We start from the raw sequence: 54,888 nt of genomic DNA, 5'->3' as shown, positions 1-54,888 counted from the left end.
CCACCCCAACTTCGAGGTGTGGGACCGCCGGCTGTTCCAGCTCCACTGCCCGGGCAAGGAGCGTTACGTCGGCCGCGACGAGTGGCACCGCAGAATCCTGGACTCCGCCGAGGTGTTCGGGCCCCGCCATGTGATCCCCAACTTCGTGGCGGGCATCGAGATGGCCGAGCCCTTCGGCTTCACCAAGGTGAGCGAGGCGATCGATTCGACCGCCGAGGGCCTGCGGTTCTTCATGTCGAACGGCGTCGTACCGCGCTTCACCACCTGGTGCCCGGAGCCCACGACCCCGCTGGGCAAGGCCAACCCCCTGGGGGCTCCGCTCGAGTACCACATTCGGCTGCTGGAGACGTACCGGGCGACGCTCGAGGAGTACGGCCTGAGTTCCCCGCCCGGGTACGGCCCGGCCGGTCCCGGCCGGGCGGTGTTCTCCGTCAGCTCGTTCATGGACAGCCTGGAAGGACTCGAGGACACCTCTTCCTGAGGAGGAGCGCCCGGTCGCTTCAGGCGCCGGGCGGGCGGAGGCCGGCCACCGCCCACTTCGCCCGCGTGGACAGCCTGCTGAGCGCCTTCGCCGACTGCTTGGCGATCGTGTTCAGCAGGAGCCGGCCGTGCGCCATCGTGGTATGCGCGAGTTCCGAGTCACCCGCCTCGATCGCGGCGAGCGTCAGCTCCAGATGCTGCTCCGTGATCAGCCGGCCGAGCCCCCGTCGGTGCCATTCGGTGACCGTTCCGTCCGTCCTGCCGCCGTCGAGGCCGACCGCCGCCCGCGCGCGCTCCAGCGCCCGTCCCGCTGCCGCGAGGTCGCCCTTGCGGCGCTCCAGGCGGGCGAGGACGTGCGCCTCCACGGCCCGGTCCCACGCCGTGTCCTGGAGCGAGAGGAGGTCGAACTGCGCGCGGGCCGCCTGTGCGTGGTCGCCGATGCGCTCCAGCGCACGGCTCAGCTCCCGGAGCCGGTGTGCGTCCGGGCCCGTGTCGTCCAGCAGGCGGATGAGCGCGACCCGGGCGTGCTCGACGCGTCCCTGCCGGTGGGCCAGTTCGATCCAGGTGAACGAGCTCTCCTCGGCCGCGTCCTGCTGGCGGGCCCACTGCAGGGCCTCGGCGCTGTCGGTGACCTGCCCCTGGGTGGCCGACCGCAGCAGGGGAACGTCCTCGTCCTGCGCGTGGAGCGCCACGAGCATCGCGGCCAGCCACCGCTCCTGATACCACTCGGTCCGCTCGTCGTTCTCGCGTCGGAGCAGGAAACGCAGCAGCGGCAGGTCGCCGTCCCGGCGGTCGTCCCGCGCCGCCCGAAGCACCCCCGCGCGCAGCACCGGATCCTCGGCCGCCTTCCGGCGCGCGTCGAGGTCGCCGGAGCGCATCCGCTCCAGCGCCTGCCGTCCCGGGGCGAGGACGACGTCGCGCAGCGGCGTCCGGTAGGACTCCGCCAGCCGGTACGCGCAGAGCTCGTCGGAGTTGAGCAGGACGTGGTCCGGGTCGGTGCGCCGGGCGGCCGACTCGGACAGGGCGAGGAGTTCGGTCAGGGGCCGGTCCGGCAGGCCGAGCCCGTCCAGCAACGCCGCTCGCTGCACGTCCAGCTCGGGGGCGAACTCCTCCCGCGCCTCCTCGTCCGCGGCCCGTACCTCGGCGAGCAGGCTCTTCTCGTCCAGCTCCGCGGAGAGGTTCTCGCACCACCAGGGCAGCCGGACGAGCATCTCCAGCGCCTCGGTCACGCTGTCGGCGAGCAGCACGGCGTCCCCCTCGGAGGACGCGTGGAGCACGGCGGTACCCCCGCACAGGAAGTACGTGCCTCCGGTGTCGTCGCCGGCGATCGGTTCCAGTGACGCCCCGGACGCCAGGTGCACCTCCTCGACGTGGTACGCCCGGCCCACATCGAAGTTGAACGGAAACGCGGCCAGTTCGGCCAGATCGGGGCGGTTGCGCAGGAGTTCCAGTACGCGGTCGGTCATACGACCGAACCCTAACGAGGCTCGGGCACAGCCCCCACGCGGCCGTATTGCCCATCTCACATCCGACATCACCGAAATAGATAGGATTTTCGCAACCTTTCACGGCCTTCCTCCCTCTCTCTCCAGAGAGAGATCAACACCGGAGGTCGTCCCCTTGAACCGCATACGCCCGCGTCGCACCCTGCTCACCACCGCTGCGGCGGCCCTCGCCCTCGCCACGCTCACCTCCTGTTCCGGGGGCGCCTCGGCGGCGGACGGCGAGAAGGGCGGGGAGGCGGCGCCGCGGACGCGGATATCCGTGAACCTCTCCGGAGAACGCGCCGCGGCCGGTGGGCCGGTGACCGTGACGCTCGCCGAGGGGGCGCTGCGGGAGGTCACCGTGACCGACTCCAAGGGCGGGCGGCTGGAGGGGAAGGTGTCCGCGGACGGAAAGAGCTGGACGTCCTCCCGCAAGGTCACGCCCGGAACCGCGTACGCCGTCGAGGCGCGTGACACGGCCGGCGGGAGCGCGAAGGCCGCGTTCACCACCGCGGCCCCCGAGAGGGTCAACAAGCTGACGCTGGCTCCGGGGAAGAACACCACGGTCGGCATCGGCCAGCCGCTGTCGATCGTGTTCGACCACCCGGTGAAGAACAAGGCAGAGGTCGAGAAGCACCTCAAGGTCACCACCTCGAACAACACCGAGGGCTCCTGGGGCTGGATGCAGGACTGGTCGGGCAAGGACCGCGTCGACTGGCGGCCGAAGGAGTACTGGAAGTCCGGCACGAAGGTGACCCTGGACGCCGAACTGAGCGGTGTCGACTCCGGCACGGGCGGCTGGTTCGTCCGGGACTACACCACGTCCTTCTCGATCGGCCGGAACCAGCTGGTCAAGGTCGACCTGGACAACCACCGGCTGACGCTGCTCCGGGACGGGCAGGTGGTCCAGAACGTGCCGATGTCGGCGGGGACGCCCGGCGGCGAGAAGGGGTCCTGGCGCGGGAAGACCGTCCTGATGTCCAAGGAGGGCACCATCAACATGCGCTCCGAGACCGTCGGGCTCGGCGACGCCTACGACAAGATGGTCGACTACTCGATGCGGCTGACCTGGTCGGGCATGTACGCCCACGCCGCGCCCTGGAACGCGGCCTATTTCGGCAGCGCCAACAGGAGTTCCGGCTGCATCGGCATGAGCGACGCCGACGCGCGGTCCGTGTACGACCGGGTGCAGGTCGGCGACCCCTTCGAGATCACCGGCTCCGACGCCAAGGGGACGCAGGCGCTGAACAACGGCTACGGCGAGTGGAATCTGTCCTGGGCCGAGTGGCGGGCGAAGAGCGCACTCGCGGACCACTAATCGTTACCCTCGCGTAACTTACCGACCAGTTACCTCCGGTAAGCCTGTCCGGTTACCGTCGGGTCACTTTCACTGTCCCCACCAGTGACACGAGTAGGAGTGACCCGTGCGCACACCTCTGGTCTTCGCCGTCTCGGCCGCCCTGGCGGCCGGGACGACCCTCGGGCTCGCCCCCGCCGCCCACGCCGCCGAGCCCGGCATCCGCTTCGTCGACATCGCCGGAGACGGCGGCACGATCCTCAAGGCCAACGTCGTCACCCCCGCCGGCGCCGACGGCTCCACCCGCCACCCCGTGATCGTGCTCCCCACCAGCTGGGCGATGCCACAGATCGAGTACCTCGCACAGGCCCAGAAGCTCGCCGACTCCGGCTACATCTTGGTCAGTTACAACTCGCGCGGCTTCTGGCAGTCCGGCGGCGAGATCGAGACCGCCGGACCGAAGGACGTCGCCGACGCCTCCAAGGTCATCGACTGGGCGCTCGCCAACACCCCGGCCGACCCGGCCAAGGTCGGTATGGCGGGGGTGAGTTACGGGGCGGGGATCAGCCTGCTCACCGCGGCGCACGACCCGCGGGTCAAGGCCGTCGCGGCCCTGAGCGGCTGGGCCGACCTGATCGAGTCCATCTACAGCGGCCGCACCCAGCACCTCCAGGCCGCGGCCCTGCTGGGCGGCGCCGGCTTCCTCACCGGCCGTCCCGGACCCGAACTCCGGCAGACCCTCAAGGACTTCCTCGGTTCGAACCTGGACAAGGAAGAGGAGATGATCGCCTGGGGCAAGAAGCGCTCCGCGGCCACCTATCTGGACCGGATCAACGCCAACGGCGCGGCGATCATGCTCGGCAACGCCTGGGGCGACACCATCTTCCCGCCCAACCAGTACGCCTCCTTCTACGAGAAGCTCCAGGGCCCCAAGCGCCTGGAGTTCCGCCCCGGGGACCACGCCACCGCCGAGGCCACCGGTCTGTTCGGGCTCCCCAACGACACCTGGACCAACGCCCACCGCTGGTTCGACCGCCACCTCAAGGGCGTCGACAACGGGATCGACCGCGAGCAGCCCGTCCAGCTCAAGTCCCGTTCCACCGGCGGCTACGAGGGCTACCCGGACTGGAAGTCGGTGGGGGCGAACCAGCGGAAGATCGCCCTCGGCTCCACCCAGAAGATCTGGGCGAACGTCGACTCCGGCGCCAACGGCGGCATCGTGCTGCTGTCCAACGCCCTCGACCAGTTCCTGAAGACCCCGCCCGTCGCCTCGATCCCGCTCCTCCCCCGCTCCTTCGCCTGCGTCTGGCAGTCCGAGCGGTACGACACGGCCCAGCGGGTGCGCGGCACGGCGAAGCTGCACACCACCGTCACCTCCACCAAGGAGAGCGGCACCCTCGTCGCGTACCTCTACGACGTGGGCCCGCTCGGCCTCGGCAAGCTGGTCAGCAATGCCCCGTACACCTTCCACGGCAAGACACCCGGCGCGCCGTTCACCGTCGACCTGGAGCTGTTCTCCACGGCCTACGACGTGCCGGCGGGCCACCGTCTCGCCCTGGTCGTCGACACCGTCGACCCGCTCTACATCGAGCACAACCCGACCGGCGCACAGCTGACCTTCTCCTCTCCGTCGGCCGACCCCTCGTACCTGTCGGTCCCGCTGCGGGAGAAGTGATCACCGGCTGCTGCCGGGCGGGCATGGCTCTCCCGCGAGCTACTGCCCCTCGGTGCCCAGGGGCCCTGGGGGACTCCCGTCCGGCAGCAGCGGCTCGCGGGAGAACGGCTTTCCGGTGACCTCGAGTTCGTCGGGCCGCGGGCCTTGCCCGGGCGGACCACCCTCCTTGCCGCAGGCAACCAGCGCGGTATCGGCGGCCATACGCTGCCCTGCCCCCTTCTCGGCTGTGTCGCGGTCAGCGCAAACTATCCACCATAAAAAGGGACTTCACGCCCGACACGCATGAAAACGGCATTAGCCGTATTTACTGCAAAGGGGTGGCCGGTGGCCCGCCGGGGCGGTCAGAACTCGGCGGCCTCCCCGTACACCTGGGACAGCTCGGGCGATCCGCTCACGGCCCAGTCGAGCCCGGCGGCGACCACGTCGATCTCCCGGCCCGAGGCCAGCCGGACCACGGGCCGACCTCCCGGCCACACCTGCCAGACCGCGCCCGGCACCGTGCGCACGATGACCGTACCCAGATACAGCCCGGCGTCGTTGCCCAGCCAGGGCAGCTCCTCCGGATCGTCCCGCCAGCGCGGCGGAAGCTGGTCGATCGCCACCAGCGAGCGCGCCGTGTCGTCCAGCTGCACCCCCGCGTCCTGGGCCCTGGCGCGCAGCAACTCGCACTCGGCGAGCAGCTCGCCGACTCCCTCGGGGTCACGGTCGAAAGCCGCGGCCAAGGGGGATTGATCGGCCTCGGGCCGCTTGCGCCAGTTGTCCAGGAAAGGGATGTTCATCCGACCAGCGTCGCACCGCACCCTCCCATGGCACCACCCGGCGCGCGGAGATCGTCCGGGCCCGGGCAGCCGCGGCATTCGGCTCGCGGGCACCAGGGGTGCCTCGCCGATCATGCCGGGCTCGCGACGCCTGGCACCGCGCCCTGATCCGGCCTGATCGACGAGACCCCCTAGGGTGTGGCGCATGCCAGAGCCCAAGACTCCGCCCGCCGGCCGGCGACGCGGCCGGCGCAACGCCGCCGTCGCGCTCGTGCTGGCCCTCTCGTGCGCCTCGACCGCCGCGTTCCTGATCGTGCGGGAGACTCCGTCCGCTTCCGCCACGGGCAAGGCCGCGGCGAGCGTGGAGAAGCGAGCCACGAACGCCTTCCTGCGGGCGCCCGGCGCGCCGATGACGGTGATCGCCCACCGGGGCGCCTCCTCGGCCGCGCCCGAGAACACGCTGCTCTCCGACGAGGTGGCCCGCAGGGGCGGCGCCCGGTGGATCGAGAACGACGTCCAGCCGAGCGAGGACGGCGTGCCGTACGTCCTCCACGACACCACGGTCGACCGCACCACCGACGGCACCGGACCGATCCGCGAACTCACCGCCGCGGAGCTGGACACGCTCGACGCCGGCTCCTGGTTCGCCCCCGCGTTCACCGGTGCACGGGTCCCCACCCTCGCCGCCCAACTGGACGACCTGCGCCTTCGGGGCGGGAACCTGGTCCTGGAGATCAAGGGCCGGCACAGCCGCGACGAGGTGGCGCGGATCGTCCAGGCGATCCGCGACCACGCCATGACCGGCCGGGTCCTCGTGCAGAGCTTCGACCCCGAAGCGCTGAGGCACACCCGCGCGCTCGCGCCCGAACTCCCCCTCGGCCTGCTGCGCGACAAGCTGGATCCCGACCCGGTCGCGGTCGCCCAGGAGCTCGGCCTGAGCACCTACAACCCGTCCGCCGCGCAGTTGTCCGCCCATCCGGACGCGGTGCGCAGGCTCCACGCGGCCGGAGTGGCCGTGATGGTCTGGACGGTCGACACCCCGGCCCGCTGGAAGACCCTGGACGCGCTCGGCGCCGACGGGATCATCACCAACCGCCCGGCCGAGCTCACCGGCTGGAACGCCGCCCAGGCACCGAGCGCGAAGGAGAAGTCCTAGGGCCTGATCCGGAGGACGCGGGACAGGCTCTAGACGTCCAGGTCGACGACGACCGGCGCGTGGTCGGACGCGCCCTTGCCCTTGCGCTCCTCCCGGTCGACATAGCTGTCCTTGACCGCGTCGGCGAACGGCTTGTTGCCGTACACCAGGTCGATGCGCATGCCCTTGTTCTTCGGGAAGCAGAGCTGGCGGTAGTCCCAGTACGTGAAGGGGTGGTCGTACTTCAGCGGGCGCGGGACCACGTCCGTGAGGCCCGTCTCGCGGAGTCCGGCGAGCGCGGCCCGCTCCGGGGCGGTGACGTGCGTGGCGCCCTCGAAGACGGCGATGTCCCAGACGTCCTCGTCGGTCGGCGCGATGTTGTAGTCACCGAGGACGGCGAACGGACGCTCCCCCGCCGCGTCCTCGGCGACGGCCGCCTGGAGCGCCTCCAGCCAGCGGAGCTTGTACGCGTAGTGCTCGTGGGCGACCTCACGGCCGTTGGGCACGTAGACCGACCACACGCGGACCGGGCCGCAGGTCGCGGAGATGGCCCGGGGCTCCTGCAGGGTCTCGTAGTCGGGCCCGCCGGGCAGTCCGGTGACGACGTCCTCCAGGCCGACCTTGGAGAGCAGCGCCACACCGTTCCACCGCCCGGTGGCGTTCACCACCGACTCGTACCCCAGCTCGCGCAGCTCGTCGGCGGGGAACTGCTCGACGGTGCACTTGGTCTCCTGGATGCACAGCACGTCCGTGCCGGAGCTCTCCAGCCAGGCCAGGAGCCGGGGCAGGCGGGCGGTGATCGAATTGACGTTCCAGGTCGCGATGCGCATGAGCGCAAGCCTAACGTCGGGGTGTGACAGCCACCGGCCTCGCGGCCCGGTGGATCACAGCTCGGTGGAGTCGCCCGGGGTCAGCCGGCCGTGGTCCGTGCCGCCGAGGGCGCCGATCTGCCGGTCGTAGATGGGCCGGGCGAGGTCGGTGAGCAGGGCGTCGTGGACGTCGATGGCGCGGCGCGGCCTGACCTCCCGTACGTAGTCGATGACCTCGGAGATCTTGTTCCAGGGGGCCATCACCGGCAGCATCAGCGTGTCCACCGGGTGGTCGGGAACGGTCAGCGCGTCGCCCGGGTGGAAGACGGAGCCGTCGACGAGGAAGCCGACGTTGGTGATCCGGGGGATGTCCGGGTGGATCACCGCGTGGAGCTCCCCGTGCACCTGGACGTCGAAGCCGCCCGCGGTGAAGGTGTCGCCGTGGCCGACGATGTGGACGCGGCCCGGGAAGGCGGCCGAGAGTTTCTCCGCGACGCTTCGCAGCGTCCAGATCTCGGCCGCCGGGTTGGACTCCAGACCGGCCCGCAGCCTGCCCTCGTCGAAGTGGTCCGGGTGTTCGTGGGTGACCAGCACGACGTCGGCGCCGACGGCGGAGTCCTCCTCGCTGAACCCGCCGGGGTCGATGACGAGCGTCCGCCCGTCCTTCTCCAGACGGACGCAGGCGTGCGACTTCTTCGTCAGCTTCACAGGACTCCACCTCACGACGGGCCGTACATGCCCGGTCAGCCTACGCCTGGGGCGTGGTCTCCTCCTTGATCACCCGGCCCACGGTGCGCAGGGCGCGCTCGGCGGCGGGCAGCCCGCAGTAGACCGCGGTGTGCAGCACGACCTCGTGGATCTCGTCCGGGGTCAGTCCGTTGCGCAGGGCGGCCCGGGTGTGGTCGGCGAGCGCGTCCTGGTGGCCGCCGGCGATCAGGGCCGTCAGGGTCACGCAGCTGCGGGTCCGGCGGTCCAGGCCCTCGCGGCTCCAGACCTCGCCCCAGGCGTAGCGGGTGACGAGGGCCTGAAGGTCGGCGCCGAAGTCGTCGGCCAGGGCCTGGTCCACATGGGCGTCGCCGAGGATCTCGCGGCGCAGCTTCACGCCCTGCTCGTACGGGTCGGGCCGCACGGCCCCGGCCGTCCCCGCCGCACCGTCCACGGGCCCGGCGGGGGCGATCTCGGCGACGGGCACGACGGGGGCGGAGACGGGCGGCATCGGCGGAGCGGGCAGGGCGCTCTGCGTCTCGTTCACGATCCCGGCGAAGTGGTTCGTGAGCAGCTCGGTGACGGCCGCGGGCTGCTCGACGGGGGCGAGGTGCGAGGCGCCGGGGACGACGGCGAGCGGGGCGTCGGCGATACCGGCGACCAGGGTGCGGGCCTCCGCGGGGCCGGTGACCTGGTCCTCGGAGCCGACGAGCACCAGGGCGGGGACACCGATGCGGCCGAGGGCTTCCCGCACGTCGAAGACCGCGAGCGCCTCGCAGGCGCCGATGTAGCAGCCGGGGTCGGTGGTGCGGACCATCTGAACGGCCCATTCGACGATCGCGGGCTGTGCGGCGCGGAAGGCGGGGGTGAACCACTGCTCGGGGGCGGTGCGGGCCATCGGTTCGAGGCCGTTGGTACGGACGATCACGCCGCGCTGGCGGAACTCGTCGGCGCTGCCGAACCGGGGTGAGGCGGCCACCAGGGCGAGCGAGGCGACCCGGTGGGGCGCCCGCAGGGCGAGGTCGATGCCGACCGCGCCGCCGATGGAGCAGCCCGCGTAGCCGAAGCGCTGGACACCCAGCTCGTCGAGGGTGGCGAGCAGCCGGTCGCCGAGTTCGGCGACGGAGGTGAAGGGTTGGGCGGGGGCCCCGCCGTGGCCCGGCAGATCGAAACGGACGACGCGCCACTGACGGGTGAGTTCGGGTATCTGGCGGTCCCACATGTGCAGGGTGGTACCCAGGGAGGGCCCCAGGACCAGGACCGGAGCGTCTTCTCCTCCGTCAACGCGGTATTGCAGGGTGTTCGGTAGTGTCTCGCTCACCCGCCAGACCCTCTCATCTCCCACGACATCGCACTTCGCCGGGTCGGGTCCAGCAGCTCCTGCCTCGCGCTTCGGAGGCTATCTCGTCCCGGTCAGGGTGGCGTACACGACCGTGTTGGCCCGGTAGCCGGTGCTCCTGGACCAGTCGCCACCGCAGGTGATCAACCGCAACTCCGGGCGTCCGGAGCTGCCGTAGACCTGGTCGTCGGGGAACCGGTCCTTCGCGTGGACCTCGACCGCGTCGACCGTGAACAGGGCCGTGCGGCCGTCCTCGCGTTCGACCGCGATCTCGGCGCCCCGGAACAGGGCGCCGAGCCGGTGGAAGACGGCCGGGCCGAGCGGGGTGTCCACGTGACCCGCCACGACGGCCGTACCCGACGCGCCGGGTGTGGTGCCGTCGGCGTACCAGCCGGCTACGGTCGGGGCCGTCGCGGGCGGGGGTTGCAGCGCTCCGGCCCCGTCCAGCTCCAGGGGCGTCAGGGAAGCGTCGACCTTGATGGCCGGAATCCTGATCCGCGCCGGTTGCGACGCGGGCAGTGGCCGGGGGCCGGGGCGGTTCGGATCGGCTCGGACGGCGGTCTGTGCGAGGGGAGGCCGGGCCTGTGCCGCCGTCGGCTGCGGCGGGCCGTCGTCGCGCAGCGCATCGGCCAGCAGCAAGGTACCGGCGAGCGCCATCCAGGCGAGCACCTTGGCCGAAGGGACGCGCCGCGGCGGCGTTCCGGTCGTCTCCGGCCTGAAGCCGTTCCTCATGCTGATCGTGCCTCTGCTCGGTGGCGGGCCCCGGCTCTCCTCACGGAGCCGGGGCCGGGGGTCGTAGGGTCGTTCGGAGGTCCGGGCCTATGGTCACGCGGGGGTCCGGGCTTCCGGGGAACGCCGGCGCAGCCTGATCACCCCCGCTGCGGCGCCGCCGAGCAGCAGCACGCCGAGGGCGAGCTGGATGCTTCTGTCGTCGCCCCCGGAAGCCCCGCCGAAGCCGGCGTCGACGGCACCGTTCGGACGGCCGGAGATCTGGTACGTGACGGTCTTCTTGATCCGGGGCGGGCACTTGAGGGTCACGGTGTCCGTGCCGGAGACGGCGTCGTCGGGCACCTGGAACTCGCCCACCAGGACGCCCTTCCGGTCGCCCGGCAGAAGGTGGAACTTCCCGCCCGCCTCCGACTCGCCCTTGCCGTACGTCTCCTTGCCGCAGGCGGAGGTGGTGACGGTGACGGTGGTACCAGGGGTCGCCTTCCCCGGGTTGACCCGGACGTCACCGGCGGGCTCCCCCACGGCGGCCACGGCGGTGGGAGCGGACAGAACGAGGGCTCCCAGGATCAGGGCGAGCTGGGAACCGGTACGTACAACGCGCATGCTTCTCTCCTTCGGGGGAGCTTTCCTGGCCGGCTCAACCGCGCGGCGCCTGTGCTGTGCTCCGTGCACGAGGGAAACCCCGACCCGTGATCACCGCAACGGGAGGAGCACGCACGGGTGTCCCCCGGTCGGGCTCTCGACCGTCCTCCCCGTCGTCACCGCCGCAGGTCACGGCAGCATGTCCGGCGCGCCGGAACGGATGGTGCCTGGCGGGCGAACGGCCTAGTGCCGGTCCCGACGTCCCTCTGAGCCGTCGGGAGTCTTCATGGGGGCGAGCAGCCCACCCGGGCCATCAGCGGTGGCCGGGCCGAACTCGCGCTCATAACTTCGCCATATGACCAAACGACAGATCGCCCTCCTGGCATGCACCGCGGCTCTCGCGGCGTCGGGCGTGGGCGCCGCCGCACCGACGGCGAACAAGATGACCGTGCACTGGGTCGAGCCCGGCGAATCGATCCAGCAGGCCGTGGACGCCGCCGGCCCGGGGGACACCGTCCTCCTCTCCCCCGGCACCTACCGGGAGAGCGTCCGCATCACCACACCGAACCTGACGCTGCGTGGCACCGGCGGCCTCCCCACCGTGATCGAGCCCGGCGCGACCGATGCCGGCAACGCCTGTGCGAAGGCCGGCAACGGCATCTGCGTCGCCGGCACGGAGAGCCGTCCCGTCGAGGGCGTCACCGTGCGCTCGCTGACGCTCCGGGGCTTCGCCAAGTCCGGCCTGTGGGCGTCGTGGACCGACCGGCTGAAGGTCCAGCGGGTGATCGCCGAGAAGAACGGCACCTGGGGCATCGCCCAGGAGAGGTTCGTGCGCAGCGAGCTCAGCCACAACATCGCCCGGAGCAACGGCGACGCCGGGCTGTTCCTGGCCAACACCCTCGACAAGGAGGAGGGGGCCGCCGACGCCAAGGGCACGCTGATCACCCACAACCGGGTGTACGACAACCGGATCGGCGTCACGGTCCGACGTCTGCGGAACCTGACCGTCGACCGCAACAACGCGACCGGCAACTGCGCCGGGGTGTTCGTGGTGGGCGACGAGTCCTCGCCGCGCGCCGGGGCCATGACCCTGCGCCGGAACCACATCCACGCCAACAACAAGCTCTGTCCGAAGACCCCCCGCCTGCCCTTCCTGCAGGGCTCGGGAATCGTCCTCACCGGCGCCGAGGAGACGCTCGTCGCGGAGAACCGGGTCGTGGACAACAAGGGCGACTCCCCGCTGTCCGGCGGCGTCGTGCTGTTCAAGAGCTTCGTGGGCGCCCTCAACGAGCGGAACGAGATCCGCGACAACGTCGTGCTGCGCAACGGCACGGCCGACCTGGCGAACCGGGACACCGGCAAGGGCAACACCTTCCACGGCAACACCTGCAAGGTCTCGGAACCCGCGGGCATGTGCTGACCGGTCCCTCCCCCTCCCTCACGGCACGACAGCAAAGGCAAGGCGAACAGATGACGACTGTTGATCCCGCTCCCCCGCCGCCCATGCGGCTGAGAGAGCTCGTTTTCGGGGCGGCGGGCGCCGCCGCCGTACGCGCGGCCGCCCGGCTGGGTGTGGCGGACGCGCTGGACGACACGCCCATGACCGCGGAGGCGCTCGCGGCCGAGGTGAAGACAGATCCGCGGACGCTGCGCCGACTGCTGCGCGCCCTGTCGTGCCAGGGCGTCTTCACGGAGCGCCCCGACGGCACCTTCGCCCACACCGAGATGTCCCGTCTCCTGCGCGAGGACGACCCGCAGAGCCTGCGGTACATCGCGCTGTGGTGCACCGAGCCGTGGACGTGGGACGTCTGGCCGAAGCTCGACGAGGCGGTGCGCTCCGGCCGCAACGTCTTCCAGGACGTGTACGAGCGGGAGTTCTTCTCGTACCTGAACGAAGAGGCACCCGAGTCCGCGCACGTGTTCAACCGGGCCATGACGACATCGAGCCGGCAGTCCGCGCAGGACGTCGCCGAACTGCTCGATCTGCACGGGGTGTCCTCGGTCGCCGACATCGGGGGCGGTCAGGGGCACGTCCTGACGAGTCTGCTGGACAAGTACCCCGACCTGCACGGCACGCTGCTCGACCTGCCGGGGGTGGCGGGGAACGCCGACCCGCGCCTGCGCGAGGGCGGCTCGCTGGCCTCCCGGGCACGTGTGGTGGCCGGCGACTGCCGCGAGGACATCCCGGTCCAGGCGGATGTGTACATCATCAAGAACATCCTGGAGTGGGACGACGACAGCACCCGCAGGACGCTGGCCAACATCCGGCGGGCAGCGCGCCCCGGCGCCCGTGTCGTGGTGATCGAGAACCTCGTGGACGACAGCCCCTCGATGCGGTTCACGACGGCTATGGACCTGCTGCTGCTCCTCAACGTGGGCGGTGCCAAGCACACCCGGCAGAGCATGGTCGAGCGGCTGACGGACGCCGGCCTGGTCATCGGCGAGATCCGCCCGGTGAACGCGTATCTACACGCCTTCGAGTGCACCGTGCCCGCCTGATCAGGGGGCACGGAGGAAACCCGAGGCCGCCCGCTCCGCGTCTGACGCGGGGCGGGCGGCCTCGGGTTTCTCCGCCGTGCGTTCGCTCAGGACCCGGCGTCCCGCTCCCAGCGGTAGAAGCAGTGCGCCATGGCGTCCTTGGGGCTGCGCCATGTCGTCGGGTCGTACGCGCTGACGTACGCCGACAGCCTCTCGCTGGTGTTGCGGAACTCGGGGTGCCCGGCCAGCTTGGCGATGGCGGGCGCCGGGTCCTGCTCGGCCTCGATGAGGTGCAGATAGACCTCGCCGAACTGGAAGAGGCTGCGCCGGGTGACGCCGACCAGGTGCGGGAGCTCGCCGCGGTCGGAGTCGGCGAACACGTCGGCGATCGCCGGCGCCGAACCGGGCGCCATGCGGGCGACGATCAGTGCGTGGTGCATCGGGTGTCCTTCCTGCGGGTGCGGTCAGGCCGGCATGACCGGTGCGCGCCGGCGCTCCTGGGCGGCCCGCACGATGCGGTCCCGGATCAGGGCCATCTGGGTGCGGGAGTTGCGGTTGATGTTGTCCGTCATCCACTCGTCGTCGACCGGGGCGTCGGGCTTCATCGCGAAGTCCTGCACCCAGCGCATGTGGACACCGGCCGGCGTCTCCTCGTACTCCCACCGGATGTCCATGTGCGCGAAGGGCCCGGTCTCGACACGATGTGCACGCACCGTCCGCTTGGGGCGGTCGACGGTGCGCTCCGACACCCAGCTCCAGACCTTCCCGTTGTCGTCCGGGTGCATGGTCAGGCGGAAGGTGGTGGTGTCGCCCTCGCGGGAGAGCACCTCGACGGAGGCGTACTCGCTGAAGAGCTGGGGCCAGTTCTCGATGTCGTTGGTCATGTCCCAGACGAGATCGAGGGGGGCGTCGATGATGATGCTGTTGTCGGTGTGTCCTGACACGTCAGACTCCGGTCTTCAGGGTGGTGTTGACGAGGCCGAGGAACTCGGCGGGCGTCTTGCAGCGCTCGGCGTCGGTGGGCAGCGACAGGCTGTAGCGGTTCTCCAGTTCGCCGACGATGCCCAGCAGGCCGAGTGAGTCGACGCCGAGGGTGCTGAACGGCGCGTCGGGCGTCTGCTCGATCTGCCGGGGATCGACGGTGACGCCGGCCGACTGCTTCATCAGCGTGGCCAGTTCGTCGAAGGTCAGTTCCTTGGTGATCATGTGTCTCTCCTTCCCCGCCCGGTCCTACCGGGCGGATTCGCCAGCGCGGCGCAGCACCAGCGCCGCGTTGGATCCCATGAGTCCCCTGCTGAGGACGAGGGCCGTGCGCAGCTCGGCGGGGCGAGCGCGGGACATCACCAGGTCGAGATCGCAGGCGATGTCGAACACGTTGGGGGTGGGGGGCACCAGGCCGTGCTCCATGGCGAGCACGGCGGCGGCGGTGTCGAGCACGGGTGCCCCGCAGTAGGCGCGGCCGATGCCGGTCTTGGGGGCCGTCACGGGCACGCGGGTGGCGTGTGCTCCCAGGACGTCGGCGAGCGCCAGCGCCTCGGCGCGGTCCGCCTCCGGTACGCCCAGGGCGTCGGCGAACACGACGTCGACCTCCTCCGGGGCGCAGTCGGCCTCGTCGAGGGCGACCCGGATCGCGCGGGCGAGTCCCTCCCGGGACTCCTCCCAGCGCGAGGCGCCGGTGAACGTGGCGCCGTGGCCGGCGATGTGGGCCCGAACCGCCGCACCCCGCTCGCGGGCGCGGGACGCGTCCTCGACGACGAGCATGGCGCCGCCCTCCGCGGGCACGAAGCCGCAGGCTCCCGCCGTGAAGGGGCGGTAGGCACGGTCGGGGTCCTCGACGGTGCTGAGCTCCCGATAGCCGAGCTGGCACACCATCGAGTACGGGGCGAGGGGTGCCTCGGCGGCTCCGACGACCACGGCGCCGGTCCCGCGCCGTACGGCCCGGGCCGCGTGGGCGAGGGAGTCCAGGCCCCCGGCCTCGTCGCTCGCGACGACCCCGCACGGCCCCTTGAAGCCGTGCCGGATGGAGATCTGGCCGGTGCTCGCCGCGTAGAACCAGGCGATGGACTGGTAGGGGCCCACGAACTTGGAGCCCTGTCCCCACAGCTTCTGCAGCTCCCGCTGGCCGAACTCGCCGCCTCCCGACCCGGCTGCGGTGACGACGCCGATGGCGAAGGGGTCCTCGGAACCGTCGAGCCGGCCGAGGCCCGCGTCGTCGAGGGCGAGTCGGGCCGCCGCCATGGCGTAGTGGGTGAACCGGTCGGTCTGGACGAGGAAGCGTTCCTCGATGAGGGCCGAGGCGTCGAACCCCTCGACCTGGCCGGCGACCTTCAGGGGCAGGTGCTCGCATCCCTCGCGGGTGATCCGGCCGAGGAACCCGAGGCCTTCCCGTACGGACTTCCAGTACGTGTCGGCGTGCAGTCCGTTGGGGGCGATCACACCGATCCCGGTGACGGCCGCCGGCCGTGACTGAGTGCTCATCGTGTCCTCCCGCCCGGCCCTGTCATGAGCACCGCGGACTGGAAGCCGCCGAATCCGCTGCCCACGGAGAGCACATTCCTCAGCTTTCGCGGGCGGGCGTCGCGCGGCACGTAATCCAGGTCGCACTCGGGGTCGGGGATCTCGTAGTTGGCCGTCGGAGGCACCACCTGGTGCTTCAGTGCGAGCACACAGGCGGCGACCTCAATCGCGCCGATCGCGCCGAGCGAGTGCCCCACCATGGATTTGATGGAGCTCATGGGCGTGTCGTAGGCGTGGGCGCCGAGGGAGCGCTTCACGGCGGCGGTCTCGTGCCGGTCGTTCTGCCGGGTGCCCGAGCCGTGCGCGTTGACGTAGTCGATCTTCGTGGGGTCGAGTCGGGCCTGGCCGAGCGCGGTGTCGATCGCCCGGGACATCTCGTGTCCCTCCGCGGTCAGACCGGTCATGTGGTACGCGTTGCCGTAGGTGGCGTAGCCACTGATCTCGCAGTAGATGTGTGCGCCGCGAGCCCGCGCGTGCTCGTACTCCTCCAGGACGAGGACCGCCGCACCCTCCCCCATGACGAAGCCGTTGCGGCGGTTGTCGAAGGGCTTGGAGGCGTGCTCGGGGTCGTCGTTGTCGGGGGAGGTCGCCTTGATGGCGTCGAAGCAGGCCATCGTGATCGGGGATATCGGGGAGTCAGACGCGCCCGCGATGCAGACGTCCGCCCGGCCCTCCTCGATGGTGTGGAAGGCGTAGCCGACCGCGTCGAGACCGGAGGTGCAGCCGGTGGAGACGGTCTGCACGGGGCCGCGGGCCCCGAGCTGTTCGGCCACCACGGCGGCGAGCGTGCTCGGCTGGAACGCGGTGTGCAGCTGCGGACCGGCCAGGTCGTGGGTCACGTCCCAGCGCCGTCCCGCCTCGCTGACCAGGACGTAGTCGTGTTCCAGGCGGGTGGTCCCGCCGACGGCACTGCCCAGGGAGACCGCGACGCGCCAGGGGTCCTCCGTGGCGGTGTCGAGTCCGGAGTCGCGTACGGCTTCTCCGGCGGCGACGACGGCGAACTGGACGTACCGGTCGGCGTGTTCGCACAGTTCCGGGTCCAGGCCGTGCGCGGCCGGGTCGAAGTCGCACTCGGCGGCTATGCGGGAACGCAGGCCGACCGGATCGAACAGGGTGATGCCACGGGTCGCGGTACGGCCGCTGGAGAGAAGGTCCCAGAACGCCTTCACTCCCGTGCCGCCGGGCGCGACCACCCCGATTCCGGTCACCGCCACACGCCGGGTCACTCGATGGCCCCGTTCCGCTCGGACACCGCTCCGGGGTCTCCCACGGACAGGTGTGGCCCGGTGGCGGCGAGCTCGCCCTCCTCGGTGACCTCCGTGTCGACGTGGCCGAGGCTCGGACGCGGGGCGAGCGGGCCCAGGTGGAAGACCATCCGGGCCTCCACCGCTCCGACGTTACGGAAGCGGTGGCGCACGTCGATGGGGATCAGGAGTCCTTGGTCGGGCTGGAGCGCGTACGTGTCGCCGTCCAGGTCCACTTCGAGCGCGCCCTGGACGACGTACACGAACTCCTCGGAGTACGGGTGGTAGTGCTCACCGATGCGCTCGCCGGGCTGAATGATGGCCAGGCCCATGAAGCCGCTGGTGGAACCCACGGTGGCCGGCGTGAGCATGGCCCGCAGGTCGCCTCCACGCCTGCGGTTGGGCTCCGTGTCGCACAGGTTCACGATGCGGGGACGCTGCTTGAGCATGGTTGATACCTCCGAGTGGGGCAGGGGCGTGCGGGTGACGGCCGCGGCCCGGCACGACGGTCCGGGGCCGCGGCCGTGCGTCAGGATTCCGCCGAGCTGCGGTCGGTGATGGGCAGCATGTCGGCGTGCGACAGGAGCCGGTTGATGTTGCGGTCCGTCTCCAGGGAGCCCTCGACGCCGATCGCGGCACCGTCGAGCAGACGCTCCAGGTCCGCGGCCTTCCGCTGGCCCTTGAGGCCGAGCGAGGCGAGGGGGTCGGTGTCGAGGTCGCCCGTGATGTCGACGAGGCGAACCACGATGTCGTCCCGCTGGAAGACGGTGCTTCCGTACACGGGGCTATTCGGATCTTCCGCCGCGGCCTGGTCCTGGTGGGCGAGCAGCCGGGCCAGCTCCGTCCCGCGGCCTTCCTTGGCGGGGTAGTACAGCGCGTGCCGCCGCAGCCGGGCCGGAGCCGGGCCGTCGGAGACGACGTGGTGCACGGCGGGGAGCGCGGCCCGGGTGAAGAAGACCCGCGCCGATTCGGGGTCGGTCAGATCCCGGTCCTGCTCCAGGTACGGGTTGATGGCCTCCTCGACCGCCCGTACCTCGGGCTGGCGGGCGACGTGGCGCAGTGCCGCGAGGAGGTCGCCCTCCACTTCCACACACCGCACGACACGGTTGCCGTGCATGAACAGCGACGTGCGGCGCAGCCTGGTGTTCTCGTCGACCTTGGCCGAGGGCGACTCGTACCCGGCGAGCAGCTCCGCGACCTTGGACTCGGAACCCGGCTTGACGGTGAAGGTCAGGGCGTGGCGTGCCACGCCGTCGCCCACACGGGCCGCCACCTGCGCGCCCGCCGAGGACGGGTCCGACGTGAGCGGCCGACGCGCCCCGGTCTCCCGGAGGATGCTGTAGCGCATGGACCGGGTGTCCCGGACGCAGCTGTGCATCGGCTTGACGGTTTCGACGTGCTCCTCGCTGTTCACCCAGGCGAGGAACGGCGGAGCGCTCTCCCATTCGCTGGTGATGAGCCACTGCGAGGGGTTCTCGATCGACTGGCAGAGCTGGTCACTGATGTGACCGGGGACGGAGGCGACCTGCTTGCGCATGAGTTCGTACGCCTCGAGGAACTGCTCCTGGGCGCCTTCGTACAGGTCGAGCAGCAGGATCACCCGCAGCCTTGAGCCGTCGAAGGCCGACTGCGACACGCGTCCCGAGGGGGTCATCCGACGCACCTCTTCTCTTCTTCCGGGAGGGTCGGGAAGGACCGCCGTGCCCGAAGAAAGGCCGGGGGTCGTCATGTGCCGATAGTTGGCGGGCGGGACGATCCACGCGACTCCCACGGCGCGGATGAGTGAACCGCGCGTCATTCGGGTGCCCCGAACGCACGAATCGGTCCTCGCAGGGCATGAATCTGCATCCCATACCTGACTCGCGTCGCAGGTGACGCTGGAGGCGAACCCATGAACCGATTCGAAGGGGCCGGCGAGGTCGGTCACCGCACGCCCGTCCTCATCGTCGGCGGCTCTCTGGTGGGCCTGTCCACCTCGCTGTTCCTGGGGCGGCTCGGCGTGCCGCACACCCTGGTCGAGCGCCATTCGGGCACGTCGATCCACCCACGCGGGCGCGGCAACAACGTGCGCACGATGGAGCTGTTCCGGAGCGCCGGAGTCGAGCGTCGCGTCGAGGAGGCCGCGTCGGTCCTGGGCGGCAACAACGGCATCCTGCAGACCCCGAGCCTGGTGGGCGATGCCGGCGAGTGGCTGTTCAAGGAGATCGACCCGGGCGGCGGGGTCGCCCGGTTCAGCCCGGCCGGATGGTGCCTGTGCAGCCAGAACGATCTCGAGCCGGTACTCCTGGAGCGTGCTCGCGAGCTGGGCGCGGATCTGCGCTACTCGACGGAGCTGATGTCGTTCGAACAGGACTCCGAAGGGGTGACCGCTTACGTCAAGAGCCGCGACACGGGCGAGCACACCACCATCCGCGCGGACTACCTCGTCGCGGCGGACGGTCCGCGCAGCCCCGTGCGCGAGCAGCTCGCCATCGGGCAGACCGGCCCGGGCGATCTCTTCCACAACGTGAGCATCACCTTCGTCTCCCGCGACCTCGCGGACGTCGTCGGCGACCGGCGCTTCATCATCTGCTACCTGACGAACCCGGAGGCCGACGGGGCGCTCCTGCCGGTGGACAACCGGGAGCAGTGGGTGTTCCACGCCCCGTGGCACCCCGAACGGGGCGAAACGCTGGAGGAGTTCACCGACGAGCGGTGTCGGGAACACATCCGGAAGGCCGTCGGGGTTCCCGATCTCCATGTGGAGATCACGGGCCGGGCTCCCTGGCACGCCGCCGAGCGGATCGCCGAACGGTACGCGGACGGGCGGGTGTTCCTCGCCGGCGACTCGGCCCACGAGATGCCGCCCACCGGGGCGTTCGGCTCCAACACCGGTATCCAGGACGCGCACAACCTCGCCTGGAAGCTGGCCGCCGTCCTGGACGGCTGGGCCGGCCCCGGGCTGCTCGAGTCCTACGACGCGGAGCGCCGGCCGGTCGCGGAGGCGACGAGCGCCCGCGCCTCGTCGCGTTCGGTCGAGCACAGCCACCCCGGCTACGCACCCGGCCCCGGAGCCGGCGGCCCCGGAGGTCCCGGGGGCAGGCGGAACGGCATCCTCAACGTGGCGCTGGGCTACCGCTACCCGCAGGGCGCGGTCCAGGGCGCCGACCCGGCCCAGCCGGTGGTGCCGGACAAGCTCAGCCTCGTGGGCGAGCCCGGCAGCCGGGCGCCCCACATGTGGCTGAACCGCGCCGGCACCCGGGTCTCCACCCTCGACCTGTACGAGCGGCACTTCGTGCTGCTGAGCTCCGCGGGCACGACCGGCAGCTGGCACACCGCCGCCTCGCACGTCGCGGAACGCCTCGCGGTGCCCATCGACTCGTACCGCATCGGTGAGGGGGCCCACGCGGAGCTGACCCCGAACGGCGACGCGGACTGGGCCGAGCTCCACGGCGTCACCCCGGACGGCGCGGTGCTGGTCCGCCCCGACGGCTTCGTCGCGTGGCGCTCCGAAGGGTCCTCGGACGACCCCGAAACGGCGCTGCGGAAGGTCCTCACGGCCATCCTGGGCCGCGCCTGACCACGCGCTTCCCCCGGCCGCGCCGCCGTTCGCGCCGCACACAGAAGCCCCGCCGGGTCATCTCCCGGCGGGGCTTCGTCGTGTCACGCGCTCTGTCGAGGGTCTCCATCACGGTGCCGAGGCGGCGGCGGTGCCCGTCACGGGGTGGTGGTGGACACCACGTACACCTTCGGGGCGGCGGGGTCGGTGAGGTCGACGGTGATGTCCTGGCTGGGCCGTGGCTTGTCGCGCTTGACGGTGGTGCCCGACCAGTTCCGGCCCGTCGCGAAGTGCCAGCGCGCGATGTCGGCGTCGCGTTCGCCGACGGTGACCTCGCCGGGAACCAGCTGGGAGCGGCTGGAGCCGACGTTGTTCAGGAAGATGTCGAGCCAGCCGGCGTTCGTCGTGAACTCGACGTACAGCCGGCTCGTCTTCCAGTTGCTCGTCTCGTAGTAGGCGACGTCGGTGCTGCCCGGGGGGATCGGGACCTCGAAGATGCGGCGCTTCATCAGCGAGGGCATGGTGTCGCGCAGCCCGGTGGCCGAGGACTCGCGTTCCTTGTCGCGGCCGCTGTCGCGGCTCTGCCCGGCGGAGATCACCAGATAGCCGGCCGGGATGCCGACGAGCAGGACGATGATGATCGCCGTCAGCCAGCGGCGGCGGATCATGTGCCGCCGGTCCTCCGGCAGCTTGGTCTCCTGCTCGGGAGCGGTGGACTGGGTGGGAACGGTCATGAATCCGGGTCCTGGGTGGTGCGGGGGGTGCGTCCTTCGGTGCCGCCGCGCAGGGCCTGGGCGTAGCGCTCGTACCTCTCGTGGCGCTCGACGCGGCGGCGGTTGGCACGGCGGAAGCGGCGGGCCACGAGCCGGGCGAGGTCGGCGGCGCCGACCATGCCGGCCTCGGGACCGAGCTGGGCCTTGGCGATCCGGGCCTCGGGGCGGTAGCCGCGGCCGGTGAGGTGGCGTCGGAAGGCGTCCCTGGCGGGCGCGATCAGCAGGTCGTCGGCGGCGCTGACGCCACCGCCGATGACGAAGCAGGAGGGGTCGAGGGCGGCGGCGAGGTTCGCGATGCCGACGCCGAGCCACTGCCCGATGTCCTGGAGGAGCTCGACGCACATGGCGTCGCCCTCGCGGGCCAGCTCGGTGATGAGCGGGCCGGTGATCTCCGGGATGTTGCCCTTGACCCGCTCGATGATGTTGTACGCGACCGGGGAGTCGGCGGCGGCCAGCTCCCGGGCCTCACGGACCAGGGCGTTGCCGGAGCTGTACTGCTCCCAGCAGCCGCGGTTGCCGCAGGGGCACCGGTGACCGCCGGGGACGACCTGCATATGGCCGAACTCGCCGGCCACCCCGTACTTGCCGCGCTTGACCCGGCCGTCCTCCAGGATCGCCCCGCCGATGCCGGTACCGAGGGTGATCATGACGAGGTGGTCCTCACCCCGTCCCGCGCCGAAGCGCCACTCGGCCCAGGCGGCGGTGTTGGCGTCGTTGTCGACCATGACCGGGACGGCGAGCCGGGACTGGAGCGAGTCGCGCAGCGGCTCGTTGCGCCAGGCGAGGTGCGGGGCGAAGAGCACCGTGGCGCGCTCGGCGTCGACCCAGCCGGCCGCGCCGATGCCGACGGCGTGCACGTCGTGCCGGTCGGAGAGGTCCAGGACCAGCTCGACGATGGTGTCCTCGACGACCTTGGGGCTCTTGGACTTGTCGGGGGTCTCCGTGCGGACCTTCTCCAGGATGACGCCGTCCGCGTCGACGACCCCGGCCATGACCTTCGTACCGCCGATGTCGATGCCGACGGTGGGCACCCGGGGCGCCGTCAGGTGGGAGCGCCGCTCTCGGGTGCCGACGGTCCGCAGCGCGGCGCCTCGGGTGGCCCCGCGCTGAGTCAGGTCGCGGTAGGTACTCATCGGCTCGATTCTGCCAGGTGCGATGTCGGAGGGCGGCTTACGACGGCTGCGCCGGGGCTACGGGGCGGGGCTACGGGGCGGGGCGCTCCAGCTCGTGACGGAGGTCCTCCAGCTCGCTGCCGCCCGCCATCTGCCGGGTCAGTTCGTCCAGGGAGACGGCGTTCGGGCCGGACTTGGTGTGGCTGCCCGACATGACACCGCGCTTGAGGAGGATGAAACGGTCGCCGACGAGATAGGCGTGGTGCGGGTTGTGGGTGATGAGGACCACTCCGAGGCCCTGGTCACGGGCGGCGGCCACATACTTCAGGACCACTCCGGACTGCTTGACGCCGAGGGCGGCGGTCGGCTCGTCGAGGACGAGGACCTTGGCGCCGAAGTGGACGGCGCGGGCGATGGCCACGCACTGGCGCTCGCCGCCGGAGAGGGTGCCGATGGGCTGGTCGACGTCGCGCAGGTCGATGCCCATGCGCAGCAGCTCGGTGCGGGTGGTCTCGCGCATCAGCTCGACGTCGAGGCGCTTGAAGGGTCCGGCGCCTTTGGTGGGCTCGGAGCCGAGGAAGAAGTTCCGCCAGACCGGCATCAGGGGGACGACGGCCAGGTCCTGGTAGACGGTGGCGATGCCGAGGTCCAGGGCCTCGCGCGGGCTGGCCAGGGAGACGTCCTCGCCCTCGATGCGGAAGGTGCCGGCGTCGTGCCGGTGCAGCCCCGCGATGATCTTGATGAGGGTGGACTTGCCGGCTCCGTTGTCACCGAGGACACAGGTGATCTCGCCCGGGTGGACCTCCAGGGAGACCCCTTCGAGGGCACGGATGTTCCCGTAGTACTTGCTGACGTCGTCGAGCTCGACGAGGGCCGGGGCCGGAACGGTGGTCTCGGGGCTCATTTGGTTGCCTCCACACGCCGGCGGATCCAGGCGTTCAGCAGGGTCGCGAGCAGGAGCATCGCTCCCAGGAAGAACTTGAACCAGTCCGGGTTCCACTCGGCGTACACGATGCCCTTGCTGGTCATGCCGAAGATGAACGCGCCGACCGCAGAGCCGATGGCGGAGCCGTAGCCGCCGGTGATGAGACAGCCGCCGATGACGGCCGCGATGATGTAGATCAGCTCGTTGCCGACGCCCTCGCCGGACTGCACGACGTCGAAGGAGAAGAGCAGGTGCTGGCCGGAGATCCAGGCACAGAGGGCCACACCCATGTAGAGGCCGATCTTGGTCCTGGAGACCGGGACGCCGACCGCGCGGGCCGCGTCGGCGCCGCCGCCGACGGCGAAGATCCAGTTGCCGAAGCGGGTGCGCAGCAGGATCCAGGTGGCGACCGCGACCAGGCCGATCCACCACAGGATGGTGACCTTGAGGTCGACGCCGCCGATGGTCAGCTGGGAGGCGAAGAGCTTCCTGGCGGAGGGGAAGCCCTCCATGTCGGCGATCGACTTGGTGGAGACCGTGCCGCTGATCAGCTTGGTGAAGCCGAGGTTCAGGCCGGTCAGCATCAGGAACGTGCCGAGGGTGATGATGAAGCTCGGCAGCTTGGTGCGGGTCAGCATGAAGCCGTTGAAGACGCCGATGGCGAGGGTGACGAGCAGCGAGACGCCGACGCCGACCCACACGTTCGCGGTCATCTGGTAGCTGAACATCGACGAGATCAGCGCCGAGGTGGTGACCATCACGCCGGCCGAGAGATCGAACTCACCGCCGATCATCAGCAGCGCGACCGGCACCGCCATGATGCCGATGGTGGAGGCCGCGTAGAGGACCGTGCCGAGGCTGGAGGCGCGCAGAAAGCTGTCGGCGACCAGCGAGAAGAAGACGAAGACGGCGGCCGCGCCGACGACCGAGCCGAGCTCGGGGCGGGCCAGGAGCTTCTTCAGCGGGGAGGTGCGCAGGAGCCGCTCGTCGACGTGGTCGAGGCCGTCCCCCGTCGGGGCGGTCGCGCTCATCGTGTGCCCCGCTCCGTGTAGCCCTTCAGCGCGGCGGCGTCGTCCTTCGTGATGATCTGGGGGCCGGTCAGGACCGGCTTGCCGCCGCCGAGGACGTCGGCGTTGTACTTGTACAGCCAGAGCAGGTCGACGGCCTCGTAGCCCTGGAGGTAGGGCTGCTGGTCCACGGCGAAGCCGAGGGTGCCCGCCGAGAGCGCGGAGGCGACCTTCGCGTTGAGGTCGAAGGTGTCGACCTCGGCCTGGGAGCCCGCGGTCTTCTTCGCCTGGACGGCGGCGTCCGCGAAGGGCGCGCCGAGGGTGACGACGGAGTCGATGTCCGGGTCGGACTGGAGCTTGGCCTCGATGGAGGCCTGGACGTCGGGCATGTTGGTGCCGTCGACGTACAGGTTCTGCAGATCGCCACCGAAGGTCTTCTTCGCTCCGGCGCAGCGCTGCTCGTGGCCGACGTTGCCCTGCTCGTGCAGGACACACAGGGCCTTCTTCTTCCCGCGCTTGTCGAGCTCCTCGCCGACGGCCTCGCCCGCGACGGTCTCGTCCTGGCCGATGTGCGTGAGCGCGCCGAAGGACTTGGACTGCTCGGAGCCGGAGTTGACGGTGATCACCGGGATGCCGGCCTTCACCGCCTTCTCGACGGCGGTCTTCATCGCGTCGGGCTTCGCGAGGGTGACGATCAGTCCGTCGACACCCTTGGCGATGTACGAGTCGATGAGCTGGGCCTGCTGCTGCGCCTCGTCGCTGTGGGCGTAGAGGAAGTTGATGTTGTCCTTGACGGCGGCCTGCTCGGCGCCGTTCTGGACGATGTCCCAGAAGGTGTCGCCGTCGCCCGAGTGGGTCACCATGGCGAAGGTCCACCGGGGGGTGTTCACGGCCGCCTTCCCCTGGGCCGCGGCCGCCTTGCGGGCGTCCTCCGCGCGCTTCCCGCCGGTGCTGCTGCACCCGGCGAGTGCGGCTGTGAGAGCCACCGCGAGCACGGCGCCGACTGCGGCGCGTACCCCTCCTGTCCGAAGCCTGGTCACGAGGCCGTGCCCTCCTTTGTGTCCTTCTGCGTGCATTGCAGTATCGGTCATGGGGGTCGCGCGGATCTTGGCGGGGCTGTTCCGGGGCTGTTCAGGGGCTGTTCCGGGGCTTTTTCAGGGGCAGGCGTACTCCCTAGGGGCGGACCAGGAGCTGGAACTCGAAGGAGTACCGCGAGGCCCGGTAGAGGTGGGATCCGAACTCGACGGCACGACCGGTGTCGTCGAAGGTGGTGCGTTCCATCGTGAGCAGCGGGGCCCCCTCCTCCTCGGCGAGCAGATCCGCCTCGGCCGCCGTGGCGGCCCGGGCGCCGACGGTCTGGCGGGCGCTGTGGAGAGTGATACCGGCGCCGCGCATCAAGCGGTAGAGGCCGGTGGTCTCCAGACGTGCGGCGTCCAGGTCGAGCAGCCCGGCCGGCAGGTGGTTGCGCAGGTACGCCATGGGCTCGTCGTGCGCGGAGCGCAGCCGCTCCACGTACCGCACGTCGCTGCCCTCCGGTACGCCAAGGGCGGCGGCGACCCGGGCGGTGGCGGGTTCGACGCGGTCGGTCAGGACCCGGGTGGCGGGGCGCTGCCCGGCCGCCTCCAGGTCGTCGTACAGGCTGCTCAGCTCCAGCGGGCGCCGGACCTGGCTGTGCACGACCTGGGTGCCGACGCCGCGCCGGCGGACCAGCAGGCCCTTGTCGACCAGCGACTGGATGGCCTGGCGGACGGTGGGCCGGGACAGGCCCAGCCGGGTGGCGAGGTCGATCTCGTTGCCGAGCAGGCTTCCAGGGGTGAGCGCCCCGTTCTCGATGGCCGCTTCCAGCTGCTGCGCGAGCTGGTAGTAGAGCGGAACCGGGCTGGTGCGGTCCACGGAGAAGGGGGGAAGCGGGGCGGACGACGGCTTGGACACGGACGGGAGCGTAGCCCGAGGAGAAGATGACAGGAAGTGGTGAAGTCCGATTGTCCTGACAAATCCTTGACAGCGTCTCCGTTCGCCACCACCTTGGGGGCCATGCGCATCGGACTGATCGGAACGGGACGTATCGGGGCCTTCCACGCGGGCGTGCTCGCTCGCCACCCGGAGGTCGAATCGCTGGTCGTGGCGGACGCGGACGCCACCCGCGCGGCGCAGGTCGGCGGGGCGCTCGGCGCCACGGTGGCGCCCACCGTCGACGCCCTCCTCGGCCATCACGCCCTCGACGCCGTCGTCATCGCCTCCGCCACCGCCGCCCACGCCGAGCTGATCGGCCGCGCGGCGGGAGCCGGACTGCCCACCTTCTGCGAGAAGCCCATCGCCCTGGACGTGCCCGGCACGCTCGGCGCGCTGCGGGCCGTCGAGTCCGCGGGCACGGAACTCCAGCTGGGCTTCATGCGGCGCTTCGACGCCGGGTACGCCGCCGCGCGCGAGGCCGTGCGGGCGGGCAGGCTCGGCCGTCTGCACACGGTACGGGCGGCGACCTCGGACCCGGCTCCACCGCCCGCCGCGTATCTTCCGCTCTCGGGCGGCCTCTTCCGGGACTGCCTGGTGCACGATTTCGACATCCTGCGCTGGGTGACCGGGCGCGAGGTCGTCGAGGTGTACGCGACCGGCTCGGACGCCGGCCCCACGATGTTCCGCGAGGCGGGCGACGTGGCCACGGCGGCGGCGGTGCTCACGCTCGACGACGGGACGCTCGCGACGGCGACGGCGACCCGGTGCAACGGCGCCGGCTACGACGTACGCATGGAGCTGGCGGGCGAGCGGGACCAGATCGCCGTCGGCCTGGACGACCGGACCCCGCTCACCTCGGCGGAGCCGTCGGGACCGCCCGCCCCGCTCAAGCCCTGGCCGGGCTTCCTGGAGCGGTTCGCCCCTGCGTACGAGGCCGAACTGGACGCGTTCGTCCGGCTGGTCCGGGGCGAGGCGCCCAACCGGTGCGACGGCCGCGAGGCCCTGGAGGCGCTGCGGATCGCCGAGGCGTGCGAGCGCTCGCGGCGCGAGCGCCGACCGGTCGCGCTGGACGAGATCCCGTCGTAGAGCACCCCGCCCACGGTGACCGTGCCGGCCGGATCAGCCATGCACGCCGCGTCGCCCGTGCCGGCCACGTCGCCCGCGTCGGCCGGTCAGCCGTTCGCGGACAGCACCGTCCCCTGGGCCACCGCGCACAGGGTCTCGCCGCCCTCGCCGTCCACCGTCAGCAGGTCGCACCGGACCACCGCCTGCCGGCGCCCCGCGTGGACCACGCTCGCGCGGGCGACGAGCGTGCGGCCTTTCGCCGGGCGGACGTACTGGATGGAGAAGCCGGCGGTCAGGACGGCGGCGCCCAGCGCGGTGCCGGCGGCGAAGGTGAGCGCGTTGTCGGCCGCGTACGAGAGCACGCCCCCGTGCGCGAAGCCGTTCTGCTGCTGGAGCTCCTCGCGGAGATCCACCTCCAGTGTGGCTCCGCCGTCGCCGAAGGCGGTGATCCTGGCGCCGACGAGCCGGCTGAACGGCTGGGCGTCCAGGACCTTCTGCGCGAGGACGAGGTCGAGGTCGTGCGAGGGGGCGTTCATCGGGTCACCATCTGACGGGAAGGCGGCGCACGCCGCGTACGAGCAGGCCGGGCATCCACTCCCAGGGAGCGCCGTCGGGGTCGAGTTCCAGCCGCGGGAAACGCTCCAGGAGCGTCCGGATCGCGATGGTGCCCTCGAGGCGGGCGAGCGGCGCGCCGAGACAGTAGTGGATGCCGTGCCCGAAGGCCAGATGGCCGCGCGGTTCGCGGCGGATGTCGAAGCGGTCCGGTTCGGGGAAGCGCTTCGGGTCACGGTCGCTGCCCGCGAGGGAGACGAAGACGGCCGAGCGGGCCGGGATGGGGGTGCCCGCGATGGTCGTCGGTTCCTTGGCGACCCGGAAGGTGGTGGTCTCCACCGGCCCGTCGTAGCGCAGCCCCTCCTCGATCGCCCCGTCGAGCAGCCTGAAGTCGGCACGCAGGGCCGCGAGTTGGTCGGGGTGGGCGAACAGGGCCCGGACCGTGTTGGTGATCAGGCTGACCGTGGTCTCGTGTCCCGCGATGAGCAACAGGTAACCCATCGCCCGCAGTTCGGGCAGGGAGAGCCGGTCGCCGTCCTCGGCGCGGGTGGTGATCAGGGCGGAGAGCAGGTCGTCCGTGGGCCGGGAGGCCCGCTTGTCCTCGATGAGTGCGTCGAGGTAGGCGCCGAAGCCCTCGACGACCTCTCGCTCGGGGGTTCCGTTCGCCGGCGCGACGAGCTCGTTCGACCAGCGGCGGAAGGAGTCGCGGTCGGCCGCCGGGACGCCGAGGAGTTCACAGATGACGGTGATCGGCAGTGGGAACGCGAAGGTGTCCACCAGGTCGGCGCGGCCGGCCGGGGCCATCGCGTCGGCGAGCTGGTCGGCGAGCTCCTGGATGCGGGGGCGCAGGGCCTCCACCCGCCGCCCGGTGAACTCCCGTGCGACGAGCTTGCGCAGCCGGGTGTGGTCCGGTGGGTCCACGGCGAGCAGGTTGGGGCCGATGATCTCCTCGTCGAGCGGGACGAAGTCGACGACGGAGGGCGACTTCACCAGGCGCGGGTCGGCGAGCGCGGCCCGTCCCTCCTCGTGGCCGACGACCAGCCAGAACTCCCAGCCGTCGGGCATCCGGATGTAGTGGACGGGGCCGCTCTCGCGGAGTTTCGCGTAGTAGGGATACGGATTCGCGGCGAAGTCCGCGCCCCACTCCCCCAGTTCGATGACGGACATCGCCCCAGCCTAGGCGCCGTCCGCGTCGTCGAGGAGGCCCGCGTCGTGAACGAGAAGGGCGATCTGGACACGGTTGTTGAGGTCGAGTTTGGCGAGAATCCGCGAGACATGCGTCTTGACAGTCGGCACGCTCATGTAAAGGGCGGCGGCGATCTCGGCGTTGGACTGTCCGTGGCCGACGGCGACGGCGACCTCGCGTTCGCGCTGGGCGAGTTCGGCGAGCCGGCCCGCGGCGGTCGCGCTCCGCGGCTGCTCCGGCCGGCCTGCGACATGGCTCATGAGTTGGCGGGTGACCGCCGGGGACAGCACGGGGTCGCCGGACGCGACACGGCGCACGGCGGCGACGATCTCGGCCGGCGGGGTGTCCTTGAGGACGAATCCGGCCGCGCCCGCGCGCAGGGCGCGCAGGACCTGTTCGTCGGCGTGGAAGGTGGTGAGGACGACGACCTCGGGGGCGTCCGGGCGGGCGCGCACGAGTTCGGTGGCGGTGAGGCCGTCGACGTGCGGCATGCGGATGTCCATGAGCACGACGTCCGGGGCGAGGCGGGCGACGAGTTCGGGCACGTCCCGGCCGTCGGCGCCCTCGCCGACGATCTCGATGTCCTCGGCGCCGCCGAGCATGAAGGTGAGGCCCGCGCGGACCAGGGGGTCGTCGTCGACGATGAGCAGCCGGATGGTCATGAGGGCCACGGTAGCCAGGCGTGCAGGGCGAATCCCCCGTCGGGGGCCGGGCCGTGGTCCAGCCGCCCGCCGGTGAGGGTGGCGCGCTCGGTGAGGCCGATGAGTCCCTGCCCGGAGCCGGGGACGTGCGGGACGGGCCCGGTGGGGGCCGGGTTGTGGACCTCCACGGTCAGTCCGTCGCCGGGACGGCCGCGCACGGTGAGGGTGACCTCGGTGCCTGGCGCGTGCTTGCGGGCGTTGGTGAGGCCCTCCTGGGCGATGCGGTAGACGGTGCGGCCGGTGGCGGCGGGGACCGCCTTCGGATCGTCGATCGTGGAGTCGAGGACGACCTTCGTCCCGGCCTCGCGGGACTCGGCGACCAGCGCGTCGAGGGTGGCGAGGGTGGGCTGCGGCCGGTCGCCCTCCCCGCCTTCGCCGGGGGCACGCAGCACGCCGATGATCTGCCGGAGGTCCTGGAGCGCCTCATGGGCGCTGTCCCGGATGACTCCGGCGGCGCGGGCGACCTGCTCGGGCGGGGCGTCGGGCCGGAACTCCAGCGCTCCGGCGTGCACGCTGAGCAGGGTGAGCCGGTGGGCGAGGACGTCGTGCATCTCCCGGGCGATGGCCTCCCGGGCGAGCCGCTGGGCCTGTTCGGCGCGCAGCTCGGCCTCGGCCTCGGCGCGCCGGGCGCGTTCGCGCAGGGCTTCGACGAGCTGGCGCCGGGAGCGTACGAGCATGCCCCAGGCGGTCATCAGGAGAACCAGGATGAAGCCGATGGCGATCCCGAGGGGCGCGCCGGTGGAGGGGTCGGGGCGGACGAAGACCTGGGCGGTGGTGCAGGCGACGGCGAGCGCGCCGATCCAGGCGACCTCGCGGAAGGGCCGCCGCACGGCGACGCTGAACAGGCTCACCAGGAAGGCGCCGCCGGCGACGGGCGCGACCACGCTGACGAGGGAGAGCGCGACGGCGAGGCCGACGGGCCATCGGCGGCGCAGCCAGAGGGCGCAGCAGGCGACGGCGCCGACGACCTGGTCGGCGAAGGCGACGGTCTCACTGGCGAGCTGCTCGCTGGTCTCGGCGGCGAGCAGTCCGACGAGGACGGCGCAGAGGAAGAGCGTGGTGTCGACGACCCAGTCGCGTACGGTGCGGCGCGGCCTGCGGCCCGGCGGGCCGTCGGCCGGAGGGTCGGCCAGGGCCGAGGGCAGCAGCCATGCGTGGCGGTCCGTACGTGTCATACGAACCAAAGTACGCACGTCAGGGGCGCGCGGCCGGGCGGGAACGCCCTCCGGCTACCAAAGTCGCGCGGTCCGAGACTTCGGTAGGACCGGCCGTGTCCCCCCGGCCGACGCGAAGCCCGACCGGGAAGGATCATGCTCGTCCCATGAAGCGATTCCTGGAAGTTCTCGGCTTTCTGACCATGGTGGTGGGCGTCTGCGGAGTGATCCGCGAGCTGACGGACGGCTGGTTCCGTCTGATGGGGGTCACCCGGTTCCTGACGGAGAACGTCTGGTTCCTCGAGGGCCGCGAGCTGTTCGCGAACATCGTGATCGCGGCGCTGGGCCTCGTGATCATGATCGCCTCGGACCGGGTGAAGGCGTAGCGGCCCGCCCGGCAGGGGCATGGGGCCGAACCTAGGACGCCGCGTCCAGAGCGCCCGCCCGCCGCTCGAGATCGGCGGCGATGTCGTCCCAGTCGGGGCCGTGGAGATGGAGGCTGACCGCTGCCTCTCTCATCGACGCCGGTTCGTCGGGCCGTCCCGAGCCTACGGAGAGGATCGGCCGGACACGACCTAGGCGCTCGCCTCGTTGAGGCGGGTGACCTCGGCGAGATGTTCCGCCATGCGGTGGGAGACGGAACCGCTGGTGTAGAGGATGGAGCCGACGAGGGCGAAGGGCACCGATCCGCCGAGGACGGCGAGGAGCTCGGGCCAGTCGCGTTCGTCGACGCAGCGGCTGTCGCTGTTGTGGAGGTTGTCGCTGGTGAACCGGGACACGCACTCGCGGCTGGATTCCTCGGGCTCGTAGGGCGTGAAGAGCAGGACCGCGAACCAGATCCACATGAGTCCGGCGAGTGCCAGCAGCCCGAGCCCCCAGCCCTGGGTACGCCGTGCGCGGGCGCGGAATTCTATGTCGTACGAGAGTGAACGCATGGCGCAAGAACCTATCGGTCGCTCGCGTCGGCGGCGCGGCGCCCCCAACTCGTCCCCGCGAGGACCAGAACGGCGCCCGCGATGCCGAGCAGCCCGGGCCGGTCGCCGGCGATCGCGATGCCGGCGGCCGCGGCCCACAGCGGTTCCGTGCCGAGGAGGAGGCTGACGCGGGAGGGGGAGGTGCGGCGGACGGCCCACATCTGCACGAAGAAGGCGAAGAGCGTGCAGAAGACGGAGAGGAAGAGCAGCCCGGCCCATTCGCGCGGGCCGAAGTCGAGCGCCACCGACCAGGGGGACGCGCCCGTACCGGGGGCGGCGGCGAGCAGCGCGAAGACGACGACGGCGGAGCCGAGTTGGACGGTGGTGAGGGAGAGCGAGTCCGCTCCCTGGACCGCCTTGACCCGGGACATGGCCAGGACGTGCACGGTCCGGGCGAGGGCGGCGAGCAGCATCAGCAGGTCGCCGAGGGAGGGGGTGGTGAAGCCGCCGCCCTGGGTGAGCAGCACCACGCCGGCCACCGAGAGCCCGGCGGCGGCCAGGAAGGCGCGGGGTGGACGCGTGCCGATGACGGCGGCCTCGGCGAGCGGCGTGAAGATCATGGTGAGGCTGATGATCAGGCCCGCGTTGGTGGCGGAGGTGTGGACGACGCCGTAGGTCTCCAGGAGGAAGATCCCGCTGAGGATCAGGCCGAGGAGGCCGGCGCCGCGCCACTGGGCGGCGTTCAGCGCGCGCAGCCCCCGCCATCCGGCGACGGCGAGGGCGGGCAGGACGACGGCGAACCGCAGGACCAGGACGGCGACGACCGTGTGGGTGGTGGTGATGCCCTTGGCCGCGAGGTAGCTGGCGCCCCAGACGACGGCCACGAGGAGCACCGGAAGGTCGGTGAGCCAGGCGCGGCGCGGGGCGCGAAAGGGTACGGAAGCGGCAATCGACGTCATCGCGGGGCCTGCTCCAACTCGTCGGACGGGGTGGAGACTTCAGCGGCTCGCACGCGGGGCGATCACCGTATCCGGGAGAGGCGGGTGGAGGCTACATCTTTCCGTCACTCGTAGGAGCCGTACGCGGGACGGCCCGCGAGCTCGTACGTGTGGATGGCGATGCCCGAGCCGGTGGTCCTGGCGTCTGTGTGGCGGAAGGCGGTGGGCCGGACCCCGTCGGCGAAGAGGCGGAAGCCCGTGCCCAGGACGACGGGGAAGACCAGGAGGTGGATCGTGTCGATCAGGTCGTGCGCCATCAGGGAGCGCGCGAGGCCGCCGCTGCCGTGCATCTGGATCTCGCCCTGGGTGCGCTCCTTGAGCGCGGTGACCTCCTTGACCACGTCGCTGTCGAGGACGGTGGTGCCGGCCCAGTCGGCCGACTTCAGCGTGGTCGAAGCGACGTACTTGGGGAGGGAGTTGAGCTTCGACGGGATCGGGTCGTCGGGGTCGTCGTGGAGCGGCCAGTACCCCGCGAAGATCTCGTAGGTCCGGCGGCCGAGAAGGAAGGCGACGGGCCGCTCGAAGACGTCGGTCATGAAGGCGCCGAAGTCCTCGTCGGCGTACGGCACGGTCCAGCCGCCGTGTTCGAATCCGCCGCTGGTGTCCTCGTTCGGACCGCCCGGGGCCTGGTAGACGCCATCGAGGGTCACGAACTGGGTGAGGGACAGCTTGCCCATGGTGATGCCTTTCGCTTCCGCCGGGATCCCCCGGTCCATCGTGTCTCAGAAGCTCCGACTTCACCGCTCGGCGAAAGTCATCGGTGGCCGTCGGAGTCATCGGTGACCCTTGGTGTCCGATTGCCGCCAGCGTCGTGGAGGCCCGCGGACTTTCATTGAACTCGCAACCACTCAGTACTTCTTACGGAGGTCTCGGGATGTCCACGACGAACGACGCGAACGGCATGCACGGCAAGGCGGTCCTGGTGACGGGTGGCAGCCGCGGGATCGGCGCCGCCACGGCGCTGCGCCTGGCCCAGGAGGGCGCCGATGTGGCCTTCACCTATGTGGCGGGCGAGGAGCGGGCGAAGGAGGTCGCAGCGCGGATCGAGGCGGCCGGGCGCAAGGCGCTTCCCCTGCGCGCCGACGCGGCCGACGCCGGGGACGCGGCGGGCGCGGTGGAGTGGGCGGCCGACGCCCTGGGCCGGCTCGACGTCCTGGTCAACAGCGTGGGCCTCGGGGTCCTCGGCCCGGTGGAGTCGCTGACCCTCGCGGACGTGGACCGGGTGCTCGCGGTGAACGTGCGCGCGGCCTTCCTCGCCTCGCAGGCGGCGGCCGCGCGGATGGAGCGGGGCGGGCGGATCGTCACGATCGGCACGTGCATGACGGCCCGGGTGCCGGGGCCCGGCGGCACGCTCTACGCGACGAGCAAGTCGGCGCTCATCGGTCTGACGAAGTCGCTCGCACGGGAACTGGGCGCGCGCGGCATCACCGCCAACATCGTCCACCCTGGTCCGATCGACACCGACATGAACCCGGCGGACGGTCCGTACGCGCAGGGCCAGGCGGACATGACGGCCCTGGGCCGCTTCGGCACGGCGGACGAGGTAGCCGCGATGGTGGCGTTCCTCGCGGGCCCGGGCGCGGAGTACGTGACGGGTGCCGAGTTCTCGGTGGACGGCGGCCACGCGGCGTAAGCGCCCACCGGCACACGGCACCGGCGGCACGCGCCACCGACGGGGGACGCGGCTCCGGCGGTACGCGGCACCGGCGGCAGGCGACACCGGTGGCACGCGGCGCCGGCCGCAGGCCACACCGGTGGCACGCGGCGCCCGCGGCATAGAGCGAGCCCGCGGCAGAGAACGTGCGGGCAGAGAGAGCGCGCGGGCAGACGAAAAGACGCGAGGGCGCACCGGTGCTGTCGGGCCGGTGCGCCCTCGCGTGCCGGGCGGGGTGTCGTTACCCGCCCAGTTCCTGGTGGCGGGCCGTCAGGCGCGCCGAGCCCTCGTCGGTCAGGGAACCGAAGAGGCGGAGGCGGGAGATGCCGCCGTCGGGGTAGATGTCGATCCGGACCCGGGAGCCGACCGCCGGCGTGTCGAGCACGAAGCGGTGGTTGGTGTCGGGCTGGAGGCGGGTCCGGGGCAGGATCTCGGTCCAGTCCTCGGAGCCCTCGGCCGCCACGGACAGCGCCGCCCAGCCCGCGCTGTTGCCCTTGAGGTACGCGGTGTCGATCTCGACCGCGCGGATCTCGGACTCGGCGACCAGGCTGTAGCGGATCCAGTCGTTGCCCTTGTCGCGGCGGCGGCGCGTCTCCCAGCCGTCGTCCATCTTGCGGGAGCGGCCCGGCTGGATGGTGTTGGTCGCCGGGGAGTAGAAGCGGTCGGAGGCGTCCTCGACCTGGCCGCCGTTCTCGAGCGCGGCGAGGTCGAAGGTGCCGAGCACGCCGAGCCACTTCGGGTCGGGGGCGACCTCTCCGTACACGCGGAGGCGCGCGATGCCGCCGTCGGGGTGCTGGTTGACGCGCAGGTGGGTGAAGCGCTGCTCGACGTCGACGGCGAAGCCGTTGGCGGCGTGCCCGCCGATGGCGGTGCGCGGGACGAGGGTCGTCCACTTCACGTCGTCCGCGAGGAGTTCCTCGGGCGAGGGCGAGCCGGCCACGGAGGTGGCCTCCACCGAGACGGCCTGCGGGTAGTTGCCGCGGAAGTGCGCGGTGTCGACGACGATGCCGCGTACGACGCCGGGGGCACCGAGGCGTACGAGCGCCCAGTCGTGGTCGTCCTCGGTCGGGTGCGGCTGCTGGGCCGAGACACCGCGGCGGCGGCGGGTCTCCCAGCCGTCCATGATCTTGCCCTTGTGCCCGAAGTGCTCGGGGTCGAACTCCGCGGCCTCGGGCTTGAGCATGTTCTCGCGCTCGGCGAAGAACTCGTCGTTGGCGGCGATCACACCGGCGCCGAGACGGCGGTCGGCGAGGTCCGCGTACTGCGTGAAGGAGAAGTCCGCCGTGCGGTAGTCGGCGTACGGGTCACCGCCGCCGTAGGGGCTGGCGTCACCGGTGAAGCTGGGTATGGCGGACACGTCAGTTGTTCCTTTCGAGGAGTCGGCCCGTGGGCTCGGTGAGGGTGCCGAGGGCGTTGATGCGCTCGCCACGCAGCCAGGTGGACTTCACGACACCGTGCAGGGTCTTGCCCGCGTACGCGGTGACGCGGTTGCGGTGCTCGAGCTCGGCCGGGTCGACGGTGAACGTCGCGTCGGGGTCGAGGACGGCGAAGTCGGCGTCCCGGCCGGCCTCGATCGCGCCCTTGCGCTCCAGACCGGCGAGGCGGGCGGGAGCGGCGGACATCCAGCGGACCACGTCCTCCAGGCTCCGGCCGCGGCGGCGGGCCTCGGTCCAGATCGCCGGCAGGCCGAGCTGGAGGGAGGAGATGCCGCCCCAGGCGGAGGCGAAGTCCGGGGTCTTCAGGTCCGCGGTGGAGGGCGAGTGGTCGGAGACGATGCAGTCGATCGTCCCGTCGGCCAGACCCTCCCACAGGGCGTCCTGGTTGGAGGCCTCGCGGATCGGCGGGCAGCACTTGAACTCGGTCGCCCCGTCCGGGACCTCCTCCGCGGTGAGGGTGAGGAAGTGCGGGCAGGACTCGACCGTGATCTTGACGCCCTCGGCCTTGGCGGCGGCGATCAGCGGCAGCGCGTCGGAGGAGGACAGGTGCAGGACGTGGACGCGGGCGTTGAGCCGGCGGGCCTGGTTGATCAGGTTCTCGATCGCCGTGTTCTCGGCGTCGCGGGGGCGGGACGCAAGGAAGTCGGCGTACTTCTCACCCTTCCGCTGGGGCGCGGCGGCGAGGTGGTGCGGGTCCTCGGCGTGCACGATCATCAGGCCGTCGAAGCCCGCGATCTCGGCGAGCGAGTTCGCCAGCTGCTCCTGGTCCAGCTGAGGGAACTCGTCCACGCCGGACGGCGACAGGAAGCACTTGAAGCCGAAGACACCGGCGTCGAACAGCGGGCGCAGGTCCTTGACGTTGTCGGGCAGCGCGCCGCCCCAGAAGCCGACGTCGATGTGCGCCTTGGTGCGAGCGACGTCCTGCTTGATCCGCAGGTGCTCGACCGTGGTGGTCGGCGGGAGCGAGTTCAGCGGCATGTCCAGGAGCGTGGTGATGCCACCGGCCGCGGCGGCGCGGGTGGCGGTCCAGAAGCCCTCCCACTCCGTCCTGCCGGGGTCGTTCACATGCACATGGGTGTCGACGAGCCCGGGGAGTACGACGTCGTCGCCGACGTCCTCCAGCCGGGCACCGGCCGGTACCTCGGCGTCGTACGGCAGCACCGCCGCGATGGTCCCGCCGGACACGGCGATCGACGCGGGTCCGGTCCCCTCGGGGGTGATGACGCGAGTCGAGCGCAGTACCAGGTTGACGTCCACCCGTACCCCTTTCCAGCAGAAATTCAACGAACTGTTGAAGGAGTCTTCACTCGGGACGACATGTCGTCAAGGGCACACTTCCAGCATGACCCCGTTGACCCGGCCCGCTCGACGCCCGACTTGGATGTTTCCATGAAGTGGAATGGCAATTTCGTACAGTAGAACGTAGCTCCGCACATGCGGGGTGGAGACGGATGCCACCGGGCAGCCGCCGACACCGGACAAACACCCCCCTGACCGGCCCGTACGCCGGGACCGGGACCGTGTGTCCGACCGGAGGGCCCGGTAGGCTGCTGCCTTGCCCGCCTGCCCCGAAAGGACCTTGACGTGCCGACGTCCAGCGCCAGCACCACCGACGCCGCCAAGCCCGCCGCCGCGAGCGGTGGCGTCCAGTCCCTTGAGCGTGCCTTCGATCTCCTGGAGCGGATGGCCGACGCCGGGGGCGAGGTCGGGCTGAGCGAGCTCTCCGCCAGCAGCGGACTGCCGCTGCCCACCATCCACCGGCTGATGCGCACGCTCGTGGCCTGTGGTTACGTACGCCAGCAGCCCAACCGACGGTACGCGCTCGGCCCCCGGCTGATCCGCCTGGGCGAGTCCGCCTCGCGGCTGCTCGGCACCTGGGCCCGCCCGTACCTCGCGCGGCTCGTCGAGGAGACGGGCGAGACCGCGAACATGGCGCTGCTCGACGGCGACGAGATCGTGTACGTCGCCCAGGTGCCGTCCAAGCACTCGATGCGCATGTTCACCGAGGTCGGCCGGCGCGTGCTGCCGCACTCCACGGGCGTGGGCAAGGCGCTCCTGGCCTACACCCCGGCGGACGAGGTCCGCGCGCTGCTCTCCCGTACCGGCATGCCGGCCGCGACCGAGAAGACGATCACCACGCCCGAGGGCTTCCTGGACGCCCTCGCGGCCGTACGGGACGCCGGGTACGCGGTCGACGACAACGAGCAGGAGATAGGGGTCCGCTGCCTCGCGGTGTCGGTCCCCAACTCCCCCACCGCGGCGGCCATCTCGATCTCGGGCCCGGCGGGCCGCGTCACGGAGGCGGCGACGGAGAAGATCGTCCCGATCCTCCAGGAGGTCGCCCAGGAACTGTCGACGGCCCTGGCGAACACGGCGGGGAACGGGCAGGCCTGAGGCCGCGAAGTCGACGCCGAAGGGCGCCCGGAGCCATGAGGCTCCGGGCGCCCTTCGTGTTCGGCGTCAGATCGCCGGCGCCCGTTCCGAGACCCGGCCGTCCTGGACCAGCACCGTCGTGTCCGTGCGGGACAGGTGGGTGTGGTCGTGCGTCACCAGGACCGTCGCCGTGGACCGGTCCCGCGTCAGGGTGGCAAGGAGGTCCACGATCGCGGCGCCCCGCTCGTGGTCCAGGGCGCTGGTCGGTTCGTCGACGAGGAGGACGGACGGCTCGTTCATCAGGGCCCGCGCGATGTTGACGCGCTGGCGCTGGCCGCCCGAGAGCTGGTGCGGGCGGCGTGCCGCCAGGTCCGCGAGGCCGACCGCGTCCAGGAGGGCCAGGGCCCGTTCCCGTGCCGGCTTCGGCCTGGCACCCGACAGATGCGCCATCACCTGCAGCTGCTCCACCGCCGTCAGCGACGGCAGCAGGTTCGGCTGCTGGAAGACGATCCCGATCCGCTCGCGCCGCAGCGCCGCCCGGGCGGCCGGATCCAGCGGCCCGGTCTCCGTACCGGCCACCACGACCCGCCCCCGGTCCGGGGTCACCAGCGTCGCGGCCACCGCCAGCAGGCTGGACTTGCCGGAGCCGGAGGGGCCGACGACCGCGGTGAGGCGGCCGGCCGGGACCTCCAGGGAGACCGAGTCGAGGGCGGTGAGCCGCCCGTCGCCATCCGGGTACGTCAGCGTCACGTCTTCGAGCAGCAGAGTCATCGGGCGCTCCCGAGCGCGGTCAGGGGGTCGACGGCGGTGATCCGCCGGATGGACAGGGCCGAGCCGAGGACACCGAGCACGATCATCACGGCGGCCGGTCCGAGCACGGTCAGCGGTTCGAGGACGAACGGCACGTCCCCACCGCTGATCAGCGCGCCGACGCCGACCGCGAGGCCCGTGCCGAGCAGCGTGCCCGCGGAGAGCATCAGCACCGCCTGCCCGAGGGCGTCCTTCAGCAGGTACGGGGTCGAGGCGCCGAGCGCCTTCAGGACGGCCACGTCCCCGCTGCGCTGGATGGTCCAGACGGTGAAGAAGGCCCCTATGACGAGCGCGGAGATCACGAAGAGGAAGCCCCGCATCAGCTGCAGCGAACCGTTCTCGGCCTGGTAGGACCCTATGGCGGTGAGGGACTCCTCGATGGTCCGCGACTCCGTGCCGACGGCCTTGTCACCGGCGGCGAGATCCGCCTCGCCCGTCGTGCTCAGCGCGATGACGGTGGCCTGCTCCTCCGGCGCGGTGCCGTTGTGCCCGAGCTTCTGCCAGTCGTCGAGCGAGGTCCAGGCGACGGGCGTGTGGCTGTACGAGGCGTCGCCCGCCACGGCCGCGACGGTGGCCTCCAGGGGGCCGAGGCGTACGGCCCCTCCCACCTCGACGCCGAGTTCCTCGGCGGCGGACTCGGAGAGCACGACCCGGCCGGGCGCGAGCTTGCCGCTCTCGGGGGCGAGATTGGCCGACGGCTCTGTGCCGAAGGCGGAGACGGCGGCCGTGCGGTCCCCGGCGGCCGCGTTCAGCGTGCGGATGCCGAGCGGCTGCGCGCTCGTGACGCCGGGCCGCTCCGCCCACTGCCGCCACTCGTCCTCCGTCACCGTCGAGTTGGTGAAGGACACCGACTGACCGGAGGGCGGGGCGGCGAAGGACAGCCGGTCCGCGGGCAGCCCGGTGATCGCCGAGATGTTCTCGCGGGCCAGCCCGGCGGTCAGCCCGGACAGCAGTCCGACGAGCAGCGTGATGAGCACGATCACCGTGCCCATCAGGGTGAATCGCCCCTTGGCGAATCTCAGGTCTCTCCATGCCACGAACATGGGACCAAGCTTCCCGGGGCCCGCCGGGCCACGGCATCGCGCCACGGATGGCTCCGCAATCAAACTTTCGGTTGAGTCCGGATTGTCTGCCCCGGCCTACGCTGGACAGATCATGGACCCGCGTTCCCTCACCCCTGCCCTGCGCGCCCTGCGCCTCTGCCTGCATCTGCTCATGGCCGGTCTGCTCGCGCTGGCGGCCGTCCGGGCGGACTCGGGGATCGGCGTCGCCCTCGCGGTGGTGACCGGCGCGGTCTACGCGGCCGGTTCCGCGCTGCCGTCTGTACGGGACTCCGTACGGGACTCGCGGCGGGCGGCCGCGGTGTGGCTGGGCCTGCTGTGCGCGTCCTGGCTGGCGCTGCTGTGGGCCACGCCCGACGGGCTGTGGGTGGCCTTCCCGCTGTACTTCCTGCAGCTGCATCTGCTGCCCATCCGCTGGTCGCTGCCTGCGGTCGGCCTGACGGCGGTCGCCGCGATCCTCTCGTACGTACGGCACGGCGCGCCGCTCAACCCCGGGGTCTTCATCGGGCCGCTGCTCGGCGCGGCGGTGGCCGTGGCGACCGTGCTCGGGTACCAGGCGCTGTACCGGGAGAGCGAGCGGCGCCGGCGGATGGTGGAGGAGCTGATCGCGACCCGGGCCGAGCTGGCGGCGGCCGAGCGGCACGCGGGCACGCTCGCCGAGCGCGAACGCCTCGCACGGGAGATCCACGACACGCTGGCGCAGGGGCTGTCCTCGATCCAGCTGCTGCTGCGGGCGGCCGAGCGGGCGCTGCCGGAGGGTTCACCGGCGGCCGGGCACATCGAGCGGGCGCGGCGGGCGGCGCAGGACAACCTGGCGGAGGCACGGCGGTTCGTACGGGCCCTGTCACCGGCGGATCTGGAGCACGGCTCGCTGGCGGCGGCGCTGGAGCGGCTGTGCGAGCCGACGGAGACCGGGCCGCGGGCGCGCTTCTCGGTGAGCGGGACGCCGGTGGAGCTGCCGACCCCGTACGAGGTGGCGCTGCTGCGCATCGCACAGTCGGCGCTCGCGAACACGGTGCGGCACGCCTCGGCCGCGCGCACGGAGATCACGCTGTCGTTCATGGACGCCTCGGTGACGCTGGACGTGGTCGACGACGGGAAGGGCTTCGACCCGGTGCGGCTCGCGCCCTCCGCGGAGGGCGGGTTCGGGCTGCCGGCGATGCGTTCGCGGGCGGAGTCGCTCGGCGGCACGTTCACGGTGGAGTCCGCGCCCGGTCAGGGCACGGCCGTCGCCGTGTCCCTCCCCCTTCCCGCCGGACCCTCTGGAGTATCGACATGACGATCCGTCTCCTTCTGGCCGACGACCACCCGGTGGTACGGGCCGGGCTGCGCGCCGTCCTGGACACGGAGCCGGACTTCGCCGTGGTCGGCGAAGCGGCGACGGCCGAGCGCGCGGTGGAGCTGGCGGGGGAGCTGGCCGCGGCGGGCGGGGTGGACGTGGTGCTGATGGACCTGCAGTTCGGGTCGGGGATGCACGGCTCGGAGGCCACGGCGGCGATCACCGCGCGTCCCCGCGGGCCGAGGGTCCTGATCCTGACGACGTACGACACGGACGCGGACATCCTGGCGGCGGTCGAGGCGGGCGCCTCGGGCTATCTGCTGAAGGACGCGCCGCCGGAGGAGCTGGCGGCGGCGGTCCGTACGGCGGCGGCGGGCCAGTCGGCACTGGCCCCGGCGGTGGCGCACCGTCTGATGGACCGGATGCGGACCCCCGCGGAGGCGCTGACGAAACGGGAGCTGGAGGTGCTCCAACTGGTGGGCGAGGGCCTGTCGAACCAGCAGATCAGCAAGGCGCTGTTCCTGAGCCAGGCGACGGTGAAGTCCCATCTGGTGCACATCTTCGCGAAGCTGGGCGTCGACTCGCGCACGGCCGCGGTGGCGGCGGCGACGGCGCGCCGCCTGATCCGGCGGTAGGGGGCGCCCGGTCCGCCACCGCCGTCTCGTCGATCAGGCCGGAGCAGGGAGCGGCGTCACGCCTCGCGCGGCGGGTCTCCGAAGAGCTCCACGGCCTTGCGGACGCCCGTCAAGCCGTTCGACAGGGCGCTGACGGAACCGATCGAGCCGGCGATCAGCAGCAGGGAGCGGCGCAGCCGCCGTACCTCGGGGACTCCGCCGGCGGCCATCGCGTCCAGCGCGGCCAGTTCGTCCTCGGCGATGCCCCGGTCGGTGAACTCGACCGGATGGCCCGCGAGTTCGCGACGGAGCCGGGAGACGGCGGCGCGCAGCTCCGCCACCCTCGGGTCCTCGCCGCTGCCGGTTGTCACACGCCTCTGCCCAACGCTACGCAACAAAGTTCTCCCCCTCGCACGACACTGTGCGCCGAACTCCCACGCCTGGCCTGACCCGTCGAACAGTGGCCGGGCGCCCGGAGTCGCGAGCCAGTTAACGCCATCGCGCGCCGGGTGCGCCACCATGCGGACACAATTCAGGCGTCCGTGTCATGCGGTATGCAGTCAGCATGACGAATACACAGCACACCACCCCGCTGGTGGCCGGTCTGCTGCTCGCCGCGGGCGGCGGCCGGCGGCTCGGCGGCCGCCCCAAGGCGCTCCTGACCCATCGCGGCCGCCCGCTGGTCGAGCACGCGGTGCGCGTGCTGCGGGACGGGGGCTGCGAGGTGATCCATGTGGTGCTCGGCGCCTCGGCCGATCTCGTACGGGAGCGGGCCCAGCTGCCCGGCTGCGTCCTGGTGGACAACCCGGAGTGGGCCGAGGGGATGGGGTCGTCGCTGCGGGCCGGCCTGGCCTCGCTCGCCGCCGACGCGCTGCCGGTGGACGCCGCGCTGGTCTCCCTGGTCGACCAGCCGGGGATCGGCTCCGACGCGATGGCACGGGTCCGGTCGGCGTATCGCTCGCGCGATTCCCTCGCGGCGGCTTCGTACGAGGGGAAGCGCGGCCATCCGGTGCTGTTCGGCGCGGACCGCTGGGCGGGGATCGCGGCGGGTGCGGTCGGCGATCAGGGGGCACGTGACTATCTGAAGGCGCATCGGGATGCGATCACGCTCGTGGACTGCTCGGATGTGGCCGAGCCCTATGACATCGACACCGAGGCAGATCTGGCACACCTGGAGTGAAGGACATGGCACTGAGCGCCACCTTCTGTCGATCCAGAGAATCTCGACATCAACAAACCATTGAACTTCCACCATGAGGAAACTAGTATCCACTGTTCAGAAGCGCCTGATCCCCTGACGGCGCTCGCGGTCGTATCTCGGCGCCTGCGGCACTCCGTGCCGAACCGCGACGCCCGGCGGCCGCAAGGCACCGCCCGTGAAGCCCGCTGAAGGAAGTGACAGTTCATGTCCGCACCAGCGCCGTCCCCCCTGGCCGTCGTCGAAGCCGCGCCCCTGCCGAGGCAGGAGGAGGTGCTGACCGACGCGGCCCTCGCCTTCGTGGCGGAGCTGCACCGGCGGTTCACGCCACGCCGGGACGAGCTCCTCGCCCGCCGGGCGGAGCGCCGCGCCGAGATCGCCCGTACCTCGACCCTCGACTTCCTCCCGGAGACCGCCGCCGTCCGCGCGGACGACTCCTGGCGCGTCGCACCGGCTCCGGCGGCCCTGAACGACCGCCGTGTCGAGATCACCGGTCCGACCGACCGCAAGATGACGATCAACGCCCTGAACTCGGGGGCGAAGGTCTGGCTCGCCGACTTCGAGGACGCCTCGGCCCCCACCTGGGAGAACGTGGTCCTCGGCCAGGTCAACCTGATCGACGCGTACACCCGGAACATCGACTTCACGGACCCGAAGTCGGGCAAGTCCTACGCCCTCAAGCCGGCCGAGGAGCTTGCCACGGTCGTCATGCGGCCGCGCGGCTGGCATCTGGAGGAGCGCCACCTGACCTTCGAGGGCCGTCCGGTCCCCGGCGCGCTGGTGGACTTCGGCCTGTACTTCTTCCACAACGCCAAGCGCCTCATCGAGCTCGGCAAGGGCCCGTACTTCTACCTCCCGAAGACGGAGTCGCACCTGGAGGCCCGCCTCTGGAACGACATCTTCGTCTACGCCCAGGACTACGTCGGCATCCCGCAGGGCACCGTCCGCGCCACCGTCCTCATCGAGACGATCACGGCCGCGTACGAGATGGAGGAGATCCTCTACGAGCTCCGCGACCACGCGGCGGGCCTCAACGCCGGCCGTTGGGACTACCTCTTCTCCATCGTCAAGAACTTCCGTGACGGCGGCGCCAAGTTCGTACTCCCGGACCGCAACGCGGTCACGATGACGGCCCCGTTCATGCGCGCGTACACCGAACTCCTCGTCCGCACCTGCCACAAGCGCGGGGCGCACGCGATCGGCGGCATGGCGGCGTTCATCCCGTCCCGCAAGGACGCCGAGGTCAACAAGGTCGCCTTCGAGAAGGTCAAGGCGGACAAGGACCGCGAGGCCGGCGACGGCTTCGACGGCTCCTGGGTCGCCCACCCGGACCTGGTCCCGATCGCGATGGCCTCCTTCGACGCGGTGCTCGGCGACAAGCCGAACCAGAAGGACCGGCTGCGCGAGGACGTCTCGGTGGCGCCCGGCGACCTGATCGCCATCGACTCCCTCGACGCCAAGCCCACCTACGACGGCCTGCGCAACGCCGTCCAGGTCGGCACCCGCTACATCGAGGCCTGGCTCCGCGGCCTCGGCGCGGTCGCCATCTTCAACCTGATGGAGGACGCGGCCACGGCCGAGATCTCGCGCTCGCAGATCTGGCAGTGGATCAACGCGGGCGTCGTCTTCGAGAACGGCGAGAAGGCGACCCCCGAGCTGGCCCGCAAGGTCGCGGCGGAGGAACTGGCCGCGATCCGCGAGGAGATCGGCGAGGAGGCCTTCGCGGCCGGCCAGTGGCAGCAGGCCCACGACCTGCTGCTGCACGTCTCCCTCGACGCCGACTACGCCGACTTCCTCACCCTCCCGGCGTACGAACGGCTCATCGGCTGACCGCCGACTGATCGGCTGACCGCACAGCGGCCGACCAGCGCTTCCGACCCACAACAGGCTCCGCCCCCGGTGTACGCACAGCACCGGGGGCGGAGCCCTTTTCGCTTCACGGTGTTTCGCTCCACTGTGTTTCGCTCCATGGCGTTTCACAGGCCATGTGACAAAAGTGAAACCTGACGCTACCTAGCGGTAACAAGCCACGGCATGCGAGATTCCGCCATGCCACCGGCCGGCGGCTGTCCCCGCTCCTCTGCACCGACGCAGGAGAACACAGCCATGCCCAGAACCCCCCACCGCACGCTCCGAAGACTTCTCGCCGTCACCGCCGGCGCCACCCTCGCCCTGGGCGGTCTGCCGGCCCTCGGCGCGGCCCCCGCCCTCGCGAGTTCCGGTTCCGGCCCCACCGCCGTCGTCTCGATGGGCGACAGCTACATCTCCGGAGAGGCCGGGCGCTGGCAGGGCAACAGCCTCACCACGAGCGGCAGTCGCAACGGAACCGACCGGGCCTGGACCGGAAGTGCATACGATCCCTCGCGGGTCTACGGCACCACCGCGGCCAACGGCTGTCACCGCTCCGACTCGGCCGAGGTGAAGAGCGCCACCGGGATCGCCTCCGCCCTGATCAACCTCGCCTGCTCGGGTGCCACGACCGAGAACGTCTTCCGCGCGTCGAACGGCGGCAAGGCCTACAAGGGCGAGGCCCCGCAGGCCGACCAGCTCGCGGCCGTCGCGGCCTCCCACGACGTGAAGACGATCGTGCTGTCCATCGGCGGCAACGACCTGGGCTTCGCCGACATCATCCGGAACTGCGCCACCGACTACATCGTCTGGTACTCGTACTGCCACGACGACCAGCAGGCCGAGGTCGACGCGAAGATCGACGCCGCGATGGCGGGCGTCGGCAAGTCCGTCGACGAGATCCGGGCGGTGATGTCCGGCGCCGGGTACGCCGCCTCCTCCTACCGGATCGTGCTCCAGTCGTACCCCTCCCCCATCCCGCGCGCCGCGGACAACCGCTACGGGGAGAGCGGCTGGACCCGCACCAACACGGGCGGCTGCCCGTTCTGGAACCTGGACTCCGACTGGGCCCGGGACTCGCTCGTCCCGCAGGTCGCCAACCGCCTCAAGGGTGTCGCCACCGCCAAGGGCGTGCAGTTCATGGATCTGCGGGACATGCTGCAGGGCCGCGAGGTCTGCGCGAAGGCCAGTAAGCAGGTCACCTCGACGGTGCCCGCGTCGGCGACGACGAGCGAGTGGGCGCGCTGGATCGACCAGAACCAGACCCAGGGACCGATCCAGGAGAACGTGCACCCCAACTACTACGGCCAGTTGGCACTCGGCCGCTGCCTCGCGCTGATCCACGCGCAGCCGAGCGGGAACTTCTCCTGCCGCAACACGGCCGGCGCCGGGGCCTCCGGGATGTATCTGACGAGCGTCTCCTGACGGCCCTCTCCTGACCCCCACGGGGTCGCTCAGCGGGTGCGGCGCCTCCCCCGGCCCCGGCGCCGTGCCCGCGGCTTCCCCGTCGTCGGCTCGGGAACGCTGATCCCGAGCGTGCCGAGCGTCCGTCGGGCCCGGTACGGGTCGACGGCCGCCATCTCCTTGACCAGGGCGCCGAGGCCACCCGGCCAGCCCTCGGCGGCGGAGTCGAGGACCGCCCGCCCGGCCGTGCGGCGGGAGAGCCGGTCCAGGATCAGCACGGCGCGGGCGGACAGCGGCACACGGGTCTCGTCCGCGGGCTCGCCCCTGGCCCGCAGGACCCCGTACGCGTACGCACCCATCACCGGGTCGTCGAGGGCTCCGCGCAGGGCCTCGACGGGGGCGGCGGCCGGGTCGAGGAAGCCGAAGACGGCGCGGGTGTCGGCGGCCTCGTACGTACCGGCGTTGACGGTGCCGAGGGCGGTGAGCAGCTGGGACCAGGCGGCGACGGCGTCCCCGCGCGCGTGGAGCCATTCGGTCAGGACGCGCGAGGCGGCGGAGGCGGACCAGCCCTCGGCCGCCGCGATCACCGTCGGGGCGTCCCAGGCCGCGGCCTCCGCGGCGTCGGGCGCCGCGACCCCCCGGACCCGCAGCAGGTAGTGCAGGACCTCGACACCCCACGGGGTGAGGCCGAAGGCGTCGCCGGTACGGAAGACCATGCCGGTCCCGGCCAGCCGGTCGACGGTGTCGGCCATGGCTCTGGCTGCCGGTTCGAGGCGGGCCCGGTCGTCGGCCGTGACGGGCGTTCCGAGGAGCCGGGACAGGTCCTCGGGGAGCGGGACCACATAGGCGTCATGGGCCTTCGCCGGTACCAGTACGGGCGCGTCCTCCAGTCGGGGGTCGACCGGCCAGTCCTCGAACTCGGCGGCCCGGCGGGCGACCGATTCGGCGCTGGAGCCCCGCTGGTAGAGCGCGTACAGCAGATGCGCGGCCTCGCCGTCGTACAGACCGGCCGTCTCGCTCTTCATCTCCTCGACGGCCGCGGCGAGCAGGTCGGCGCCGGCCTCGACGGACCGCTGGGGGTCGTGGGCCTCGACGGGCGGGGGCGGCAGGGGGACGGAGGAGTCCTCGTAGTAGTTCAGGTGCTCGTCGAGGAGGGTGTCGGCGAGGACGAGATGCGGGAAGGCGTCCGGGCCGGGGGCGAGATGGGCGTACGGCCCCGCGAGCGCGCCGGCGAGACCCTCGGCGGTCCAGCGGTCGACCAGGCGGCCGGCCACCCGCCCCACCCCGTGCGAGACGTCCCCGTCGGACAGCAGCGGTCCGGCGGGCGAGGGCGCTGCCGCCTCCCGTACGTACGCACCGGTGAGGGCCTCGGCGAGGAGCATGTCGGCGAGTTCGCTTCTGTTCATGAGGTCGGCCCTGCGCAGCCCGTCCGGCGGGGTCACGCCGTCGTGGGCGGCGAGCCAGGCGCGGACGGCGGCGGGGTCACCCGGGTCGGCTCCGTCGGCCCGCAGCAGCGAGGCGTACCAGCGCTGCCAGGTGAGGTTGGCGGGATCCTTCATCGCCCGCTCGAAGTCGGGCACGGTCTCCTCGATCGCGGCCACGATCCGCGCCTGCCGCTTCCCGTTGAGCCGCCCGGCCTCCCGGACGCGCTCGGTGAGCGCCACGAGCACGGCGGGGTAGAACGGCAGCTCCTCGGGCGTCGCGTACACGAAGGCCGGCACGTCCTCGACCAGCACATGCCGCACGAGGTCGACGGTCGGCTCGGGCAACCCGCTCCTGCGATCGGCCCCGCGCAGAGCCAGCAGGCCGAGCACGGCATCGGCGGCGCGGGCGAACGAAGGGTCACGGGGCTCCGGGGTTCCGTCGAGGAACGCGTCGAGCCCGGTATTGGTGAGCACGGTCCCTGCCACCTTTCCCAGGGTAGTTCCGGCGTGCTCCGTACGCCGAGGTGGACGGGCGCGCTGTCATATGACAACGGTCCGCTGGGCGGAGAAGTCACCCCAGGTGCCGTCGGGGAGGCGGGCGCGGAGTTTGAGGGTGTAGCGGGTGCCGGGGGTGGTGGGGACCGTGAAGGTGTAGGTGGCCCGGGCGGGTGGGGGGTCGGTGCCCCAGATGATGGTCGTGGCGAAGGATTCGTTCAGATAGAGCTGGTGCTCCTTGACCGGGGCTCCGGTGCTGGGCGGGGTCCAGGTCAGGGTGATGTGACCCTTCGTGGCGGTCGCCTTGAGGTTCGTGGGGGCGGTGTTGGCGGCGGCGCCGGGGGCCGGGGTGGTGGTGAGGTCGGCGGGGTTGCTGTCCGGGGAGGAGTTCTCGGCGGCGTCCCGGGCGCGGACGGTGAAGGAGTAGACCGTGCCGGGGCGCAGGCCGGTGATGCGGGCGGTGGTCGCCGCGCCGGGGACGGTGTGGACGCGGGCGTCGGCCTGGTAGATGTCGTAGGCGGTGATCCTGGTGTCGTCGCGGGCCGGTGTCCAGGTCAGGGTGGCCGCGTGGCTTCCGTCGGGGGTGCCGCGCAGGGCTGTCGGGGTCGTGGGAGGCGTGCGGTCCTGGGCGGTCGCGGCGAGGGTGGTGGCGGGGACGGGCGCGCTGGGCGCGGAGCGGTTTCCGGCGGCATCGCGGGAGCGGACGGTGAAGGTGTACGGGGTGGCGGGCGCGAGGTTCACGATGTCGGTCATGAGCGTCGTGGCGGGGAGGTCCTTCACCTTGCGGCCCTGCTGGTAGACCTCGTAGCCGGTGACGGCGCGGTCGTCGGCGGCCGCGCTCCACATGACGTGGACGGTGCTCGCGCTGCCGGCGGACGCGGTGACTCCGGTGGGGGTGGTGGGGCTGCGGGTGTCCTTCTCAGGGCCGCCGGAGCAGGCCGCGAGGGAGAGGGCGGCGACGGTCAACACGCTTGCGGCGAGCGGGCGTTGCACAGGAATGCCTCCGTCCGTCGGAATGGTCCAGACCTGTATGGCACGCGTCCGGCGGCTGGGCAAGGGGGCGACTGTCAGTGGGGTGCGTTTCACTGGATCCGTCACTCTCCGTGACCGAATCCAGGGGGAATCATGACGGACCGTATGACGTATGTGACGCTCGCCGGACTGCGTGCGCGCGGCTGGACCGACGCGATGGTGCGCGATCTGCTGGGCGCGCCCGATGTGCAGGGCCGGGATCCGCGGCGCTGGTCGATCGCGCCCGTGCGGCTGTACCGCGTGGCGCGGGTGGAGGCGGTGGAGCGGACGCCCGAGTTCACGCAGTGCGCGGCCGCCTCGGGGCGACGCTCCTCGGCGGCGGAGGCGGGGGCCGAGGCCCGGCGACAGGCGGTGCTCGCCGCGATCCGGGCGGAGCCGATCGAGGTGCCGCGGCTGCCGGCTGCCGAGTTGGAGCGCCGGGCCGTCCGCCACCGCCATCTGCTCGGGGCCCGCAGCCCGGGAGGAGTCGCGGCCGGGGCGCTGGTGCGCTGGCAGGTGAACTACCTGTGGCACGCCCTGTCGCGGTACGAGACGCTGCTCGACGGCCTGTACGGATCGACGGGCCGGGCCGAGGCCGAACGGCTGCTGCGCAGGCGGCTGTACGAGGCGATCGCCGCCGCCTATCCGGCGCTCGCGTGGGAGTGCCGTCGGCGGATCGGGGCGGAGCGGTGAACGACCCGGGTGTCCCCAACTCCTCTGCGGGCAACCGTCACCGAGTGGCGGACCGCGAGCTGCGGAAGGTGCGGCGGTAGGTGTCCGGGGGCACGCCGATGGTGCGGTTGAAGTGCCGGCGCAGAGTCGTGGCCGTACCCATGCCGGTGGCGGTGGCGATGGCGTCGACACTGTCGCCGGTCATCTCCAGCAACTCCTGGGCGCGCCGGATCCGCTGGGTCAGCAGCCATTGCAGGGGGGTGGTGCCGGTCACCGACCGGAAGTGGCGGCCCAGGTTGCGGGAGCTCATGTTCGCCCGGCGGGCCAGGTCCTCCACGGTCAGCGGGTGGTGGAGCCGTTCGATCACCCAGGGGAGCAGTTCGGCGAGCGGGTGGTCGTCCTGGGCCGGTATCGGAGCGGTGACGAACTGGGCCTGGCCGCCCGCCCGGTGCGGGGGCACGACCAGGCTGCGGGCGACCGTGTTGGCGACCGCCGAGCCATGGTCCAGGCGGACCAGATGCAGGCACAGATCCATCGCGGCGGCCTTGCCGGCGGAAGTGAGGACACTGCCGTTGTCCACGTAGAGCACGTCCGGATCGACCTCCACCCGGGGGTGGCGGGCGGCCAGGACCCGCGTGTGCGCCCAGTGCGTGGTCGCGCGCCGGCCGTCCAGCAGGCCGGCCGCGGCCAGCACGAACGCGCCCGTGCACAGCGAGGCCACCCGCGCACCCGCGTCGTGGGCCGCGCGCACCGCGTCGACCAGGTCGGCGGGCGGGTCCTGGTCGACATCGGCCCAGCCGGGCACGATCACCATGTCGGCGTACGGGAGTTGGTCGAGCCCCCGGTCCGGCTCCAGCTGGAACCTGCCGAACCGGACGGGGCCCGGCCCGCAGACACTCACGCTGTACAGAGGTCCGGCCACGCCGGACGGTTCGGCGCCGAACACCTCGTACGCCACGGAGAGTTCGAAGTGCAGCATGCCGTCGGTGACGGCCAGCGCGACAGTACCCATGTCCGAAAGTGTACGGGCCATGGCGTTCCAGACACTCGCGTCCATCAACCGCCAGGAACAGAATGTTCACAGTTGAACAATCAAGGACGGCAGGAGAATTCACATGGAATCGGGTCAGGCAGTCGTGGTGTTCGGCGCCTACGGGCACACCGGGCGCTTCGTGGTGACGGAGTTGCTGAATCGAGGCTTCGTACCGGTGCTGTCCGGACGCGACGCCGAGAAGCTGCGGGCCCTCGCGGCAGACCGTCCAGGGCTCGATGTCCGGCCGGCCGCGGTCGACGACCCGCCCGCGCTCGACCGCGCGCTGGCCGGCGCGGCCGCCGTGATCAACTGCGCGGGGCCCTTCGCCTCGACGGCCGCCCCGGTGATCGAGGCCGCGCTGCGCGCCGGGATCCCGTACGTGGACGTGGCGGCCGAGATCGAGGCCAACCTCGACACGTTCATGCAGTTCGCCGATCGTGCCCGCGCCGCGGGCACGGTGGTGATCCCCGCCATGGCCTTCTTCGGCGGCCTCGGCGACCTGCTGGTCACCGCGGCGATGGGCGATTGGACGTCGGCCGACGAGGCGCACATCGCGTACGGACTGAACAGTTGGCACCCCACGGCGGGGACCCGGAACGCGGGCGCGGTCTCACGGCAGCGCAGGGACGGCCGGCGCGTCCGCTACAGCAACGGGCGGCTGGAGTACCGGGACGACGCCCTGCCGAGCCTGAAGTGGGAGTTTCCCGAACCGATGGGAACCCGTGCCGTGCTCGGGGAGTTCACCATGGCCGACGTCGTCACCGTCCCCAGTCACCTGGCCATCCCCGAGGTGCGCACCTACATGACGGTCGAGGCGGCCAGGGACGTGGTCGCTCCGGACGCACCGACGCCGACCGCGGTCGACGAGAACGGACGGTCCGACCAGACCTTCCTCGTCGATGTCGTCGTCCGCTCCGGCGACGCGGAACGGCGCGCTGTGGCCGCCGGCCAGGACATCTACGCCATCACCGCTCCGCTCGCGGTGGAAGCGGTCCACCAGGTCCTCACGGGGCGGACCAGGACGGTCGGTGTCGCATCCGCCGGCGCGATCTTCGACGCGCCCGGCTTCCTCCGGGCCCTGTCCGGGCACCTGTCGCTCGAACTGGGCCGGAACGACACCGTGGATCGGCACGACATCGTGTGAGAGATCGCAGGGAAACCCACTCGACCTGGTTCACCTCCTCGACGGGAAGCTACGGGCATGGAGTTCCTCTGCTACCACCGTGACCGGCCCGACTCCGCAGCGCTGCGCGGCGAGCTGCTGGAGGCGCACTGGTCCTACATGGACCAGTACGCCAAGGAGATGATCGCCCGGGGCCCGACCTTCACCGGCGACACTCCCAGCGGCAGCGTGCACATCGTCGACCTGCCGGACCCCGCCGCTGCCCGCGCGTTCGCCTTCGACGAGCCGAACTACCAGGCCGGCGTGTACCGGGACGTGCTGCTGCGACGGTGGCACAACGCCCTGGGGCGCACCATGTGGGACTTCCCGGGCGGACGGACCGAGGGCAACCGGTATCTGGTGCTCGGCTTCGGCACGGGGCCCGCCGCCGACCTCGAGGTGCCGGCCGACCGGGACGAGCTGATCGCCTACGGGCCGCTGCTCTCCGACGACGGTGTCACCTGGCTGGGCACGGCGGCGTTGGTCCGGGCGACCGACCCGGACACGGCACGCGCCGTGCTGACCCAGGACCGGTACGCCGCCATCGAGGTGCACGACTGGGAGTTCGGCGGGCGCCGGTGACCGACCGAGGAGGGCCGGGCCGAAGAGCCTGACGCTCGCCGGTGCCTCACGGACGGCCCGCCCCGGCCTCCGGATCGTCCGCCTGACCACCCGCCGGATCGCTCGCCGCGAGTTCTCGCGCGATCCGGCGGCACGCGGCCGGTACGGGAGCGACGACCGGGATCTCGAAGCGCTCCCGCAGCACGTCGGCCGCCTCGGCCAGCGGTCCCCCGCCGATGACGACCGCCCGCGCCCCGTCCCGTACGACACAGGCCCGCACCGCGTCCGCCAACTCCTCCCGCATCGCCTCGGGTTCCCCCGCGAGGCGGCGCGGATCGCCGGCCGCTGTCAGCCGGACACCCGTGAAACGGCCCGCGAGGCCGAGCGCCTCGATCCGTCGGCCGATCGCGTCGACCAGGCCCGGCGTCGTCGTCGCCACACCGAACCGCACACCCCCGGCCGCCGCCTCCGCGCAGGCCGCTTCCGCGAGGCCCACGACCGGGACGTCCGCGAAGGCCCGCAGCTCCTCCACCCCCGGGTCACCGAAGGCCCCCACGAGCAGCGCCGCGCAGTTCCCGGCAGCCACAGCGCGCCGCCCGGCCGCGACCACCTCGGGCACGGCGCCCCGCAGAGCCTCCTCGTCGAGCAGCATCGACGGCCCCTGCCGTACCGTCACGCCCCGTACCGTCAGACCTCGTACTGTCAGACCCCTTCCTGCCCCACCTCGTGCCGCCATGTCCTCCACGGAGCCCAGCGTCCGGGCCGCGATCGCCGTCATCATCGCCGTCGTGGCGCGGGAGGTGTTCGGGTTGATCAGCACGACCGTACGCGCGCGGCCGGCCCCCGCGTCGTACGCGGGGACCGGCTCGGGAAGCGGAAGGGGCGCGCTCAGTGGACGTGCGCCGCCTTGGCCCCGCGGGTCTCGGAGATCTCCTCGCCCGGCTCCATGGGCGCGGTGACCGTGTCCTCGTCCCCGCGCTTGCCCAGGTGGTTGAAGATCAGGTTCAGCAGGACCGCCGCGACGCAGCCGGTCGAGATGCCCGAGTCCAGGATGATCTTCGCGGTCTCCGGGAAGGCGTGGTAGAACCCCGGCGCCGTGATCGGGATGATGCCGACGGCCAGCGAGACCGCCACGATCAGCACGTTGTTGTCCTTCTCCAGACCGGCCTTGACGAGGGTCTGGATACCGCTCGCGGCGACCGAGCCGAAGAGGACCACACCCGCGCCGCCGAGCACCGGCCGCGGCACGACCGAGATCAGCGAGGCGGCGACCGGCGACAGACCCATCAGGACCAGGAAGCCACCACCGCAGGCCACCACGAACCGGCTGCGGATCTTCGTCATGGCGACAAGACCGATGTTCTGGGCGAAGGCGCTGCACATGAAGCCGTTGAAGAGCGGGCTGAGGGCCGAGCCGAGGGTGTCGGCGCGCAGTCCGGCCGCGATGGTCTTCTCGTCGGCCGGCCGGTCGACGATCTCGCCGAGGGCGAGCATGTCGGCCGTCGACTCGGTCATCGAGACGAGCATGACCACGATCATGGAGATGATGGCGGCGAGCGCGAACTGCGGGGCACCGAAGTGGAACGGCGTCGGGAAGCCGATCACGGACGCCTCGGCCACCGGGCTGAAGTCCGTGACGCCGAACGGGATCGCGATGAGCGTGCCGATGACGAGACCGACCAGGACGGCGATCTGCTTCAGGAAGCCCCGGGTGAAGCGGCGCAACACCAGCACCACCACGAG

Annotated in this window: 57 protein-coding genes (2 of these 57 running past the window's edge); 19 read left to right on the top strand and 38 right to left on the bottom strand. The window is 71.7% G+C overall.

The features are described from left to right. Positions 1–481, top strand: partial view of a radical SAM protein gene (locus ABZ939_RS20735; protein ID WP_361857119.1) — the 3' end only. The gene continues 854 nt to the left of window position 1, outside the view; the window shows 481 of its 1,335 coding nt (coding positions 855–1,335); its start codon lies beyond the left edge, outside the window; the stop codon is at positions 479–481. Between the two features lie 19 nt (positions 482–500). On the opposite strand, the gene ABZ939_RS20730 is transcribed toward ABZ939_RS20735, so the two are convergent. Next, the gene (locus ABZ939_RS20730) at positions 501–1,946 is read right to left on the bottom strand and encodes a hypothetical protein (RefSeq protein ID WP_361856925.1); all 1,446 of its coding nucleotides are present in this window, start codon (positions 1,944–1,946) and stop codon (positions 501–503) included. Positions 1,947–2,100: 154 nt separating this feature from the next. Between ABZ939_RS20730 and ABZ939_RS20725 the strand changes: the two genes are divergently transcribed. Together ABZ939_RS20725 and ABZ939_RS20720 are read left to right on the top strand one after the other, a co-directional pair. Then, the gene (locus ABZ939_RS20725; RefSeq protein WP_361856922.1) at positions 2,101–3,282 is read left to right on the top strand and encodes an Ig-like domain-containing protein; all 1,182 of its coding nucleotides are present in this window, start codon (positions 2,101–2,103) and stop codon (positions 3,280–3,282) included. A gap of 106 nt (positions 3,283–3,388) precedes the next feature. Further along, positions 3,389–4,936, top strand: coding sequence for an alpha/beta fold hydrolase (locus tag ABZ939_RS20720; protein ID WP_361856920.1), 1,548 nt, complete (start codon positions 3,389–3,391; stop codon positions 4,934–4,936). A 39-nt stretch (positions 4,937–4,975) separates the two neighbouring features. Here the strand turns inward: ABZ939_RS20720 and ABZ939_RS20715 are convergent, their stop codons facing one another. After that, entirely contained in the window at positions 4,976–5,137 is a 162-nt protein-coding gene (locus ABZ939_RS20715) for a hypothetical protein (RefSeq protein WP_361856917.1), read from the bottom strand. A gap of 140 nt (positions 5,138–5,277) precedes the next feature. Next, on the bottom strand, positions 5,278–5,715 hold the full coding sequence (locus ABZ939_RS20710) for a DUF6278 family protein (RefSeq protein ID WP_361856915.1): 438 nt from the start codon (positions 5,713–5,715) through the stop codon (positions 5,278–5,280). Between the two features lie 184 nt (positions 5,716–5,899). Between ABZ939_RS20710 and ABZ939_RS20705 the strand changes: the two genes are divergently transcribed. Continuing rightward, positions 5,900–6,850 (top strand): glycerophosphodiester phosphodiesterase family protein, encoded by a 951-nt coding sequence (locus ABZ939_RS20705; protein WP_361856912.1) that lies wholly within the window; start codon positions 5,900–5,902, stop codon positions 6,848–6,850. A 29-nt stretch (positions 6,851–6,879) separates the two neighbouring features. Here ABZ939_RS20705 and ABZ939_RS20700 read toward each other — a convergent pair whose 3' ends face one another. The 5 genes from ABZ939_RS20700 to ABZ939_RS20680 form a co-directional block, all read right to left on the bottom strand. Then, entirely contained in the window at positions 6,880–7,659 is a 780-nt protein-coding gene (locus tag ABZ939_RS20700; RefSeq protein ID WP_361856909.1) for an exodeoxyribonuclease III, read from the bottom strand. Positions 7,660–7,713: 54 nt separating this feature from the next. Then, on the bottom strand, positions 7,714–8,361 hold the full coding sequence (locus ABZ939_RS20695; protein ID WP_361856907.1) for an MBL fold metallo-hydrolase: 648 nt from the start codon (positions 8,359–8,361) through the stop codon (positions 7,714–7,716). A gap of 25 nt (positions 8,362–8,386) precedes the next feature. Further along, a complete protein-coding gene (locus tag ABZ939_RS20690; RefSeq protein ID WP_361856904.1) occupies positions 8,387–9,664 on the bottom strand; it encodes an alpha/beta fold hydrolase in 1,278 nt (425 codons plus the stop codon). Between the two features lie 78 nt (positions 9,665–9,742). Continuing rightward, the gene (locus ABZ939_RS20685) at positions 9,743–10,414 is read right to left on the bottom strand and encodes a class F sortase (protein ID WP_361856902.1); all 672 of its coding nucleotides are present in this window, start codon (positions 10,412–10,414) and stop codon (positions 9,743–9,745) included. Between the two features lie 93 nt (positions 10,415–10,507). Further along, complete coding sequence (locus tag ABZ939_RS20680; protein WP_361856900.1) at positions 10,508–11,014, bottom strand: sortase; 507 nt, start codon at positions 11,012–11,014, stop codon at positions 10,508–10,510. A gap of 334 nt (positions 11,015–11,348) precedes the next feature. Between ABZ939_RS20680 and ABZ939_RS20675 the strand changes: the two genes are divergently transcribed. Then, positions 11,349–12,413 carry a right-handed parallel beta-helix repeat-containing protein gene (locus ABZ939_RS20675; RefSeq protein ID WP_361856898.1) on the top strand — a complete coding sequence of 355 codons (1,065 nt, stop codon included), beginning with the start codon at positions 11,349–11,351 and terminating at the stop codon, positions 12,411–12,413. 50 nt (positions 12,414–12,463) lie between these two features. Then, the gene (locus ABZ939_RS20670) at positions 12,464–13,492 is read left to right on the top strand and encodes a methyltransferase (RefSeq protein ID WP_361856895.1); all 1,029 of its coding nucleotides are present in this window, start codon (positions 12,464–12,466) and stop codon (positions 13,490–13,492) included. 86 nt (positions 13,493–13,578) lie between these two features. On the opposite strand, the gene ABZ939_RS20665 is transcribed toward ABZ939_RS20670, so the two are convergent. The 7 genes from ABZ939_RS20665 to ABZ939_RS20635 form a co-directional block, all read right to left on the bottom strand. Continuing rightward, positions 13,579–13,911: a TcmI family type II polyketide cyclase gene (locus ABZ939_RS20665; protein WP_361856893.1), complete on the bottom strand. Its 333-nt coding sequence runs from the start codon at positions 13,909–13,911 to the stop codon at positions 13,579–13,581. A 24-nt stretch (positions 13,912–13,935) separates the two neighbouring features. Continuing rightward, positions 13,936–14,415, bottom strand: coding sequence for an SRPBCC family protein (locus tag ABZ939_RS20660; protein WP_361856890.1), 480 nt, complete (start codon positions 14,413–14,415; stop codon positions 13,936–13,938). A gap of 1 nt (position 14,416) precedes the next feature. Next, complete coding sequence (locus tag ABZ939_RS20655; RefSeq protein WP_361856887.1) at positions 14,417–14,677, bottom strand: acyl carrier protein; 261 nt, start codon at positions 14,675–14,677, stop codon at positions 14,417–14,419. Positions 14,678–14,701: 24 nt separating this feature from the next. After that, a complete protein-coding gene (locus ABZ939_RS20650) occupies positions 14,702–15,949 on the bottom strand; it encodes a ketosynthase chain-length factor (RefSeq protein ID WP_361856884.1) in 1,248 nt (415 codons plus the stop codon). Continuing rightward, complete coding sequence (locus ABZ939_RS20645; RefSeq protein ID WP_361856882.1) at positions 15,946–17,214, bottom strand: beta-ketoacyl-[acyl-carrier-protein] synthase family protein; 1,269 nt, start codon at positions 17,212–17,214, stop codon at positions 15,946–15,948. Before ABZ939_RS20645 ends, ABZ939_RS20650 begins: the two co-directional genes overlap by 4 nt. Next, positions 17,211–17,681, bottom strand: coding sequence for a cupin domain-containing protein (locus tag ABZ939_RS20640; RefSeq protein ID WP_361856880.1), 471 nt, complete (start codon positions 17,679–17,681; stop codon positions 17,211–17,213). Before ABZ939_RS20640 ends, ABZ939_RS20645 begins: the two co-directional genes overlap by 4 nt. An 80-nt stretch (positions 17,682–17,761) precedes the next feature. Further along, the gene (locus tag ABZ939_RS20635; RefSeq protein ID WP_361856877.1) at positions 17,762–18,886 is read right to left on the bottom strand and encodes a SchA/CurD-like domain-containing protein; all 1,125 of its coding nucleotides are present in this window, start codon (positions 18,884–18,886) and stop codon (positions 17,762–17,764) included. Between the two features lie 237 nt (positions 18,887–19,123). Here ABZ939_RS20635 and ABZ939_RS20630 point away from each other — a divergent pair, with 237 nt between their 5' ends. Beyond that, on the top strand, positions 19,124–20,791 hold the full coding sequence (locus ABZ939_RS20630; protein ID WP_361856874.1) for an FAD-dependent monooxygenase: 1,668 nt from the start codon (positions 19,124–19,126) through the stop codon (positions 20,789–20,791). A gap of 137 nt (positions 20,792–20,928) precedes the next feature. On the opposite strand, the gene ABZ939_RS20625 is transcribed toward ABZ939_RS20630, so the two are convergent. The 6 genes from ABZ939_RS20625 to ABZ939_RS20600 all read right to left on the bottom strand — a co-directional run bounded on the left by ABZ939_RS20625 (position 20,929) and on the right by ABZ939_RS20600 (position 26,480). After that, the gene (locus tag ABZ939_RS20625) at positions 20,929–21,504 is read right to left on the bottom strand and encodes a hypothetical protein (RefSeq protein ID WP_361856871.1); all 576 of its coding nucleotides are present in this window, start codon (positions 21,502–21,504) and stop codon (positions 20,929–20,931) included. Further along, a complete protein-coding gene (locus ABZ939_RS20620; protein ID WP_361856869.1) occupies positions 21,501–22,676 on the bottom strand; it encodes an ROK family glucokinase in 1,176 nt (391 codons plus the stop codon). The genes ABZ939_RS20625 and ABZ939_RS20620 overlap by 4 nt, the downstream gene beginning before the upstream one ends. 70 nt (positions 22,677–22,746) lie before the next feature. Continuing rightward, positions 22,747–23,559 (bottom strand): ATP-binding cassette domain-containing protein, encoded by an 813-nt coding sequence (locus ABZ939_RS20615; RefSeq protein WP_361856866.1) that lies wholly within the window; start codon positions 23,557–23,559, stop codon positions 22,747–22,749. Then, positions 23,556–24,611, bottom strand: a complete 1,056-nt coding sequence (locus ABZ939_RS20610) for an ABC transporter permease (protein WP_361856863.1) — start codon at positions 24,609–24,611, stop codon at positions 23,556–23,558. The genes ABZ939_RS20615 and ABZ939_RS20610 overlap by 4 nt, the downstream gene beginning before the upstream one ends. Further along, complete coding sequence (locus ABZ939_RS20605; protein WP_361856860.1) at positions 24,608–25,627, bottom strand: sugar ABC transporter substrate-binding protein; 1,020 nt, start codon at positions 25,625–25,627, stop codon at positions 24,608–24,610. The genes ABZ939_RS20610 and ABZ939_RS20605 overlap by 4 nt, the downstream gene beginning before the upstream one ends. A gap of 133 nt (positions 25,628–25,760) precedes the next feature. Further along, positions 25,761–26,480, bottom strand: a complete 720-nt coding sequence (locus ABZ939_RS20600) for a GntR family transcriptional regulator (protein WP_361857116.1) — start codon at positions 26,478–26,480, stop codon at positions 25,761–25,763. A 141-nt stretch (positions 26,481–26,621) separates the two neighbouring features. Between ABZ939_RS20600 and ABZ939_RS20595 the strand changes: the two genes are divergently transcribed. After that, on the top strand, positions 26,622–27,626 hold the full coding sequence (locus ABZ939_RS20595; RefSeq protein ID WP_361856858.1) for a Gfo/Idh/MocA family oxidoreductase: 1,005 nt from the start codon (positions 26,622–26,624) through the stop codon (positions 27,624–27,626). Positions 27,627–27,712: 86 nt separating this feature from the next. On the opposite strand, the gene ABZ939_RS20590 is transcribed toward ABZ939_RS20595, so the two are convergent. From ABZ939_RS20590 to ABZ939_RS20575, 4 genes are read right to left on the bottom strand one after another with little or no spacing between them, the layout of a single operon-like run. Continuing rightward, positions 27,713–28,141 (bottom strand): PaaI family thioesterase, encoded by a 429-nt coding sequence (locus ABZ939_RS20590; RefSeq protein WP_361856855.1) that lies wholly within the window; start codon positions 28,139–28,141, stop codon positions 27,713–27,715. A gap of 4 nt (positions 28,142–28,145) precedes the next feature. Then, entirely contained in the window at positions 28,146–29,324 is a 1,179-nt protein-coding gene (locus tag ABZ939_RS20585; protein WP_361856852.1) for a cytochrome P450, read from the bottom strand. Between the two features lie 9 nt (positions 29,325–29,333). Further along, on the bottom strand, positions 29,334–30,005 hold the full coding sequence (locus ABZ939_RS20580; protein ID WP_361856849.1) for a response regulator transcription factor: 672 nt from the start codon (positions 30,003–30,005) through the stop codon (positions 29,334–29,336). Continuing rightward, complete coding sequence (locus ABZ939_RS20575; RefSeq protein WP_361856846.1) at positions 30,002–31,219, bottom strand: histidine kinase; 1,218 nt, start codon at positions 31,217–31,219, stop codon at positions 30,002–30,004. The genes ABZ939_RS20580 and ABZ939_RS20575 overlap by 4 nt, the downstream gene beginning before the upstream one ends. 146 nt (positions 31,220–31,365) lie before the next feature. On the opposite strand from ABZ939_RS20575, the gene ABZ939_RS20570 reads away from it, so the two are divergent. Continuing rightward, a complete protein-coding gene (locus ABZ939_RS20570) occupies positions 31,366–31,584 on the top strand; it encodes a hypothetical protein (RefSeq protein ID WP_361856844.1) in 219 nt (72 codons plus the stop codon). A 189-nt stretch (positions 31,585–31,773) separates the two neighbouring features. Here ABZ939_RS20570 and ABZ939_RS20565 read toward each other — a convergent pair whose 3' ends face one another. The 3 genes from ABZ939_RS20565 to ABZ939_RS20555 form a co-directional block, all read right to left on the bottom strand. Beyond that, positions 31,774–32,133, bottom strand: a complete 360-nt coding sequence (locus tag ABZ939_RS20565) for a hypothetical protein (protein WP_361856841.1) — start codon at positions 32,131–32,133, stop codon at positions 31,774–31,776. Between the two features lie 11 nt (positions 32,134–32,144). Continuing rightward, the gene (locus ABZ939_RS20560; protein ID WP_361856838.1) at positions 32,145–33,071 is read right to left on the bottom strand and encodes a DMT family transporter; all 927 of its coding nucleotides are present in this window, start codon (positions 33,069–33,071) and stop codon (positions 32,145–32,147) included. Between the two features lie 104 nt (positions 33,072–33,175). After that, positions 33,176–33,787, bottom strand: coding sequence for a dihydrofolate reductase family protein (locus ABZ939_RS20555; protein WP_361856835.1), 612 nt, complete (start codon positions 33,785–33,787; stop codon positions 33,176–33,178). A 197-nt stretch (positions 33,788–33,984) separates the two neighbouring features. On the opposite strand from ABZ939_RS20555, the gene ABZ939_RS20550 reads away from it, so the two are divergent. After that, entirely contained in the window at positions 33,985–34,743 is a 759-nt protein-coding gene (locus ABZ939_RS20550; RefSeq protein WP_361856833.1) for an SDR family oxidoreductase, read from the top strand. A gap of 262 nt (positions 34,744–35,005) precedes the next feature. Here the strand turns inward: ABZ939_RS20550 and alc are convergent, their stop codons facing one another. Continuing rightward, complete coding sequence (gene alc / locus ABZ939_RS20545) at positions 35,006–36,121, bottom strand: allantoicase (RefSeq protein ID WP_361856830.1); 1,116 nt, start codon at positions 36,119–36,121, stop codon at positions 35,006–35,008. 1 nt (position 36,122) lies between these two features. After that, positions 36,123–37,457: an allantoinase AllB gene (gene allB / locus ABZ939_RS20540; protein ID WP_361856827.1), complete on the bottom strand. Its 1,335-nt coding sequence runs from the start codon at positions 37,455–37,457 to the stop codon at positions 36,123–36,125. A gap of 327 nt (positions 37,458–37,784) precedes the next feature. On the opposite strand from allB, the gene ABZ939_RS20535 reads away from it, so the two are divergent. Next, the gene (locus ABZ939_RS20535; RefSeq protein ID WP_361856824.1) at positions 37,785–38,594 is read left to right on the top strand and encodes an IclR family transcriptional regulator; all 810 of its coding nucleotides are present in this window, start codon (positions 37,785–37,787) and stop codon (positions 38,592–38,594) included. Positions 38,595–38,660: 66 nt separating this feature from the next. On the opposite strand, the gene ABZ939_RS20530 is transcribed toward ABZ939_RS20535, so the two are convergent. Both ABZ939_RS20530 and ABZ939_RS20525 read right to left on the bottom strand, forming a co-directional pair. Then, positions 38,661–39,344, bottom strand: coding sequence for an ABC transporter ATP-binding protein (locus tag ABZ939_RS20530; RefSeq protein WP_361856821.1), 684 nt, complete (start codon positions 39,342–39,344; stop codon positions 38,661–38,663). Continuing rightward, on the bottom strand, positions 39,341–40,426 hold the full coding sequence (locus ABZ939_RS20525) for an FtsX-like permease family protein (RefSeq protein ID WP_361856818.1): 1,086 nt from the start codon (positions 40,424–40,426) through the stop codon (positions 39,341–39,343). The genes ABZ939_RS20530 and ABZ939_RS20525 overlap by 4 nt, the downstream gene beginning before the upstream one ends. Before the next feature lie 112 nt (positions 40,427–40,538). Here ABZ939_RS20525 and ABZ939_RS20520 point away from each other — a divergent pair, with 112 nt between their 5' ends. Beyond that, positions 40,539–41,723, top strand: a complete 1,185-nt coding sequence (locus ABZ939_RS20520; RefSeq protein WP_361856816.1) for a sensor histidine kinase — start codon at positions 40,539–40,541, stop codon at positions 41,721–41,723. Beyond that, the gene (locus ABZ939_RS20515; protein WP_361856814.1) at positions 41,720–42,358 is read left to right on the top strand and encodes a response regulator transcription factor; all 639 of its coding nucleotides are present in this window, start codon (positions 41,720–41,722) and stop codon (positions 42,356–42,358) included. The genes ABZ939_RS20520 and ABZ939_RS20515 overlap by 4 nt, the downstream gene beginning before the upstream one ends. Positions 42,359–42,414: 56 nt before the next feature. On the opposite strand, the gene ABZ939_RS20510 is transcribed toward ABZ939_RS20515, so the two are convergent. After that, positions 42,415–42,735 carry a DUF5955 family protein gene (locus ABZ939_RS20510; RefSeq protein WP_361856811.1) on the bottom strand — a complete coding sequence of 107 codons (321 nt, stop codon included), beginning with the start codon at positions 42,733–42,735 and terminating at the stop codon, positions 42,415–42,417. Positions 42,736–42,902: 167 nt separating this feature from the next. Between ABZ939_RS20510 and ABZ939_RS20505 the strand changes: the two genes are divergently transcribed. From ABZ939_RS20505 to ABZ939_RS20495, 3 genes are all read left to right on the top strand, one after another. After that, positions 42,903–43,517, top strand: coding sequence for a nucleotidyltransferase family protein (locus ABZ939_RS20505; protein ID WP_361856808.1), 615 nt, complete (start codon positions 42,903–42,905; stop codon positions 43,515–43,517). 225 nt (positions 43,518–43,742) lie between these two features. Next, positions 43,743–45,365 (top strand): malate synthase A, encoded by a 1,623-nt coding sequence (gene aceB, locus ABZ939_RS20500; RefSeq protein WP_361856805.1) that lies wholly within the window; start codon positions 43,743–43,745, stop codon positions 45,363–45,365. A gap of 276 nt (positions 45,366–45,641) precedes the next feature. Further along, positions 45,642–46,808: a GDSL-type esterase/lipase family protein gene (locus ABZ939_RS20495; protein ID WP_361856802.1), complete on the top strand. Its 1,167-nt coding sequence runs from the start codon at positions 45,642–45,644 to the stop codon at positions 46,806–46,808. A 29-nt stretch (positions 46,809–46,837) separates the two neighbouring features. On the opposite strand, the gene ABZ939_RS20490 is transcribed toward ABZ939_RS20495, so the two are convergent. Together ABZ939_RS20490 and ABZ939_RS20485 are read right to left on the bottom strand one after the other, a co-directional pair. After that, positions 46,838–48,697, bottom strand: a complete 1,860-nt coding sequence (locus tag ABZ939_RS20490; RefSeq protein WP_361856799.1) for a hypothetical protein — start codon at positions 48,695–48,697, stop codon at positions 46,838–46,840. A gap of 54 nt (positions 48,698–48,751) precedes the next feature. Further along, positions 48,752–49,699, bottom strand: coding sequence for a fibronectin type III domain-containing protein (locus ABZ939_RS20485; RefSeq protein WP_361856796.1), 948 nt, complete (start codon positions 49,697–49,699; stop codon positions 48,752–48,754). A 132-nt stretch (positions 49,700–49,831) separates the two neighbouring features. On the opposite strand from ABZ939_RS20485, the gene ABZ939_RS20480 reads away from it, so the two are divergent. Then, positions 49,832–50,410: a hypothetical protein gene (locus tag ABZ939_RS20480; protein WP_361856793.1), complete on the top strand. Its 579-nt coding sequence runs from the start codon at positions 49,832–49,834 to the stop codon at positions 50,408–50,410. 37 nt (positions 50,411–50,447) lie between these two features. Here ABZ939_RS20480 and ABZ939_RS20475 read toward each other — a convergent pair whose 3' ends face one another. Beyond that, positions 50,448–51,401 (bottom strand): helix-turn-helix domain-containing protein, encoded by a 954-nt coding sequence (locus ABZ939_RS20475; RefSeq protein WP_361856790.1) that lies wholly within the window; start codon positions 51,399–51,401, stop codon positions 50,448–50,450. 103 nt (positions 51,402–51,504) lie between these two features. Here ABZ939_RS20475 and ABZ939_RS20470 point away from each other — a divergent pair, with 103 nt between their 5' ends. Together ABZ939_RS20470 and ABZ939_RS20465 are read left to right on the top strand one after the other, a co-directional pair. Further along, a complete protein-coding gene (locus ABZ939_RS20470; protein WP_361856787.1) occupies positions 51,505–52,566 on the top strand; it encodes a saccharopine dehydrogenase NADP-binding domain-containing protein in 1,062 nt (353 codons plus the stop codon). Positions 52,567–52,623: 57 nt separating this feature from the next. Continuing rightward, positions 52,624–53,166, top strand: a complete 543-nt coding sequence (locus tag ABZ939_RS20465) for a YciI family protein (protein WP_361856785.1) — start codon at positions 52,624–52,626, stop codon at positions 53,164–53,166. Between the two features lie 46 nt (positions 53,167–53,212). Here the strand turns inward: ABZ939_RS20465 and ABZ939_RS20460 are convergent, their stop codons facing one another. Further along, positions 53,213–53,965 (bottom strand): aspartate/glutamate racemase family protein, encoded by a 753-nt coding sequence (locus ABZ939_RS20460; protein WP_361856782.1) that lies wholly within the window; start codon positions 53,963–53,965, stop codon positions 53,213–53,215. A 68-nt stretch (positions 53,966–54,033) separates the two neighbouring features. Further along, positions 54,034–54,888: the 3' portion of a nucleobase:cation symporter-2 family protein gene (locus tag ABZ939_RS20455; protein WP_361857113.1), read on the bottom strand. It continues 495 nt past the right edge of the window; the window shows 855 of its 1,350 coding nt (coding positions 496–1,350); its start codon lies off the right edge, out of view; its stop codon occupies positions 54,034–54,036.

The sequence above is a fragment of the Streptomyces sp. NPDC046712 genome, assembly GCF_040645695.1.
In the GTDB taxonomy this organism is placed as follows: domain Bacteria; phylum Actinomycetota; class Actinomycetes; order Streptomycetales; family Streptomycetaceae; genus Streptomyces.
This window is presented reverse-complemented; position numbering and strand designations above follow the sequence as displayed.

What these genes read in the sequence shown, in the direction of transcription:
- ABZ939_RS20730 (WP_361856925.1), bottom strand. Translation starts at nt 1,946, where the DNA reads ATGACCGACCGCGTACTGGAACTCCTGCGCAACCGCCCCGATCTGGCC.
- ABZ939_RS20715 (WP_361856917.1), bottom strand. Translation starts at nt 5,137, where the DNA reads ATGGCCGCCGATACCGCGCTGGTTGCCTGCGGCAAGGAGGGTGGTCCG.
- ABZ939_RS20710 (WP_361856915.1), bottom strand. Translation starts at nt 5,715, where the DNA reads ATGAACATCCCTTTCCTGGACAACTGGCGCAAGCGGCCCGAGGCCGAT.
- ABZ939_RS20705 (WP_361856912.1), top strand. Translation starts at nt 5,900, where the DNA reads ATGCCAGAGCCCAAGACTCCGCCCGCCGGCCGGCGACGCGGCCGGCGC.
- ABZ939_RS20700 (WP_361856909.1), bottom strand. Translation starts at nt 7,659, where the DNA reads ATGCGCATCGCGACCTGGAACGTCAATTCGATCACCGCCCGCCTGCCC.
- ABZ939_RS20685 (WP_361856902.1), bottom strand. Translation starts at nt 10,414, where the DNA reads ATGAGGAACGGCTTCAGGCCGGAGACGACCGGAACGCCGCCGCGGCGC.
- ABZ939_RS20680 (WP_361856900.1), bottom strand. Translation starts at nt 11,014, where the DNA reads ATGCGCGTTGTACGTACCGGTTCCCAGCTCGCCCTGATCCTGGGAGCC.
- ABZ939_RS20675 (WP_361856898.1), top strand. Translation starts at nt 11,349, where the DNA reads ATGACCAAACGACAGATCGCCCTCCTGGCATGCACCGCGGCTCTCGCG.
- ABZ939_RS20670 (WP_361856895.1), top strand. Translation starts at nt 12,464, where the DNA reads ATGACGACTGTTGATCCCGCTCCCCCGCCGCCCATGCGGCTGAGAGAG.
- ABZ939_RS20665 (WP_361856893.1), bottom strand. Translation starts at nt 13,911, where the DNA reads ATGCACCACGCACTGATCGTCGCCCGCATGGCGCCCGGTTCGGCGCCG.
- ABZ939_RS20655 (WP_361856887.1), bottom strand. Translation starts at nt 14,677, where the DNA reads ATGATCACCAAGGAACTGACCTTCGACGAACTGGCCACGCTGATGAAG.
- ABZ939_RS20650 (WP_361856884.1), bottom strand. Translation starts at nt 15,949, where the DNA reads ATGAGCACTCAGTCACGGCCGGCGGCCGTCACCGGGATCGGTGTGATC.
- ABZ939_RS20640 (WP_361856880.1), bottom strand. Translation starts at nt 17,681, where the DNA reads ATGCTCAAGCAGCGTCCCCGCATCGTGAACCTGTGCGACACGGAGCCC.
- ABZ939_RS20635 (WP_361856877.1), bottom strand. Translation starts at nt 18,886, where the DNA reads ATGACCCCCTCGGGACGCGTGTCGCAGTCGGCCTTCGACGGCTCAAGG.
- ABZ939_RS20630 (WP_361856874.1), top strand. Translation starts at nt 19,124, where the DNA reads ATGAACCGATTCGAAGGGGCCGGCGAGGTCGGTCACCGCACGCCCGTC.
- ABZ939_RS20625 (WP_361856871.1), bottom strand. Translation starts at nt 21,504, where the DNA reads ATGACCGTTCCCACCCAGTCCACCGCTCCCGAGCAGGAGACCAAGCTG.
- ABZ939_RS20620 (WP_361856869.1), bottom strand. Translation starts at nt 22,676, where the DNA reads ATGAGTACCTACCGCGACCTGACTCAGCGCGGGGCCACCCGAGGCGCC.
- ABZ939_RS20615 (WP_361856866.1), bottom strand. Translation starts at nt 23,559, where the DNA reads ATGAGCCCCGAGACCACCGTTCCGGCCCCGGCCCTCGTCGAGCTCGAC.
- ABZ939_RS20610 (WP_361856863.1), bottom strand. Translation starts at nt 24,611, where the DNA reads ATGAGCGCGACCGCCCCGACGGGGGACGGCCTCGACCACGTCGACGAG.
- ABZ939_RS20595 (WP_361856858.1), top strand. Translation starts at nt 26,622, where the DNA reads ATGCGCATCGGACTGATCGGAACGGGACGTATCGGGGCCTTCCACGCG.
- ABZ939_RS20590 (WP_361856855.1), bottom strand. Translation starts at nt 28,141, where the DNA reads ATGAACGCCCCCTCGCACGACCTCGACCTCGTCCTCGCGCAGAAGGTC.
- ABZ939_RS20585 (WP_361856852.1), bottom strand. Translation starts at nt 29,324, where the DNA reads ATGTCCGTCATCGAACTGGGGGAGTGGGGCGCGGACTTCGCCGCGAAT.
- ABZ939_RS20580 (WP_361856849.1), bottom strand. Translation starts at nt 30,005, where the DNA reads ATGACCATCCGGCTGCTCATCGTCGACGACGACCCCCTGGTCCGCGCG.
- ABZ939_RS20575 (WP_361856846.1), bottom strand. Translation starts at nt 31,219, where the DNA reads ATGACACGTACGGACCGCCACGCATGGCTGCTGCCCTCGGCCCTGGCC.
- ABZ939_RS20570 (WP_361856844.1), top strand. Translation starts at nt 31,366, where the DNA reads ATGAAGCGATTCCTGGAAGTTCTCGGCTTTCTGACCATGGTGGTGGGC.
- ABZ939_RS20565 (WP_361856841.1), bottom strand. Translation starts at nt 32,133, where the DNA reads ATGCGTTCACTCTCGTACGACATAGAATTCCGCGCCCGCGCACGGCGT.
- ABZ939_RS20560 (WP_361856838.1), bottom strand. Translation starts at nt 33,071, where the DNA reads ATGACGTCGATTGCCGCTTCCGTACCCTTTCGCGCCCCGCGCCGCGCC.
- ABZ939_RS20555 (WP_361856835.1), bottom strand. Translation starts at nt 33,787, where the DNA reads ATGGGCAAGCTGTCCCTCACCCAGTTCGTGACCCTCGATGGCGTCTAC.
- ABZ939_RS20550 (WP_361856833.1), top strand. Translation starts at nt 33,985, where the DNA reads ATGTCCACGACGAACGACGCGAACGGCATGCACGGCAAGGCGGTCCTG.
- ABZ939_RS20530 (WP_361856821.1), bottom strand. Translation starts at nt 39,344, where the DNA reads ATGACTCTGCTGCTCGAAGACGTGACGCTGACGTACCCGGATGGCGAC.
- ABZ939_RS20525 (WP_361856818.1), bottom strand. Translation starts at nt 40,426, where the DNA reads ATGTTCGTGGCATGGAGAGACCTGAGATTCGCCAAGGGGCGATTCACC.
- ABZ939_RS20520 (WP_361856816.1), top strand. Translation starts at nt 40,539, where the DNA reads ATGGACCCGCGTTCCCTCACCCCTGCCCTGCGCGCCCTGCGCCTCTGC.
- ABZ939_RS20515 (WP_361856814.1), top strand. Translation starts at nt 41,720, where the DNA reads ATGACGATCCGTCTCCTTCTGGCCGACGACCACCCGGTGGTACGGGCC.
- ABZ939_RS20505 (WP_361856808.1), top strand. Translation starts at nt 42,903, where the DNA reads ATGACGAATACACAGCACACCACCCCGCTGGTGGCCGGTCTGCTGCTC.
- aceB (WP_361856805.1), top strand. Translation starts at nt 43,743, where the DNA reads ATGTCCGCACCAGCGCCGTCCCCCCTGGCCGTCGTCGAAGCCGCGCCC.
- ABZ939_RS20495 (WP_361856802.1), top strand. Translation starts at nt 45,642, where the DNA reads ATGCCCAGAACCCCCCACCGCACGCTCCGAAGACTTCTCGCCGTCACC.
- ABZ939_RS20480 (WP_361856793.1), top strand. Translation starts at nt 49,832, where the DNA reads ATGACGGACCGTATGACGTATGTGACGCTCGCCGGACTGCGTGCGCGC.
- ABZ939_RS20475 (WP_361856790.1), bottom strand. Translation starts at nt 51,401, where the DNA reads ATGGGTACTGTCGCGCTGGCCGTCACCGACGGCATGCTGCACTTCGAA.
- ABZ939_RS20470 (WP_361856787.1), top strand. Translation starts at nt 51,505, where the DNA reads ATGGAATCGGGTCAGGCAGTCGTGGTGTTCGGCGCCTACGGGCACACC.
- ABZ939_RS20465 (WP_361856785.1), top strand. Translation starts at nt 52,624, where the DNA reads ATGGAGTTCCTCTGCTACCACCGTGACCGGCCCGACTCCGCAGCGCTG.